The 57,057-nt window shown below is 63.1% G+C and carries 52 protein-coding genes, 3 pseudogenes and 1 riboswitch (1 of these 56 only partly in view); of the genes and pseudogenes, 22 read left to right on the forward strand and 33 right to left on the reverse strand.

Annotation, left to right across the window (positions count from 1 at the left end; genetic code table 11):
- The 8 genes and pseudogenes from BG60_RS16815 to BG60_RS16845 all read left to right on the forward strand — a co-directional run.
- A partial coding sequence (locus tag BG60_RS16815) for a four-carbon acid sugar kinase family protein (RefSeq protein WP_034472193.1) occupies positions 1–985 on the forward strand: 985 nt, incomplete at its 5' end.
- A 35-nt stretch (positions 986–1,020) separates the two neighbouring features.
- Positions 1,021–2,022, forward strand: coding sequence for a 4-hydroxythreonine-4-phosphate dehydrogenase PdxA (gene pdxA / locus BG60_RS16820; RefSeq protein ID WP_008347439.1), 1,002 nt, complete (start codon positions 1,021–1,023; stop codon positions 2,020–2,022).
- 48 nt (positions 2,023–2,070) lie between these two features.
- Positions 2,071–3,450 carry a CoA transferase gene (locus BG60_RS16825; protein ID WP_008347437.1) on the forward strand — a complete coding sequence of 460 codons (1,380 nt, stop codon included), beginning with the start codon at positions 2,071–2,073 and terminating at the stop codon, positions 3,448–3,450.
- A 190-nt stretch (positions 3,451–3,640) separates the two neighbouring features.
- Positions 3,641–4,843: a type VI secretion system Vgr family protein gene (locus tag BG60_RS39545; protein ID WP_051996536.1), complete on the forward strand. Its 1,203-nt coding sequence runs from the start codon at positions 3,641–3,643 to the stop codon at positions 4,841–4,843.
- Between the two features lie 15 nt (positions 4,844–4,858).
- Positions 4,859–5,062: pseudogene (locus BG60_RS40065) on the forward strand (toprim domain-containing protein); the annotation flags it as partial.
- Positions 5,063–5,536: 474 nt separating this feature from the next.
- Positions 5,537–7,024, forward strand: a complete 1,488-nt coding sequence (gene xerC / locus BG60_RS38245; RefSeq protein ID WP_338152082.1) for a site-specific tyrosine recombinase XerC — start codon at positions 5,537–5,539, stop codon at positions 7,022–7,024.
- A gap of 816 nt (positions 7,025–7,840) precedes the next feature.
- A pseudogene (locus BG60_RS40140) lies at positions 7,841–7,972 on the forward strand (RHS repeat-associated core domain-containing protein); the annotation flags it as partial.
- A gap of 348 nt (positions 7,973–8,320) precedes the next feature.
- The gene (locus BG60_RS16845; protein WP_008347430.1) at positions 8,321–8,749 is read left to right on the forward strand and encodes a hypothetical protein; all 429 of its coding nucleotides are present in this window, start codon (positions 8,321–8,323) and stop codon (positions 8,747–8,749) included.
- 41 nt (positions 8,750–8,790) lie between these two features.
- Here BG60_RS16845 and BG60_RS36925 read toward each other — a convergent pair whose 3' ends face one another.
- The 3 genes from BG60_RS36925 to istA form a co-directional block, all read right to left on the reverse strand.
- Positions 8,791–8,973 (reverse strand): SymE family type I addiction module toxin, encoded by a 183-nt coding sequence (locus tag BG60_RS36925; RefSeq protein ID WP_235366161.1) that lies wholly within the window; start codon positions 8,971–8,973, stop codon positions 8,791–8,793.
- Positions 8,974–9,334: 361 nt separating this feature from the next.
- A complete protein-coding gene (istB, locus tag BG60_RS16850) occupies positions 9,335–10,123 on the reverse strand; it encodes an IS21-like element helper ATPase IstB (protein WP_034472196.1) in 789 nt (262 codons plus the stop codon).
- 2 nt (positions 10,124–10,125) lie between these two features.
- On the reverse strand, positions 10,126–11,652 hold the full coding sequence (istA, locus tag BG60_RS16855) for an IS21 family transposase (protein ID WP_034472199.1): 1,527 nt from the start codon (positions 11,650–11,652) through the stop codon (positions 10,126–10,128).
- Between the two features lie 285 nt (positions 11,653–11,937).
- On the opposite strand from istA, the gene BG60_RS16860 reads away from it, so the two are divergent.
- The 3 genes from BG60_RS16860 to BG60_RS16870 all read left to right on the forward strand — a co-directional run bounded on the left by BG60_RS16860 (position 11,938) and on the right by BG60_RS16870 (position 12,939).
- A complete protein-coding gene (locus tag BG60_RS16860; protein ID WP_008347424.1) occupies positions 11,938–12,195 on the forward strand; it encodes an RHS repeat-associated core domain-containing protein in 258 nt (85 codons plus the stop codon).
- 152 nt (positions 12,196–12,347) lie between these two features.
- Positions 12,348–12,662, forward strand: a complete 315-nt coding sequence (locus BG60_RS16865; protein WP_008347423.1) for a hypothetical protein — start codon at positions 12,348–12,350, stop codon at positions 12,660–12,662.
- Between the two features lie 16 nt (positions 12,663–12,678).
- On the forward strand, positions 12,679–12,939 hold the full coding sequence (locus tag BG60_RS16870; RefSeq protein ID WP_008347421.1) for a PAAR domain-containing protein: 261 nt from the start codon (positions 12,679–12,681) through the stop codon (positions 12,937–12,939).
- 56 nt (positions 12,940–12,995) lie between these two features.
- Here BG60_RS16870 and BG60_RS16875 read toward each other — a convergent pair.
- Together BG60_RS16875 and BG60_RS16880 are read right to left on the reverse strand one after the other, a co-directional pair.
- Positions 12,996–13,618 (reverse strand): annotated as a pseudogene (locus BG60_RS16875) (LysE family translocator).
- A gap of 3 nt (positions 13,619–13,621) precedes the next feature.
- Positions 13,622–14,248, reverse strand: a complete 627-nt coding sequence (locus BG60_RS16880) for an FMN-binding negative transcriptional regulator (protein ID WP_008347418.1) — start codon at positions 14,246–14,248, stop codon at positions 13,622–13,624.
- Between the two features lie 86 nt (positions 14,249–14,334).
- Between BG60_RS16880 and pdxR the strand changes: the two genes are divergently transcribed.
- Positions 14,335–15,792 (forward strand): MocR-like pyridoxine biosynthesis transcription factor PdxR, encoded by a 1,458-nt coding sequence (gene pdxR, locus BG60_RS16885; protein ID WP_008347417.1) that lies wholly within the window; start codon positions 14,335–14,337, stop codon positions 15,790–15,792.
- A gap of 31 nt (positions 15,793–15,823) precedes the next feature.
- Here pdxR and alr read toward each other — a convergent pair whose 3' ends face one another.
- Positions 15,824–16,927 (reverse strand): alanine racemase, encoded by a 1,104-nt coding sequence (gene alr / locus BG60_RS16890; protein ID WP_008347416.1) that lies wholly within the window; start codon positions 16,925–16,927, stop codon positions 15,824–15,826.
- A 174-nt stretch (positions 16,928–17,101) separates the two neighbouring features.
- Between alr and BG60_RS16895 the strand changes: the two genes are divergently transcribed.
- Positions 17,102–17,533 carry a DUF6632 domain-containing protein gene (locus tag BG60_RS16895; RefSeq protein ID WP_008347415.1) on the forward strand — a complete coding sequence of 144 codons (432 nt, stop codon included), beginning with the start codon at positions 17,102–17,104 and terminating at the stop codon, positions 17,531–17,533.
- Here BG60_RS16895 and mntP read toward each other — a convergent pair.
- Entirely contained in the window at positions 17,499–18,068 is a 570-nt protein-coding gene (mntP, locus tag BG60_RS16900; protein WP_008347414.1) for a manganese efflux pump MntP, read from the reverse strand. The genes BG60_RS16895 and mntP overlap by 35 nt on opposite strands.
- Before the next feature lie 8 nt (positions 18,069–18,076).
- A riboswitch (yybP-ykoY riboswitch) is annotated at positions 18,077–18,243 on the reverse strand.
- 100 nt (positions 18,244–18,343) lie between these two features.
- Positions 18,344–20,044 (reverse strand): outer membrane protein assembly factor BamB family protein, encoded by a 1,701-nt coding sequence (locus BG60_RS16905; RefSeq protein ID WP_008347413.1) that lies wholly within the window; start codon positions 20,042–20,044, stop codon positions 18,344–18,346.
- A gap of 128 nt (positions 20,045–20,172) precedes the next feature.
- Between BG60_RS16905 and BG60_RS39965 the strand changes: the two genes are divergently transcribed.
- Positions 20,173–20,295: a hypothetical protein gene (locus BG60_RS39965; RefSeq protein ID WP_268811544.1), complete on the forward strand. Its 123-nt coding sequence runs from the start codon at positions 20,173–20,175 to the stop codon at positions 20,293–20,295.
- 41 nt (positions 20,296–20,336) lie between these two features.
- Here the strand turns inward: BG60_RS39965 and BG60_RS16910 are convergent, their stop codons facing one another.
- The 3 genes from BG60_RS16910 to BG60_RS16920 form a co-directional block, all read right to left on the reverse strand.
- On the reverse strand, positions 20,337–22,838 hold the full coding sequence (locus tag BG60_RS16910; protein WP_008347411.1) for a membrane-bound PQQ-dependent dehydrogenase, glucose/quinate/shikimate family: 2,502 nt from the start codon (positions 22,836–22,838) through the stop codon (positions 20,337–20,339).
- A 158-nt stretch (positions 22,839–22,996) separates the two neighbouring features.
- Positions 22,997–23,320 carry a hypothetical protein gene (locus BG60_RS16915; RefSeq protein ID WP_008347409.1) on the reverse strand — a complete coding sequence of 108 codons (324 nt, stop codon included), beginning with the start codon at positions 23,318–23,320 and terminating at the stop codon, positions 22,997–22,999.
- Between the two features lie 52 nt (positions 23,321–23,372).
- Positions 23,373–23,621, reverse strand: a complete 249-nt coding sequence (locus BG60_RS16920) for a hypothetical protein (RefSeq protein ID WP_034472230.1) — start codon at positions 23,619–23,621, stop codon at positions 23,373–23,375.
- Positions 23,622–23,742: 121 nt separating this feature from the next.
- Here BG60_RS16920 and BG60_RS16925 point away from each other — a divergent pair, with 121 nt between their 5' ends.
- A complete protein-coding gene (locus BG60_RS16925) occupies positions 23,743–24,114 on the forward strand; it encodes a hypothetical protein (protein WP_008347405.1) in 372 nt (123 codons plus the stop codon).
- Between the two features lie 4 nt (positions 24,115–24,118).
- On the opposite strand, the gene BG60_RS16930 is transcribed toward BG60_RS16925, so the two are convergent.
- Positions 24,119–25,318, reverse strand: coding sequence for an amino acid aminotransferase (locus BG60_RS16930; RefSeq protein ID WP_008347404.1), 1,200 nt, complete (start codon positions 25,316–25,318; stop codon positions 24,119–24,121).
- A gap of 49 nt (positions 25,319–25,367) precedes the next feature.
- On the reverse strand, positions 25,368–26,744 hold the full coding sequence (locus tag BG60_RS16935) for an amino acid permease (RefSeq protein WP_008347403.1): 1,377 nt from the start codon (positions 26,742–26,744) through the stop codon (positions 25,368–25,370).
- Between the two features lie 342 nt (positions 26,745–27,086).
- On the opposite strand from BG60_RS16935, the gene BG60_RS16940 reads away from it, so the two are divergent.
- Both BG60_RS16940 and BG60_RS39040 read left to right on the forward strand, forming a co-directional pair.
- Positions 27,087–27,347, forward strand: a complete 261-nt coding sequence (locus tag BG60_RS16940; protein ID WP_008347402.1) for a hypothetical protein — start codon at positions 27,087–27,089, stop codon at positions 27,345–27,347.
- Positions 27,348–27,433: 86 nt separating this feature from the next.
- On the forward strand, positions 27,434–27,586 hold the full coding sequence (locus BG60_RS39040) for a hypothetical protein (RefSeq protein WP_162483411.1): 153 nt from the start codon (positions 27,434–27,436) through the stop codon (positions 27,584–27,586).
- A gap of 50 nt (positions 27,587–27,636) precedes the next feature.
- Here the strand turns inward: BG60_RS39040 and aroQ are convergent, their stop codons facing one another.
- From aroQ to BG60_RS16955, 3 genes are all read right to left on the reverse strand, one after another.
- The gene (gene aroQ / locus BG60_RS16945) at positions 27,637–28,074 is read right to left on the reverse strand and encodes a type II 3-dehydroquinate dehydratase (protein ID WP_008347401.1); all 438 of its coding nucleotides are present in this window, start codon (positions 28,072–28,074) and stop codon (positions 27,637–27,639) included.
- Positions 28,075–28,110: 36 nt separating this feature from the next.
- Positions 28,111–29,169, reverse strand: a complete 1,059-nt coding sequence (locus tag BG60_RS16950; protein ID WP_144403592.1) for a Gfo/Idh/MocA family protein — start codon at positions 29,167–29,169, stop codon at positions 28,111–28,113.
- Between the two features lie 85 nt (positions 29,170–29,254).
- Entirely contained in the window at positions 29,255–30,673 is a 1,419-nt protein-coding gene (locus tag BG60_RS16955) for an MFS transporter (protein WP_008347399.1), read from the reverse strand.
- Between the two features lie 390 nt (positions 30,674–31,063).
- Between BG60_RS16955 and BG60_RS16960 the strand changes: the two genes are divergently transcribed.
- Positions 31,064–32,632 carry a sensor domain-containing diguanylate cyclase gene (locus BG60_RS16960; RefSeq protein WP_063828776.1) on the forward strand — a complete coding sequence of 523 codons (1,569 nt, stop codon included), beginning with the start codon at positions 31,064–31,066 and terminating at the stop codon, positions 32,630–32,632.
- Between the two features lie 6 nt (positions 32,633–32,638).
- On the opposite strand, the gene BG60_RS16965 is transcribed toward BG60_RS16960, so the two are convergent.
- The 11 genes from BG60_RS16965 to BG60_RS17010 all read right to left on the reverse strand — a co-directional run bounded on the left by BG60_RS16965 (position 32,639) and on the right by BG60_RS17010 (position 46,858).
- Positions 32,639–34,981 (reverse strand): bifunctional diguanylate cyclase/phosphodiesterase, encoded by a 2,343-nt coding sequence (locus tag BG60_RS16965; RefSeq protein ID WP_008347395.1) that lies wholly within the window; start codon positions 34,979–34,981, stop codon positions 32,639–32,641.
- Between the two features lie 13 nt (positions 34,982–34,994).
- The gene (locus tag BG60_RS16970) at positions 34,995–35,591 is read right to left on the reverse strand and encodes a methylamine utilization protein (protein ID WP_008347393.1); all 597 of its coding nucleotides are present in this window, start codon (positions 35,589–35,591) and stop codon (positions 34,995–34,997) included.
- Positions 35,588–36,007, reverse strand: coding sequence for a group I truncated hemoglobin (locus tag BG60_RS16975; protein WP_008347391.1), 420 nt, complete (start codon positions 36,005–36,007; stop codon positions 35,588–35,590). Before BG60_RS16975 ends, BG60_RS16970 begins: the two co-directional genes overlap by 4 nt.
- Before the next feature lie 2 nt (positions 36,008–36,009).
- Positions 36,010–36,912 (reverse strand): DUF3034 family protein, encoded by a 903-nt coding sequence (locus BG60_RS16980; RefSeq protein ID WP_008347389.1) that lies wholly within the window; start codon positions 36,910–36,912, stop codon positions 36,010–36,012.
- Positions 36,913–37,127: 215 nt separating this feature from the next.
- Entirely contained in the window at positions 37,128–40,343 is a 3,216-nt protein-coding gene (locus BG60_RS16985; RefSeq protein WP_160172897.1) for a hybrid sensor histidine kinase/response regulator, read from the reverse strand.
- A 50-nt stretch (positions 40,344–40,393) separates the two neighbouring features.
- Positions 40,394–41,059, reverse strand: a complete 666-nt coding sequence (locus tag BG60_RS16990; protein WP_033535857.1) for a response regulator — start codon at positions 41,057–41,059, stop codon at positions 40,394–40,396.
- 141 nt (positions 41,060–41,200) lie between these two features.
- On the reverse strand, positions 41,201–41,635 hold the full coding sequence (locus tag BG60_RS38250) for a hypothetical protein (protein WP_144403594.1): 435 nt from the start codon (positions 41,633–41,635) through the stop codon (positions 41,201–41,203).
- 391 nt (positions 41,636–42,026) lie between these two features.
- Positions 42,027–42,599 (reverse strand): glycosyltransferase family 9 protein, encoded by a 573-nt coding sequence (locus BG60_RS16995; RefSeq protein WP_241484863.1) that lies wholly within the window; start codon positions 42,597–42,599, stop codon positions 42,027–42,029.
- Entirely contained in the window at positions 42,596–45,019 is a 2,424-nt protein-coding gene (locus BG60_RS17000) for a two-partner secretion domain-containing protein (protein WP_081851860.1), read from the reverse strand. Before BG60_RS17000 ends, BG60_RS16995 begins: the two co-directional genes overlap by 4 nt.
- Before the next feature lie 457 nt (positions 45,020–45,476).
- Complete coding sequence (locus BG60_RS17005) at positions 45,477–46,166, reverse strand: response regulator (RefSeq protein ID WP_008347377.1); 690 nt, start codon at positions 46,164–46,166, stop codon at positions 45,477–45,479.
- Positions 46,167–46,171: 5 nt separating this feature from the next.
- Positions 46,172–46,858 carry a response regulator transcription factor gene (locus BG60_RS17010; protein ID WP_008347376.1) on the reverse strand — a complete coding sequence of 229 codons (687 nt, stop codon included), beginning with the start codon at positions 46,856–46,858 and terminating at the stop codon, positions 46,172–46,174.
- Positions 46,859–47,293: 435 nt separating this feature from the next.
- On the opposite strand from BG60_RS17010, the gene BG60_RS17015 reads away from it, so the two are divergent.
- Positions 47,294–47,482 carry a hypothetical protein gene (locus tag BG60_RS17015; protein WP_008347374.1) on the forward strand — a complete coding sequence of 63 codons (189 nt, stop codon included), beginning with the start codon at positions 47,294–47,296 and terminating at the stop codon, positions 47,480–47,482.
- Here BG60_RS17015 and BG60_RS17020 read toward each other — a convergent pair.
- The 3 genes from BG60_RS17020 to BG60_RS17030 are packed head-to-tail and all read right to left on the reverse strand — an operon-like array spanning position 47,479 to position 50,071.
- Entirely contained in the window at positions 47,479–48,132 is a 654-nt protein-coding gene (locus tag BG60_RS17020; protein WP_008347372.1) for a response regulator transcription factor, read from the reverse strand. The two genes, BG60_RS17015 and BG60_RS17020, sit on opposite strands and share 4 nt — an antisense overlap.
- Positions 48,122–49,630: a sensor histidine kinase gene (locus BG60_RS17025; RefSeq protein ID WP_008347370.1), complete on the reverse strand. Its 1,509-nt coding sequence runs from the start codon at positions 49,628–49,630 to the stop codon at positions 48,122–48,124. Before BG60_RS17025 ends, BG60_RS17020 begins: the two co-directional genes overlap by 11 nt.
- A 60-nt stretch (positions 49,631–49,690) precedes the next feature.
- The gene (locus BG60_RS17030; protein ID WP_033535859.1) at positions 49,691–50,071 is read right to left on the reverse strand and encodes a response regulator transcription factor; all 381 of its coding nucleotides are present in this window, start codon (positions 50,069–50,071) and stop codon (positions 49,691–49,693) included.
- A gap of 202 nt (positions 50,072–50,273) precedes the next feature.
- On the opposite strand from BG60_RS17030, the gene BG60_RS17035 reads away from it, so the two are divergent.
- The gene (locus BG60_RS17035; RefSeq protein ID WP_034472203.1) at positions 50,274–51,491 is read left to right on the forward strand and encodes an MFS transporter; all 1,218 of its coding nucleotides are present in this window, start codon (positions 50,274–50,276) and stop codon (positions 51,489–51,491) included.
- Positions 51,492–51,494: 3 nt separating this feature from the next.
- Here the strand turns inward: BG60_RS17035 and pssA are convergent, their stop codons facing one another.
- Positions 51,495–52,109 (reverse strand): CDP-diacylglycerol--serine O-phosphatidyltransferase, encoded by a 615-nt coding sequence (pssA, locus tag BG60_RS17040; protein WP_033535860.1) that lies wholly within the window; start codon positions 52,107–52,109, stop codon positions 51,495–51,497.
- A gap of 161 nt (positions 52,110–52,270) precedes the next feature.
- Between pssA and BG60_RS17045 the strand changes: the two genes are divergently transcribed.
- Positions 52,271–53,086: a cytochrome c gene (locus tag BG60_RS17045; RefSeq protein WP_008347363.1), complete on the forward strand. Its 816-nt coding sequence runs from the start codon at positions 52,271–52,273 to the stop codon at positions 53,084–53,086.
- A gap of 9 nt (positions 53,087–53,095) precedes the next feature.
- On the opposite strand, the gene BG60_RS17050 is transcribed toward BG60_RS17045, so the two are convergent.
- Positions 53,096–53,920 carry an isocitrate lyase/PEP mutase family protein gene (locus BG60_RS17050; RefSeq protein WP_008347361.1) on the reverse strand — a complete coding sequence of 275 codons (825 nt, stop codon included), beginning with the start codon at positions 53,918–53,920 and terminating at the stop codon, positions 53,096–53,098.
- A gap of 128 nt (positions 53,921–54,048) precedes the next feature.
- On the opposite strand from BG60_RS17050, the gene BG60_RS17055 reads away from it, so the two are divergent.
- Complete coding sequence (locus tag BG60_RS17055; RefSeq protein ID WP_008347359.1) at positions 54,049–54,804, forward strand: COG4705 family protein; 756 nt, start codon at positions 54,049–54,051, stop codon at positions 54,802–54,804.
- 72 nt (positions 54,805–54,876) lie between these two features.
- Here the strand turns inward: BG60_RS17055 and katG are convergent, their stop codons facing one another.
- On the reverse strand, positions 54,877–57,057 hold the 3' portion of the coding sequence (gene katG, locus BG60_RS17060) for a catalase/peroxidase HPI (protein ID WP_008347357.1). Its footprint extends 84 nt past the window's final position; 2,181 of the gene's 2,265 nt are visible here — the last part of the coding sequence; its start codon lies off the right edge, out of view — the gene reads right to left on this strand; it ends in the stop codon at positions 54,877–54,879.

The raw sequence follows: 57,057 nt of genomic DNA on the forward strand, positions 1-57,057 counted from the left end.
CGAAGTCGCGGCGCTGACGCGCGTCGCCGGTCCGGCGATCGTCACGCCCGCGTTTCCCGCGACGGGCCGCACGGTGCGCGATGCGCGCGTGTTCGTGCGCGGCGTGCCGCTCGAAGACACGGAAACGTGGCAGCTCGAACACGCCGGGCAGCATGCCGGCTTGCGCGAGTTGCTGGACGCGGTCGGCCTGCGCGCCGCGCATGTTCCGCTCGATGCGTTCCGCGCCGCGCCGCAGGAAGTCGCGCTGATGATCGCGTCGGCGGCGGCGTCGGGCAATGGCATCGACGCGATCATCGTCGATGCCGAAACCAGCGACGATCTCGCATCGCTCGCACGCGTGAGCGCTTCCGTCGATGAGCCGTTCTTCTGGGTCGGCTCCGGCGGACTCGCCCGCGAACTCGCCGCGCTGCCCGATCTCTTCGATACCGACGCTTCCACGCAGTCGGCGAGCATTATCGAACCGGCGCAAGGCCCGATTCTCGCGCTCGTCGGCAGCCTGTCGGCCATCTCCGAACGTCAATGCGCGCTGCTGTGCGCCGAAGCCGGCGTGTGCGAAATGATCGTGCCGCCCGCCGTGTTGCGCGACGGCGCGCGTCATCCGCAATGGCAAACGTGGAGCGCGCGCATCGGCGACGCGGTGCGCGGCAAGGAAGACGCGATCGTGCGAATCGGCCGCGACGACGCGTTCGATCCCGCCGAGGGCGCCCGCTTGTCGAACGCGCTCGCCGCGCTCGTCGCGCCGCATTTCGATGCGCTCGGCGGGCTGATCGCGACCGGCGGCGAAACGGCGCGCGCGATGCTCGCCGCCGCGAACGTCGGCAGCCTCGAACTCGTGCGCGAAATCGAAGCGGGCGTCGCGCTCGGACGGCCATCGAACGGCAAAGGGCCGTCGGTCGTCACCAAGGCCGGCGCGTTCGGCAGCGAGCACGCGCTGCTCGGCGCGTACCTGCATTTGCGCGGCGCGGATATTCCCCTCGCGCGTTGAAGCGCGTTGAAAACAGACATCACCAGACGAAAATCATGAGCAACTATCTCCCCGTAATCGGCATCACGATGGGCGACGCAAGCGGCGTCGGACCGGAAGTCGTCGTCAAGAGCCTCGCGCACGACGCGGTCTACAAGCAGTGCCGTCCGCTCGTGATCGGCGATGCGCGGCGTCTCGAACGCGCCAACGAAATCGTCGGCGGCAAGGCGACGGTGCGGCGCATCAAGGACGCGACCGAAGCGCGCTACGAGCCGGGCGTGATCGACTGCATCGACCTCGGTCTCATTCCCGACGACCTGCCCTTCGGCGAACTGTCGGCCGTTGCGGGCGATGCGGCTTACCAGTACATCGCGCGCGCCGTGGAACTGGCGCAGGCGAATCAGATCGACGCGATCTGCACCGCGCCGCTCAACAAGGAAGCGCTGCACGCGGGCGGCCACAAGTTTCCGGGCCATACGGAAATGCTCGCGCATCTGACGGGCGTGGAAGAAGTGTCGATGATGCTCGTCGCGCCGCAATTGCGCGTGATTCACGTGACGACGCATATCGGCATCATCGATGCGATCCGCAAGATCGAGCCGGGTCTCGTGCAACGCACGATCGAGCGCGGCAACGCGACGCTCGTGAAGGCGGGCATCGCGAAGCCGCGCATCGGCGTGTGCGGGATCAATCCGCACGCGGGCGAGAACGGTCTGTTCGGTTACGGCGAGGAAGAGGAAAAGATCATTCCCGCGGTGAAGCTCTTGCAGGAACGCGGCCTCGATGTGACCGGCCCGCTGCCCGCCGATACGCTGTTCTATCGCGCGGGGCGTGGCGACTTCGATCTCGTCGTCGCGATGTATCACGATCAGGGTCACGGTCCGGTGAAGGTGCTCGGTCTCGAAGCGGGCGTGAACGTGACCGTCGGTCTGGATGTGATCCGCACGTCGGTCGATCACGGCACGGCGTTCGATATCGCGGGCAAGGGCATCGCCGATGAAGGCAGCATGCTCGAAGCGCTGCGTCAGGGCGCGGAGCTGGCGACGCGGCGTCAATGACGCATATGGCGTGATAATGGGCGCTCCATCGACTCAGGAGCGCCCGACATGACTTCCTCTCTCGATACGCTGCGCAGCCTATGGCGCATCGCCGGCTTGCCCGACGATGCGCTTTCTTTCATCGACCTTCCGGGTCGCGATCCGGTTTTCCCTTCCAGTTTCGCTGTCGGCACGGCGGCGCAGGCGACCATCGGCGCGGCGGCGCTCGCGGCGTGCGAGCTTGGTTTCGCGCGCGGCGTGGAGCGGCAGCGCGTGTCCGTCGACATGACGCACGCGGCGGTCGAATGCACCGGCGCGTTCACGGTGGACGGCAAGGAGCCGGAGACATGGGGACGCTTCTCCGGTCTCTATCGATGCGCCGATGGCTACGTGCGGATTCATGCGAACTTCGAACATCATCAGGATGGCGCGCTGCTTCTGCTCGGGCTCGATCCGCGCACCGCGACGCGTGAGGACGCCGAACGCGCGCTGCTTTCGTGGCGCGCGGGCGACTACGAGAACGCGGCGGCGGAGCGCGGTCTCGTCGTGACGATGCTGCGGACGTTCGACGAATGGGATGCGACGCCGCAGGGCCAGGCTATCGCCGCGCAGCCGTTGATGACGATCACGCGCATCGGCGATGCGCCCGCGCTTGCGTTGCCTTCTTTATCGGCGGATGCGCGTCCGCTCGATGGCCTGCGCGTGCTCGATTTCACGCGCATTCTCGCGGGGCCGGTCGGCGGGCGCGCGCTCGCCGCGTTCGGCGCGGACGTGATGCTCGTGAACGGGCCGCATCTGCCGAACATTCCGGCTATCGCGGATACGAGCCGCGGAAAACGATCGGCGCTGCTCGATCTTCGGTCGCCTTCGGATCGCGAGACGCTCTGGCATCTCATCGATGACGCGCATGTGTTCGCGCAGGGGTATCGGCCGGGCGGGATCGCGTCGCTGGGATTCGGGCCGGATGAAGTGGCGCGGCATCGGCCGGGCATCGTTTATACGTCGTTGAGCGCGTATGGCGCCGAGGGACCGTGGGCCGCGCGACGCGGTTTCGATTCGCTCGTGCAGACCGCGATGGGCTTCAACGCGGCGGAGGGAGAAGCAGCCGGCGAGAGCAAGCCGCGCGTCTTGCCGATGCAGATGCTCGACATGGCGAGCGGATTTTTGATGGCGTTCGGCGCGGCGGCGGCGCTGTGGAAGCAGCAGCGTGAGGGCGGAAGCTGGCATGTGGAGGTTTCGCTCGCGCAGACGGGACATTGGTTGCGCGGGCTCGGGCGTGTGGACGGCGGGTTCGCTATCGCAAAGCCGGATCTCGCGCCGTATATGGAGCGGTATGAATCGGGATTCGGTGCGTTGATGGCGGTGCGGCCGAGCGCGCAACTTGCGCGGACGCCGGCGGGGTATGCGAGGGAATCGGCGCCGCCGGGGACGGCGCAGGCGCGGTGGTGAGGGGTGGGCTTGCGCAGTCGAGCGAGTAACGACGGTCGATGGACCGCTTGGTCGACGGAGTCCTTACTTTTATTCAGATAAGTCTCCTTGCGCTCACTGTGATGTCCATCTAAAAGTCGTGGTCAGTGTCAACTCTCGGCCGATCGTCAGGCATTCCGCCTGACATCCCCGATTTCGCACGGATCACGCAATGGAAGCACAATCAAAGCGATCCACCGCCCTCGCGCGCTGGATCACGGGCAGGCAGAACTACTATCTCAAGGTGCGAGGCGCACCGCCGAGCGATGGCCTCTCGATCATCTCCGTCAAGGCGATCGAACGGCTAGGCAGTCCGTATCACATCACGATTGAACTGACCGCCAAGGTGGAACTGGCGCGCGCCGACTATCTCGGGCACAACGCGACGTTCAGCATCGAGCCGTTACCCGGCGACGGCACGCCGCGCGAGTGGAACGGCAACATCACGCGCTTCACACGAACTCGCAAGACGCGCGACTTCTGCGCGTATCGCGTCGTCGTCGAATCGCCGCTTGCGCGTTTGCGCATCACCAAGCGCTCGCGCATCTATCAGAACAAGACCGTGCCCGAGATCATCGAGACGATCTTGCGCGATCACGATTTCCTCACGCATCAGTTCGCGTTCAAGCTGCGGCGCAAGTTTCCGAAGCTCGTCTTTCACATGCAGCATCAGCTATCGGACTGGGCGTTCATTCATCTGTTGATGCGTCAGGCGGGGCTGTTCTGTTACACGCGCCCCGGCGATTTCGGCGATCAGGTCATCTTCGCCGATGACATCGATGGATACGACTATTCGCTGCGCGCCAACGTGCTCTATCGCGAGACTTCAGGGCTGGAAACGGGCCACGAAGCGGTCTTGTCGTTGCAGCAGCAGAGTGTGACCGTCGCGCAGTCGATCCGCGTTCGCGACTACAACCCCCTGCGTTCATGGGAGCCGATCGAAGCGCAAGTCAATCTCGCGCGCGACGATAAAACCACCTACGGACAGTCCTATACGTGGGGCAGCCGCCATCTCGACGCCGACGCCGCCAAGTTCGAAGCGCAACTGCGGCACGAAGAAGCGCTGTCCGGACAGATCCGTTTTGACGGCAAGAGCACGGTGTCGGCGTTCTGTCCGGGGCTGGTGGTGCGGCTCGACGAGACGCTGCCCGATGCGCCGCATGGCATGGTGCTGTCGGAAGTGATCCACGAAGCCGGACGCGACAAGTCGTATCACAACACGTTCCGGGCCATTCCTGCCGACCGCCCCTACCGGATTCCGATGCAGGAGCACTCCTGGCCGAAGATCGTCGGCACGTTGAGCGCGCGTGTTACCACGCGTGACGACAGCGATTACGCCGAGCTGGACGAGATCATCGATGCGTTGACGTTCTGAAGCGCGGGCTATACGAACGTGACGGCGGCGTTCGGCGTGGAGGGATTCACGGACGATCACCTGGCGCTCATCAAGGCGTTGGGGGTGGAGCGCGTGATCATTGCGTTCGATCGGGATGCGGCGGGCGATGCGGGCGCGGCGAAGCTCGCGGAGCGGCTGATGGCGGAGGGTTTCGGCTGCTATCGGCTGAAGCTGCCGCACGGTCTGGACGCGAATGAATATGCGCTGAAGGTCACGCCTGCATCGAAGAGTCTGGGTGCGCTGATTCGCGCTGCGGAATGGCTCGGGAACGGGAAGGCGCCAGAGCGCGCGGCGTCGCCCGATCTGGCCGCAGTGGTGAAGCCCGCGCCTTCTTTAGCCGCTAAAGAAGCGGTTGAAGCGGCGTCGGAAAAATTACACCCTGTCAGTTCTCTGCCTGCTGCTGTGGAGCCAGCCGCGCCGGCGTTGGAGATCGCGTGTGAGGTGAGCGAAGCGGAGATCGTGTTTGCGTTGGGCGCGGTGCGTTATCGGGTGCGCGGATTCGATGCGAAAGCGGCGGGCGTGCTGAAGGTGAACGTGCTGGCCAGTTCCGGCGAATGGTTCCATGTAGACACGCTGGACCTGTACCACGCGAAGGCGCGGACGAACTACATCGCGCGCGTGGCGGCGGAGTTGCGCGTCAAAGAGGAAACGGTGAAGGCCGACCTGGGGCGCGTGCTGCTGAAGCTGGAGCTGTTGCAGGCGCAGGCGGACGCGCCCGCGTCATCGCAAGACATGAGCGAGGCGGATCGGCGCGCGGCGCTGGAGCTGCTGAACGCGCCGGACTTGCTCGGGCGGATCGTGGCGGACTTCGCGGCGTGCGGCGTGGTGGGTGAAGAGACCAATAAGCTCGTTGGCTACTTGGCGGCGGTGTCGAGGAAGCTGGATACGCCGCTGGCGGTGGTGATTCAATCGAGCAGCGCGGCGGGCAAGAGTTCGCTCATGGATGCGGTGCTGGCGTTCGTGCCGGAGGAAGAGCGCATCAAGTACAGCGAGATGACGGGACAAAGCCTGTTCTACATGGGCGAGACGAATCTGAAACACAAGGTGCTGGCGATCTGCGAAGAGGAAGGCGCGAGCCGTGCGGCGTATGCGCTCAAGCTGTTGCAGTCGGACGGCGAGCTGACGATTGCTTCGACGGGCAAGGACGCGGAGACGGGCAATCTGGTGACGCAGGAATATCGCGTGGAAGGACCGGTGTCGGTCATGCTGATCTATGTGCGCTTGTATGTGGAATGGCTGGAGGCGACGGGTCGCACGGAACAAACGGTAAAAGGCCGCGCGGTGCGGCTTGAGCGGTTCGTTGGATGGTGCGAGGTGCGCGGTCTGAGTCAGCCCGAAGAGATCACGCGGGCGGTGCTGGAGGCGTATCAACGGTATCTGTACCTGTATCGGAAGAAGGATGGCAAGCCGCTGTCGATCCGCACGCAGGAGACGATGCTCACGCCGCTGCGCGGGTGGTGCAAGTGGCTGGCACGCGAGCGGTACGTGCAGTACAACGCGGCCTCGGAGCTGGTGTTGCCGCGTGCGCCGAAGCTGCTGCCGCGCGTGGTGCTGTCGGTGGTGCAGGTGGAGCGGCTGATGGCGCAGCCGGACGTGAGCGGGAACACGGGTGCGCGCGACCGGGCGATGCTGGAGGTGTTGTACAGCACGGGGATGCGTCGCATGGAGCTGATGAACCTGACGGTATCGGAGATCGATCTGGAAGGACGCACGGTGATGATTCGCCAGGGCAAGGGACGGCGCGACCGGTATATCCCGATGGGCGAGCGGGCGTGTTACTGGGTTCAGCGTTATCTGGATGAAGTCAGGCCGCACCTGGTGGTGCGCGAGGCGTGGACGCTGTTTCTGACGGATTACGGCGAGGCGTACAGCGGCAATCGGTTGACGGATCTGGTGAAGCGGTACATGGAGTTGGCGGGCATCGGCAACGGCGCGTGTCACGCGTTACGTCATGCGTGCGCGACGCACATGCTGGAGAACGGCGCGGACGTGCGGTTCATCCAGGCGCTGCTCGGTCACGCGGATCTGTCGAGCACGCAGATTTACACGCAGGTGGCGATCGGCAAGCTCAAGGAGATTCACGCGGCCACGCATCCGGCGAAGCTGACCGCTTCTCTCTTAGCTGCCATTGATGCCGAGGCGGACGAGGACGCGCAGTAAAAAGTGAAGGACGAAGAACCGGCGTCATCGACGGGACTGCGTGAGTGATGCGCCGAATAAAAGTGAAGAACGAGAAAGGCGCATCCAGAGAAGGAAGAACCGGCGTCGTCGACGCGGTGTCGTGAGTGAAGCCAAAGAAGGAAGTGCGGCCCTGCGGGCCGAAGCGCACGAAGGGCCGGGGGTAAATGCGCTGCGCACATTTAACATAACGCAAAGGCGCATTAGCGCATTCTGGCGGGCTGGTCTAGCAGCAAGGAACGCTTGCCACTGCCCAGCCCGCCAGAATGCGCTAATACGCGCTATGTCTTGCGCCCCCGGCCCTGCCGGGTGCGCGCTGCGCACAAGAATATTCCAGTGGCCGCGTCGCGGCCAAATCTGTTGAGCACGAACAAAGCATAGTCAGCGCGCACGCGCGAGTGTGTACAGCCCCGCCGGCGTAGCCTTCGGCCACGCGGGCACCCCCAAGGGGACCAGCGCCGCTCACGCGGCGAAATCAAAAGCAAATCCAAGTCAAAAGCGAGCGGCTAAAGAGGTAGCGGGCGATGCGCCTGCGCAAAAGTGGAGCGTCGGTCTGCGAGCGCCCTGTTCCGCCGAGTCTGCCGTCTGTCGTCGGCCTGCGGCCGCCGTTAGCCGTCAGCCACGGCGGCCTACGAGCAAGCTTTACTCGGAGAAGTCGCATAGTTCGGTCTACCGATGAGCGGCTAGAATCACGTCTAGGAAAAAAATTCTGTTGGCGAGCGCGCTTCTGGCTGTAGAGGCAAGCCAGATAAGGGATAGCGCCCCGCGTGCGCGGGGCGCGTGTCCTGGCGGTTTGTTTACAATCGGCATCGGTACTATGATCCGGGTAGCGGGCGGTTCATCAGCAAGGATCCGATTGGGCTGGCGGGTGGGATCAATGTTTATCAATATGCGCCCAACCCGATTGGGTGGATCGATCCGCTTGGGTTGACTGCGGCTGGTAGTCGCCATACGTCAGGTACTGCGAGACCACCACTTACAGGTGCGGCACCAAATTCGATTTACACGAAGAGCAACGCGACAGGAACTGTCGCAGTGCAGAATTCGGTCTACGATCACAATGGTGACCTAATTGGGCAAGTGGATTTTAAAGACCACGGTGGATGTGCATGCTCTGGCCATGCCCATTTATTTCATCCGCCAGGCAGTGCGGCGAGTGTGGCTGCGGCGCATGGTCCCGGTGCTCCTCATATTCCACCAGCCGATGTCCCTGCTGAATGGAAGGCAATTCCGCTGGGTATGACACCGGCGACACCTATTGGACAGTAGGAGGCCAAGATGTCTGAAGAAGAATTGAAAAAATTGCTGCATGACTATCACAACTTCGACGATGGTCTTGTAGTGTCGTTTGGTTTCTTTTATCCGGTAGGCGAGCCACCAGCAGCTCAAGCTATTTTTTACGCGAAGAACCATTCGGCTCCCGGCGATAGATGGGACACCGTTAAAATCGTCGTCAAAGATGTTGCGGAATTCAACGCGCAGTGGAAAGGGAATCAGCCGAACTCGATTTGCACGGGTGTGCACCTGGTGAAGTTCGATGACTTATGGTGCTTGGATGTTGACGGTGTATACGGAGATGTCGAGGATCCGAAATCAATTGAAGAGGTTCGGCGGATTGGTGACTGCTATGTGATTGGTCGTGATATTCACGTGTATATCAAAGATGATAGACAAGTTGACTTATACGCGAACTTGATAACACTCTAATTACGTAAGGAAAAGGGCCACATACGCGGCCTTTTGTGCGTCTACTCGGCGGTAATGGTGAGTCGCCCGTGTTCAACATTGATTCTCACGCGCTGCCCTGCTGCGAACCCGGCCTGCTCGATCCATCGCCCGGCGAGTTTGAGCCACGGAAAACACGGCGGCTCGGTTCGCTGCCAGTAGGGTTTGGTAGAGCGGCTCTCGCGCTGCGACTGCTGAACGGTCACGAAGCGTTCCGTATCGTGTGGACGTGCTTTAAGATTCGCTAGCTTCGCGGAACTGCGCCATCCGCGCGCCAAGAGCGACGAAAAACGAGCGTGGTGAACCGATGACCGTCAAGACCAAGCCCTTCGGGCGCTGCGCGGCCTTGACGGATTCGGGCGCGATGGGCGAAGACTTGCGCGAACGTGGCGCATCGGTGTGCTTCGGCCAAGTTCCGCCGCGTCTGCGGTCGGCCTGCGGCCGCCGTCAGCCACTGCGGGTAACGAGCAAGCGTTACTCGGATGTTGCCTTTCGCCGTAAAGGAGCCGGGTGTTTTCGGCGTAATGGCGCCAGCGAAGGGCGCCTGATTCGGGGCTCGAACGGGGATCAAGAATCCTTGTTTTTACCTCCTTTCGCAAGTGCTGATTTGTTGCTTTCGGGCATCGGGCGTGGAACACGGTAGCTCTCGCCGTCGAGCACGACGCGGTACGCGGCATGTCGCAGACGATCAAGCGTTGCGGCACCGAGCATTTTGTTGGTCGCGAACGCGTCGCCCCATTCGGTAAAATCCAAATTACTCGTTAAGACGGTCGACGTACGCTCGTACCTCTCGGCAATCAGATCGTGGAAGTCTTCGTCTTCAGGCGTGCGCATGGGTTTCAGTCCAAAGTCGTCAATGATGAGCAGCGGCACCTTGGCAAGCGCCTGGAAGCGTCGGTCGTAGGAGCCGACGGCTTGCGCGTTGCGTAGCGCGCCGAGAAGCCGGGTCTGGGTCATGAACAGGACATCGTGACCTTGCCGGGCGGCGGAGTGGCCCAGTGCCTGCGCCAGATGGCTTTTGCCCGTTCCGCAAGGACCGGCGATTAGCACGCTGACCTTCTCATCGATGAAGCGACAGGTCGCAAGATCATGGACGACGGCGCGATTAAGATTGGGTAGCCGGTCGAAGTCGAAACCTTCCAGTGTCTTCTGTCCACGGAAGTTCGCGCGGCGCATGCGGGCGTCGAGCTTTCGATGATCGCGCCGTGCGATCTCGTCCTGGATAAGCAACGTCAGGAAATCGGTATAGGCGAGCTTACGGTCGATGGCTTCACGGTTGCGTGCTTCGAGCGTGTCGAGGATGCCGGACAGTCGCAGTTGCTTAAGAGAAGACGTGAGTTCGGGAATTGGATTCATGTTCAATGGATCAGGAGAGTCTGGGTATCGCGGCAGAAGCGGCCGCCGTGGGTGTAGGTGGTCGCGCCTGATTCAACGGGTTCGATCGACAGCCAAGTCTGATCGAGGCCTTTCTGCAAGATCAGCTTGACGGCTTTGTAGCTCGGCGTGCCGAAGTGATTCGCGCGACGGCAGGCCGCCTCCAAGCGGGACGCGCCGAACTGCTGAGCGAAGCGCAGCACGCCCTGGACGGCGCGCAGCTTGATGAGAACCTGATCGCCGAAGAGCGCTTGAACAAGCGCGTAGCACGACGGCCCGATACGCTGCGCTTCTCTCAGGCACCATTGGGGGTCGTGCAGTTGCCAGGCCTGTGCTGCTGGCGGCATGTGATCGGCCACCGTGCTACGCGTTCCTGGCGCCGTCTGGCGGACATGCGATGCCGACAGTTCGTGCTCGTAGTAGAGCTGCACCATGGTGGCGGTCGCCTTGAGCCACAGATCTTTACCGGCAAGCCGGAACGGCACGGAATAGTAGGCGCGCTCGAATTGCACATGGGCGTCGCGATGAACCTTCACGCGCGCCCAGGTTGCCAGCTCGGGCGGCACATCGGGAAGCGGCTGCAACAGCGCCTGTTCAACGTCTTCGAAACGCTTGAGCGGCACCTCGCGCGTCGTGCCATGCGTCCGGGTGCTGGCCTCTTGCATCACCCAGGCTTGCGCTTGCCGGTTGGCGTCGTCCAGATCACGAAATTCGCGAAGAGGAAGGAAGCTCGACTTCACGTATTTGACGCCCGATTCGACAATTCCCTTTTTAGCCGGGTCCCTCGGCGGACACGGATCGATCTTGAACGAATACCCTTCGGCGCATTGTGCATAGGCCCGCTGGACTTCGGGTTCGTAGATACAGGCCTTGACGATGGCACACTTGGGGTTATCGATGGTGACGCGTCCCACTACGCCATTGAACCATTCGAAGGCGTGACGATGACATAGCAACCATGTGTCGACGCTCTGGTCGCGGACAAACTCGACGTATTGATGCCGCGACCAGCACAAGGTCATTACGAAGAACCACGTCTTGTGGACCTCGCCCGTGTGCGCGTCCGTGATGGTCGGACCTGCGCCGAAATCAACCTGCGCGGCTTCCGCAGGTTTGAACTCCAGCCGCATCGGTACATCCGGCGTGAGCTCTGCCTTCAATTGCTGAAGTAGCCTGTAGACGGATGAGTAGCTTCCCTCGTAGCCGTGGTTGCGCACCAGCGCGCTGTGAATCGTCGTGCCGGGCACGCCCGCGTCGTGCCACTGCGCAATCTGCTCGCGCCACGGCTCGGCCGACGAGATACAGCTCGCAGGCAGGAACTCCCTTCGGCTGAACGCTGACGCAAGCTGCGCGTCATCCGGCAGAGCGTTGTCCGGAGAAAGCCACCCCCGCTCGGTTGCGATCTCCCGTACGGCTGCCAGCTTCTTACGGCCCATGATCTTCGAGCGGTCGATATCCCGGTCGGAGTCACCCTGGCGCATTCGCACCAGAACCTGTCGATATTGGTACATCTCGAACTTCCTCTTCAAGCCACCCTCCGGAGCAAATGCGTGCCACGAGGGTAGCGGTTGGCGAAGTTCGAGCGCCCGACTCAGATGCCAGTGGCGCCTTTATGGCGAAAATCTACTGGCGCCTATACGCCGAAAGACTTGTGGCGCCTAAACGCCGAAAAGTCCCCGGCGCCTTTATGCCGAAAACGGTTTGGCTCCTTAACGGCGAAAGTTCACATCGGACGAGTCGCATAGTTCGGGCTACCGATGAGCGTCTAGAATCGCGTCTACAAAAATAATTCTCTCGTGCATGAGCTCGTCGAGCTGGACGGCTTGCTGGATAAGGGACTGCGGCCTGCGCGCGAGGAGTTTGTGTCCAGGCGAAGTCAGACGGGGCTTCATTACAACCGGCATCCGTACGATGATCCGGCGACGGGCAGATTCATATCGAAGGACCTGATTGGCCTTACGGGCGGACTCAACGCCGTTGCCGCCGATCGGGATATTCAAGTCAAGGTAGACGAATCGAATCGTCGCAATCGAAGAATCATCGAAGGCCGCTAGAGAGACTCGACAATGGAAACATGCCAGAAGGACGGAGCGTCCGTAAGATACACGTCTGCCCGGTGGTCTTGCCGTGGGTGAACATGTCGTTAGCGTCGAGCAAGAAAAGCTACGGGCCTTCCTGAGACGACGATGAACAAAGGAGTTGATCGATGGATATTCATCTCAAGAAGGCGTACGAGATTCATGTTGGTCAAGGCATCGACCAGCAAAGGCTACTCGACGCCATCGCCGCTGAACTTGGCGCTCGCGGTATCAGGCGTGATTCCTACCGCTTAGGTGACGACCCGCATATCGGGTTTGGAGAGTTGCGCCTGTCCGAGGAAGATGGTTACTGGGTCGTATGCGTCGACGAGCGAGGCGCCTCGTTCAATCCTTGCATATTCACCGACTATTTCGACGCGGTGAAATTCTTCATCTTCGAATTGTCCGGCGCAAGCGCTGAACCGATCTGGAAAAACCTCTAACCGCACGATAACGAAAATGACTTCAATAGCATGCGTAGGCGACGCGACCACCCACGGCGGCCGCATCATCACGGGCTCCGACACGATGGACATCAAGGGCCGCGGGGCCGCGAGAATGGGCGACTTGGTGACATGCCCCGAACACGGCACGAACCCGATCATTCAGTGTTCCGATATGTTGATCGACACGAACGGCAATGGCGTCGCGCTGGATGGGCATCTGACCGCCTGCGGCAGCCGTGTGCTTGCCGTCGAAAGTCACGGCAGTATTGATTAGAAGCCCTCTTCAGGGAAGGTCATGCGAGGAACAGATAATCGCGTGAGGCCGGTTCCCTAACTCGGGATCGCCCTCCGCGCAAACGCGAGATATCCACCCAATGCCAGCATGACGACGCCCGAGGTCCGCGTGAGCATCCTCGCGCGCGCGACGCGTGCGGCGCTCGACTTCAGCAGACGCGAAGCGGCGAGCACCGCGCCCACGTCGACAAGCGTATTAAGCACGACGCAAATGCTCCCGAGCATCGCCAGTTGCGGAATCAGCGCATGCCCCGGCGAAACGAACTGCGGAAGAAAGGCGAGAAAAACAGCGCCGTCTTGACGTTGAGCGCTTCGACCAGGACGCCTTCGCGAAACGCACGCCGCGCACCGTGCGATGCAACCGGCGCGACGCCGCCCGCTTCGCCTTCGCGAAACAGAAGCCGAACGCCCAGATAAATCAGATACGCCGCGCCGACGTACTTCACGACGCTAAAGAGCGTCGCCGAGCGCGCGATCAACAGGGATAGCCCGAGCGCCGCCGCGGCCACATGGACGAGACCGCCCACCGCCGTGCCGAGACACGACGCCATGCCTTCGGAACGACCACCAGCGACAGTGCGAGCCACGACATACGCGAGGCCCGGACCGGGCGTAATGGCGAGAGCGATCGCCGCGATCAGAAAAGCAATAAAAGCCATGAACTAGTCTCCCGCCCGCCCCATCACCCGTGCCAGCTCCCCTTTCCCCCGCGCGTCGAGCGCATCCGCCGCACCGATCCGATCGCGCGTTTCCTTGTTCTGACTCAGCTTCGACTTGCCGACAAGCGACGTCACCGCGATTTCGATGCCCACGATATTCCGCAGCATCCCATCGATGAATTCGCGCTCGGAATCGCCCATCTTCCACGGCTTCGGCTCGTTCGCCTCGTGCCGCCGCGTCAGACGCGCGACGAGACCGCGCACGAACTGCTCGTCGTCGCGCACGGTGAGCACGCCGTGCGCGTGCACGACTTCGTAGTTCCACGTCGGCACTTGCCGATGCGTCTCATGCTTGCTCGGATACCAGTTCGGCGAGACATAACCCTCCGCGCCGCGAAAAATCACCATGACGGGCGTGCCGCCCGGGCAACGCTGCCACACGTCGTTGGCGCGCGCGACGTGCGCCGTCAGCAAGCCATGCTCGCCCTGCGCCGGATCGAACTCGAACGGAATGTGATTGGCGTCGAGACCGGCGGCGTCGTGCGTCACCAGCATTCCGAGCGGATGCCCACGAATGATCCGATGCAGCTCTTCAGGGCGAGTCTCGGCGAAATGCGGCGGAATATACATCCTGGATGCCCGATGGAAAGTGGCGGAACCCCGTCACTATCGCCCGAAACAGGCACAATAAGAAGATCCAGTTTCGAGCAATTTTCATGGTCCAGTTGAAAGACGCCATCGGCACCGGACGGCGCATTTACGATCTGCTGCGCGCCCAGATCGCCGATGGCACGTTGCCCGCCGGCGCTCCCGCACCTTCTACGCGCGCGCTGGCGGCCGATCTCGGCGTCTCGCGCACGACCGTCACGGCAGCGTACGAACAGCTCGCGGCGGAGGGCTTTCTCGTCACGTCGGCGGGACGCGTGGCGCGAGTCGCCACGCCGCCGATGCCGCTCGCGCCGCCGATTCCCGCGCGCGCCGAACGCACCGCGCCCGCCCTTTCCGCCTATGGCCGGCGCGTTTCTACACTGCCGATGCCCGTTCTCGCGCAAGTGACGAAAGGCAGCATCAACTTCCTGTACGGCGCAGTGTCCGCGCGCGACTTTCCTTCGTTGATCTGGAAACGCGCGTATCAGGCCGAACTGCTGCATCAACCGGACAGCCTCTATTACGTCGCGCCCGAAGGCGACGCGTCGCTCAGGCGCGCGTTGCAGGCGTATCTCGGCCGCGCGCGCGGGCTCGTCTGCGATAGCGATCAGATCGTCGTCGTGAACGGCACGCAGCAGGCGCTCGATCTTTGCGCGCGGCTGCTGCTCGATCCCGGCGACGCCTTCGCATTCGAAGATCCCGGCTATCTGATCGCGCGGCATTGCTTCGAGGCATCGGGCGGCGTGGCGCTGCCGGTGCCCGTCGACGAAAACGGTCTCGATACGCGCCGCCTTCCCGCCGATGGACGCGCGCGGCTCGCCTACGTGACGCCATCGCACCAGTTTCCGCTGGGCGGCGTGCTGCCGATCGGCCGCCGTCTCGAATTGCTCGAATGGGCGCAACGGCACGACGCGTGGATCATCGAAGACGATTACGACGGCGAGTTCCGATACGGCCAGCGCCCGATCGACGCCTTGCAATCGATCGATACGAATGGCCGCGTGATCTACATCGGCACGTTTTCGAAGGCGCTTTCGCCGCATCTGCGGCTCGGCTACATGATCCTGCCGCACGATCTCGTGCCGGCGTTCCGTCAGGCGAAGCGGCTCGCGGATCGTCATTCGGCCGTCATCGATCAGCGCGTGCTCGCGGCGCTAATCGAAAGCGGCGCGTATGAGCGTCACGTGCGGCGCGTGCGGCGCGAATACGAACGGCGGCGCGCGGCCTTGCTCGACGCCATCGCCGATCTTCTTCCGAAGCGCGCGCACGCGACGGGCACGGCTGCCGGATTGCACGTCACGCTGTGGCTGCCCTTCATCGACGCGGCGCACGAAGCCGCGCTCGTCGCCGCCGCGCATGCGAAGGGCGTGGGCGTCTATCCGGTGTCGCCGCTTCATGTCGCGCCGTGCGGCGGCACGTCGAACCGGACGGCCGGGCTCATCCTCGGCTATGCGAGCGTGCCGGTCGAGCAGATCCGCAAAGGCATCGAAATCCTCGCCGATGTGATCGCGCATTTTCGAACGTAAGCACTGCCTTCGAGACGCGTCATCGTGAGCGTCATGCCGAATGCGCTTCTGCCCGATTCGAAACGCCCGCGTCGATCGCGACGGGCACGCGCCGCGCGAGCGCGCACATCAACTCGTAGCCGATCGTGCCGGACGGTTCGGCCACTTCATCGACCCGGACGCGTTCGCCCCACAGTTCCACCGGCGATCCGATGCCCGCAGCCGGACACGGCGTGAGATCGACGGTGAGCATGTCCATCGACACGCGTCCGACGATGCGCGTACGCACGCCATCGACGATGACGGGCGTGCCCGTCGGCGCGTGACGCGGATAGCCGTCCGCGTAGCCGCATGCGACCACGCCGATCTTCATCGCGCGATCCGCGGTGAAAGTGCGGCCATAGCCGATCGTCTCGCCCGCCGCGAGCGTCTGCACGCCGATGATGCGGCTCTCGAGCGTCATCGCCGCGCGCAACGGGAAATGCTCGATGTGGCGCGCGCAGCCCGTCGGCGAGGCGCCGTAGAGGATCGTGCCCGGCCGCACCCAGTCGCGATGCGCGCGCGGATGCCACAGCACCGCCGCCGAATTCGACAGCGAGCGCGTGCCGGGAAGATCGCGCGTGGCCGCTTCGAATTCGTCTATCTGCCAGTCGATCGCGCCTTCGTCGGCGTTCGCGAAGTGACTCATCAGGCCGATCGAGCCGATCGCCGCGATATCCGACGCCCTTTTCCAAGCCTCGACGAATTCGCCCGGCCGATAGCCGAGCCGGTTCATGCCCGAGTTCATCTTCAACTGTATGTCGATGCGCTCGTTCGGCCGCGCCGCCTTCAGCAACGCAAGCTGCTCGTCGCAATGCACCGTGACCGTGAGCCGGTGACGATCCGCCGTTTCGACATCCGCGGGCTCGAAAACGCCTTCGAGCAAAAGAATCGGCTTTTTCCAGCCGAGCTCGCGCACGCGGACGGCTTCATCGAGATCGAGCAGCGCGATGCCGTCGGCTTCAGCGAGCGCCGGATAAATGCGCTCGATGCCGTGACCATAAGCATTCGCCTTGATGACGGACCACACGCGCGACGACGGCGCCGTGCGTTTGACAAGTTGAAGATTCTGTCGGATGGCGTCGAGATGGATGCGCGCGGAAATCGGACGTGGCATGACGTGCTGGATTTGTGGTTGAAGGCAGTGGAATGATGAATCGTATCGGCCTAATGGCAGTCGTTGTTATTTTATTTGCGCCGATTTTTGGTGGAAACGCCTGCCGCCATCGATGGCTTTCGCGGTGCGCTTCGCGGTATCTTGTCGCTCATGTCGCGCCGCCAAGGAGCCGCCATGAACGACGCCCGTCGCCTCGCCTGCCTGCGCATCGTGCTCGCCGTCGTCGGGCTGATCGCGCTCTTCGCCTTCTATCCGCTCATGCTGCTCTGGCCTTCTGGATGGGCGTGGGATGCCGGCCACGAAGGCCATTCGGAATACGCGATGATGATCGTCGGCATCTACGCGACGCTCGGCGTTTTCCTGCTGATCGCATCGCGCGAGCCGATGAGGCATCTGAGCCTCATCTGGTTCACGGTGTGGTCGAGCGTCGTGCACGGCGCGATCATGGCCGTGCAGTCGTTCGGCGGCGCGGGGCGCCACCTCGGTCATCTGGCGGGTGACGTGCCCGCGCTTTTCATCGTCGCCGCCGTGCTCGCGATTCTCACGCCGCGCGGCGGCAAGGCGCGCATCCTCAGCCGAGATGGCCGAGATGTTCGGCCAGAATGACGCTGCCGACGCCGATCAGAATCAGCCCGCCGACGATTTCCGCCCGCTTGCCGATCGTCGCGCCGACGAGCCGGCCGACCATCACGCCGACCGTCACCATCAGCATCGTCGCGAAACCGATGGTCGCGGCCGTCGAGAAGATATCGACATCGATGAACGCGAGGCCCGCGCCGACCGCCATCGCGTCGATGCTGGTCGCGAAACCGGTGAGCGCCAACACCCAGAACGAATGCGAATTGGGCTTTTCCGCTTCGTGGCTCACGCTGCTGAAACCTTCGCGGATCATGCGCGCGCCGAGCAGGAAGAGCAGGCCGAACGCGATCCAGTGATCCCACGCGGTGACATACTGCGCGGCCGCCCTGCCGAGCGCCCAGCCGACGAGCGGCGTCAGGGCTTCGATCACGCCAAAGATCACGCCGGTCTTCAACGCTTCCGCGATGCGCGGCTTGTGCAGGGTCGCGCCCTTGCCGACGGCTGCGGCGAACGCGTCGGTGGACATGGCGAAGGCTAGAAAAATTGTGGAGGCGAGATTCATCGAGTAGCGCTCTGGTCGGGCAAGATGGAACGACAGAACGCGCGCCCGACCGGTCGCGAATTCTGTCGATGGTCTTGCCAACCTTTGATGGCTGCTCATGCCACGGCCTGAACGACCGAGCGTGTTGACATGAGCGCTTTCCCTGTGCAGGAAAGCCGGCTACTCCCCAGCGAAGAACCGAGAGCTTAACATGACTTCGCGACCGTTCCACGGCGTTTCGGCTGGTTGCGGCGCGCTCGCGGCGTCACGCCCGGCGCCGCGTTCGCGCGCCGATCCTATTTCGACAACAGCCCGAACACGGCGACGCCGTTCTTCGTGCCGACATACACCTTGCCGTTCGCGATCATCGGCGTGATGAACTTGTTGCCCGCACCGAACTGGTCGCGCGTGCCGGCGTCGTTGCTGCTGTAGAGCTGGCGCGCGAGATTGGCCGCGTCGTAGGCGCGCAGCGCGCCTGTCGCGCCGTTCTCCGCCGCCCACAGAATGCCGTTCGCCGTGCCGTTCGCGGAAATGCTCGGCGTCGCGCCGGGGAAGCCGAACGCATTCGACGTCTGACTCGTCGACGTCGCCGAAAGCAACGCGTTGCTGACCGCGAACGCCCGAATGCTGTCGCCGACCGCGCCGAAATAGACCGTGTTGTTGAAATACGCGGGCGCGCCGAACATCGCCCCGCGAATCTGGCCGACGAGTTCCTGATAGATGTGGTCCGCATTCGAATCGAACTTGCCCATCGAGAAGCGGTTCACGACGTAGATCGTCGAGTTCTTGCCCGCGCCGATCGCCAGATGCCGGACCGTGCCGCCCGCATCGGTGAAGTCCGGCAGCACCATCGCGCCGCCGGAACCGAGATCTTCGTCCTCGTTCGACTCCTGCACCGTGTTCGACGGCTCGAAATAGTCCTGCACCCTGAGCGGCGACGTTTCCAGCCGCAAAAAACCGTTGCCGAAGTTGCCGTTGATCGGCATCTCCTGCGCGTTTTGGGTCGGATCGAAGGTGCCGTTGGCGTCGAGGAAAAAGATCGCCTGGCCGTCCGATGCAAGGCCCGCGCCGCTCATCCAGATCGAGCCCATCTGGCCGTTCGGCGTGAGGTTCAGCACGCTCGCCTGTTGCAGGGTCGCGGCGTCGTAGCCCATGACCCAGCCGGTGTACGGCATGAAGTCGCAATGCGAAGTCCACGCCGTGTAGACGACGCCGTTCAGCAGCAGCAACGCCGCGCGCTCGGCGTACTGGCCGGGATCGAACGTCAGCGTGCCGTTCTGGCTGCCCGCGCCGTTGCCCGGATACGTCGCCCGGATTTCGGTGGGGCCGTTGAAGAGCTCGGCGCCCGTCGCGACATCGAGCGCGTGAATGCGCTGGTGATACGCGCCCGACGCATCCTTCGACATGCCGACGACATACATCGCGCCATTCGGGCCGCGCGTCCGGTCGATGACCGGCGTCGCCGTGACACCGATTGTCGGCGTGATCTGATGACAGTTGTGGTCGTCGCTCGGCGACTCGCCGCTGCCGAGCGTCGAGACTTTCCACAGCACCGCGCCGCTGTCGGCGTCGAAAGCGTAGACGCTGGCGTTTTCCGTCGCGACGTAGAGCACGTTGCGCGTGCCGCCCGCGATCGGTACGCCCGCCAGAAAGAGCGGCTGCGCGTCGACGGCGCCATCGACGGAAAAGAGCGCGAGCTTGCCGAAAGTACGCTGATTGACGTTCGCCGGCGTGAGGACGGTTTCCGCGAGTTGCTGTCCGGTGCGCGCGATGTCGTTGTGCCAGGTGACGACATCTTTCGACACCGCAGCCAGAGGCGCCGATGCCCCCGCCGGGCTCGATGCCCCCGACGGGCTCGATGCCGCCGCCGGCGCGCCGCCGCTCGCCGCAGACGAAGTGGCGCTATCGCCGGAACCGCCACTGCACGCGACGACGATCGCCGCGATGAGCACAACGGCGCCGATCGCCGCGATACGAGCCGGAAAGTGCGTCTTCATCTGGATGCTCCTTCAGAGCGTTTCGCCTTTGCGTACGGTCAATTCCCCGAAAGATATTTGTTGCAATGCGTCATAATGTGCTAACCTAGGGTTATTACCTAGTTAGTTACCCCAGTACGGAGTTCATCATGGGAATCATCGCTGCCACGCCGATCGCCCTCGTTTCCTTCATCGTCGCCGCCGTCCGCAATGCGCTGAGCGCGCGCGCGAAGGTCAGCGCGCTCATGGCCGAGGCTTATCGCCGGACGTAACGTGCAGGCGCGGGAGAAAATTCCCGCGCTTTTTTTCGCATTCACTGCAACGTATAGGCAATTACATAATCGCCCGCCTTCGTGCCGAGCGAGCCATGACCGCCCGCCGTCACGAGCACATATTGCTTGCCGCTTGCATCGGCGTAGCTCATCGGCGTGGCCTGACCGCCCGCCGGCAGACGCGCCTCCCACAGCTTCTTGCCGTCGCGCACGTCGTAGGCGCGCACGTATTGATCGAGCGTGCCCGTCAGGAACGCGACGCCGCCCGCCGTCACGATCGTCCCGCCGAGGCTCGGCACGCCGAGCGGCATCGGAATCGGCAGCGGCGCGCTGTCGACGATGGTGCCGTTCTTGTGCATCCACGCAATCTTCTGCGTGCGCAGATCGACGCCCGCGATGTAGCCCCACGGCGGCGCCTGGCACGGAATCCCGAGCGGTGAAAGAAACGCGCTGATCTCAAAGCCGAACGGCGTACCGCGCGCGAGCTTGATGCCGCTCGTTTCGCTGCCTTTCTTCTCGCCGTTGTCCTCGGGAATCTTGTCACGCGGAATCAGCTTCGACGTGAACGCCATGTAGTCCGGATTCGCGATCAGAATCTGCCGCACCGGATCGACGGAAATCCCGCCCCAGTCGAATACGCCGAAGTTACCCGGAAACACGAGCGATCCCTGCTCCGACGGCGGCGTGTACGGCCCGTCGTAGCGCAGGCTCCTGAACTTGATGCGGCACCAAAGCTGATCGAACGGCGTCGTGCCCCACATGTCCGCCTCCGTCACGCGCGGCGGGTTGAAGTTGAGCGCGGAAACGGCCTGCGTCGGCGCGGTGTGATCGCCTTTCGCCGCGCCGCCCGGCACGGCGAGTTCGCTGATCGGCACGATCGGCTGGCCGGTTTCGCGATTCAGCACGTAGATGCTGCCCTGCTTCGTCGATGCGATCAGCGCCGGCTGCGTGCCCTGCGCCGTCTGCAGATCGACGAGCGTCGGCTGCCCGCCCACATCCATATCCCACAGATCGTGATGCGTGAACTGATAGTTCCAGCGCAGCTTGCCCGTCGCGGCATCGAGCGCGACGACGCCCGCGCCGAACTTCTCGGCCTGTGGCGTGCGCTCGCCGCCCCACTGATCGGGCGTCTGGTTGCCCATCGGCAGAAAAATCATGCCGCGCTTTTCGTCGACGCTGAACATCGACCACATGTTCGGCGAATTGCGCACATAAGTGCCGCCCGCCGCGATCGGTTCGGTGGCGTCCGGATTGCCTGGATCCCAGTTCCAGACGAGATGGCCGTCATTGACGTCGAACGCGCGGATCACGCCCGACGGCTCGTTGTTCGATTCGTTGTCGGTCACATGACCGCCGACGATCACGAGATTGCGGAACACCGCCGGCGGCGAGGTCGAGTAATAGCCGCCCGGCGTGAACGGCCCGATATTCGCGCGCAAATCGATTGCACCGTTCTTTCCGAAGCTCGCGCACGGCTTGCCGGTGTCCGCGTCGAGCGCGATCAGGCGGGCGTCGGCGGTCGGAAGGAACAGGCGATGCGGACATTCGGCCTGCGCCGTGGTTTGCGCGGGCGTCTGCACGGGCGCGGACGCTTCCGTGGGCGCGGATGCGTCGGCAGGCGCGGAGGCCGCATCGGCTTCGGCGGGCGCGCTGGCTTCGGGCGCGGCGGCAGCGGGCATCGGATGCATCGACGCATCGTAATAAGCGACGCCCCGGCAAGTCATGTGCTCCCAATGCTTGAACCCGATCGGACTCTGAATCCGCGGATCGAAACGCCACTTTTCCTTGCCGCTCGCGGCATCGAGCGCGATCGCCTTGCTATGCGGCGTGCACAGGAAAATCGTGTCGCCGACCTTGAGCGGCGTGTTCTCGTCGGTGGTTTCGGTCGGATCGTCGGGGCCGGGCATGTCGCCGGTGCGATACGTCCACGCCACCTTTAGCCGATGCGCGTTATCCGGCGTGATCTGGGCGAGCGGCGCGTAACGCTGCGCGAGCGGCGAGCCGCCATAGTCGACCCAGTCGCCCGCCGCGCGGCCGGTCGCGGCGTTGGCATCGGGCTGATTGGCGTCGGCGGCGACGTTCACGTCGATGCGCCCCGGCCGGTCGTGAGGATGATTGAACCAGGTGCCGACGCCGAGCAGCAGCGTGAGGATGATCGCGGCGGCGAGCGGCGTGCGCGCGGCGCGCGATGTCGAAGGCGGCCCGAACAACGCGCCGCGATGCACGAAGGGAATCAGCAGCCAGATCGCGAGCAGCAGCCAGATCCACAGGCGCGGCATCAGTTGCCAGAAATCGAAACGCACTTCGACGACGGCCCAGATCGTCGAGGCGAACAGGAACAGCGCGAAAAGCAGCAATGCGGAGCGCCGCCGGATCAACAACAAGAGCCCGGTCAGCAGGATGGCCGCACCCGCGATCACGTAGTACCACGATCCTTTGAGCGCAACGAGATACGCTCCGCCCGCCGCCAGCAACACGCCGATGACGATAAACACAATGGCCGCAAAGAACGTGAGCGGACTGAGTCTGCCGTTGCCAGCCATGCTGAATCCTCCGTGACGATGAAAGGCGGAACACGGCCGTCGCGCGGTCGTGGTTCGGACGCTGTCGCGTGGAGGAACGGAGCAATCGCTGTGCCGTTCGGCGGGGAACGGGCGCGTGCGAGGAGTGCTGACGGATGACTTGCCGAATGAAGCCTAAATCACAGCGCCCGCGGCCAGAGCCCGCCGTGTGCGCTCGGAGGCATGACGCCTGCGACGAACGCGGCCTTCAGATCGGCGCGTTCGGAGAAACGCGGCGCATCGAACCACGCGAGGAAATCGTCGCGCCAGACGCCCCAGGCGTTTTCGTCGAAATCGAAGTCTTCGTCGAGGCGGCCGTTGTCGCGCAAATAGGCGCCGACCACTTGCGTGCCGTTCCAGTACGCGACGGCGACATCACTGAGATCGGCCGTCACGCCGCGCGGCAGATCGCGCAGCATCATCGCGACGTGCGCCTTGAACGATTTGAATTCGGTCGGTCTCATCGCCTGCTCCGCTTCAAAAAAGTGCGTGAAAAAACTGCGTGCGCGTGCCCGTTCATTTGAACACGCCCTTGTTCAAGTCTTTTTCGAACGCGGCGGTCCATTGCGTGCCGTGTCCGATGCGATATTCGCGTTCCTTCAACGTGGAACGTCGCGTGATGGTGACCACGCCCTGCAACGGATAAACATCGTCCACGACATCGGACGCGCCGCCTTCGTGCACCAGAAAATCGCTCTCGTCGAGCCGATGGCGCGCGAGAATCGCGAGGAAATCCGCTCTTTCGTCCGGCGCGATCACAGTCATGTCGCCCTCCATGATCGAATGCTGCTTCCATTCAAAGTAGCACACGCGCGGAGGAACGTCGGCGCGTATCTTGCGAGGAGCGCGGGACGGCGCACGCGCTTTTTCCGGGAGTCGATAGCCGATGAATCGCAAAACGATGTTTCTATGCGCAGCGGCGCTGGCCGTCTGCACGCACGCACGCGCCGACGACGCCGTCTGCGGCACGCTCGAAAGCGCCACGAACGGGCAGGACGGCATGATCGCGCTGCGCGAAGGGGAAAGCGTGAATTTTTGGCGGGGCGGCGCCGTGCGGCACGGCGCGCTGCATGTGTACAAGGACGGCGAGGTGTATCGCGTGTACTGGCAGCCCGAAGGAAGCGGCGATATCTACGTGCTCGCGAACGAAGGCACGAGTGCCGTGCGGCTCATTCTGACGCCGCCGCGCGGCACGAAAGTCGATACGGGACCGGGCAGCCTTCCGCCGCAGAAAGTGCTGTCCTGTCCCGCGATGTAGCGATTTACTTCGCCGCCAGCACCTTGCCGATGGCATCGGCGACGATCTGCACGTTGCTGTCGTTCAGGCCCGCGACGCACATGCGGCCCGAGCGCAGGATGTACACGCCGAATTCCTCCTTGAGCCGGTCGGCCTGATCCGCGACCAGACCCGTGTACGTGAACATGCCGCGCTGCTTGATATACCGCGTGAGCATCTCGCCGCCAACGTGATCCTTCAGTCCGTCGTGGATCGCCTGACGCATGCGCGCGATGCGCTGGCACATCGACGCGAGTTCCTTTTCCCACGACTGTTTAAGTTCGGGCGTGTTCAGCACATGCGTGACGATCTTCGCGCCGTGCGTCGGCGGATTGCTGTAGTTCGCGCGTACCGCGCTCGTCAGCTGGCCGAGCACGCGATCGGCTTCGGCGGCATCGTCGCAAATGACGTGCAGGCCGCCGCAGCGCTCGCCGTACAGCGAGAAATTCTTCGAGAACGAATTGGCGATGAACGCCGGCACGCCACGGCGCGCGAGTTCGCGCACGGCGAACGCGTCGTCGTCGAGACCGGAACCGAAGCCCTGATACGCCATATCGACGAACGGCAGCAGATCGCGCTTTTGCAGCACGTCGATGATCTTCACCCATTGCGCCTGATCGAGATCGACGCCCGTCGGGTTATGACAGCACGCGTGCAGCAGCACGACGCTCTTCGCGGGCAGCTTGTCGATGGCGTCGAGCATCGCATCGAAGCGCAGTCCGCCGGTGGCTTCGTCGTAATACGGATACGTGTTCACTTCGAAACCCGCGCGCTCGAAGATGAAACGATGGTTCTCCCACGTCGGATCGCTCACCCACACTTGCGACTTCGGAAAGTAGCGCTTGATGAAATCCGCGCCGACCTTCAGCGCGCCCGATCCGCCGAGCGTCTGCACGCTCGCGATGCGGCCATCGGCGCGCGCCGGGCTGTCGTTGCCGAACACGAGCGCCTGCACGGCGTCGCGATAATGCGCGAAACCGGCCATCGGCAAATACGGTTTCGGGCCGAGGTCTTTCAGGATCGACAGTTCCGCCTCGCGCACGGCCTGCATCACGGGCAAACGGCCTTCGTCGTCAAAGTAAATGCCGATGCTCAGGTTGACCTTATTGGTGCGCGGATCTTTCTGGAAGTTTTCGTTCAGCGACAGGATCGGGTCGCCGGGGTAAGCATCGATATGTTCGAACATGGTGACTTATAGGACGAGACAGGACGAGAGATCAGCAAGCGCGGCCGCGTCAGTCTCCGCGCGCGGCCCGAGTTTTGAGATAGTAGCCGATTCCGAGAACGGCCAGCCAGACCGGAATCAGGTACACGGACAGGCGCAGATCCGGAATCTCGTACATCACCCAGACGATGCCCGCGAGAAACGCGAGCACGACGTAGTTCGTGAACGGATGCAGAAAGCTCGGAAACGAGGTCGCTTCGGCGTTCGCGCGCTTCTGCCGGCGGAACATGAGATGGATGATGCTGATCATCGCCCAGTTGATGACGAGCGCCGACACCGCGAGTCCCATCAAGAGGCCGAACGCGCGCCCCGGAATCACATAGTTGATGACGACGCACGCCGCCGTCACCAGCGCCGACACCGCCAGCGCCGCGAGCGGAATGCCGCGTCCGCTCACGTTGAGCAGCGCGCGCGGCGCGTTGCCTTGCTGCGCGAGGCCGTACAGCATGCGGCTGTTCGCATAGACGCCGCTGTTGTACACGGAGAGCGCGGCCGTCAGCACGATCACGTTGAGCACGTTCGCGACGACCGTGCTGTTCATCTCGCGGAAAATCAGCACGAACGGACTGCCGCCGGTCGCGACCTTGTCCCACGGATAAAGCGACAGCAGCACGCCGAGCGCGCCGACATAAAAAATCAGGATGCGATAGATGACCTGATTGGTCGCGCGCGGAATGCTGCGCGACGGGTCTTCCGCTTCCGCCGCCGTAATGCCGACGAGCTCCAGCCCGCCGAACGAGAACATGATGACGGCCATCGACATGACGAGCCCGTGCACGCCGTTCGGAAAGAAGCCGCCGAGCCGCCAAAGATTCGCGACGCTCGCTTCCGGCCCCGCCTTGCCCGACGCGAGCAGCCAGCCGCCGAACAGGATCATGCCGACGATCGCCGCCACTTTGACGATCGCGAACCAGAACTCCGTCTCGCCGTAGGACTTCACGCTCGTCAGATTGATCGCGTTGACGATCACGAAGCACGCGAGCGCCGATATCCACATCGGCAATCCCGGCCACCAGTACTGCATGTAGATGCCCACGGCCGACAGCTCCGCCATGCTCACCAGAATGTAAATGGCCCAGTAGTTCCAGCCGGAGATGAAACCGGCGGCGTGGCCCCAGTATTTATCGGCGAAATGGCTGAAGGAACCGGCGACCGGCTCGTCGACGATCATCTCGCCGAGCTGACGCATGATGAAGAACGCCATCAGCCCGGCGATCGCGTAGCCGAGCAGCACGGATGGCCCGGCGAGCTTGATCGTCTGCGCGACGCCGAGAAAGAGCCCGGTGCCGATCGCGCCGCCGAGCGCGATCAACTGGATGTGGCGACTCTTGAGTCCGCGCTTGAGTGTGTGCGGCGAGGGTGTTTCGTTCGTCGTGGGTGAAGCCATGTCGATGTCTGTTGCACTGCAAAAATTACTGCGTTCATGGATCGAACGATCGCGCGTATCGTTTGATCCGACCTTTTAGTCTGCTTTTTGGTAAGAAACTGTTGTTTTTTCGTGCGGATAACCCCACAAGCCGCTGCAAAAAAGGCCGATTATCAGCGGACGGATCTGCGATTTTACCGCCCGGCGGCCGCAAAGCCTTGATGGGCGGGCGCATAGCAGCCGTGCTCCGAATCGCGGAAACGGACATCAAACGAATTGAGGCCGGAATCAGGGCTTGTTCGGAGGATTACTCGAGGCGTCGCGGCGTGAGAATCGCATCATCCACTCACGACGGGGGTCGCCATGTATCAGACGATGGAAGGAAACGCCAGGCCGCATCGAACGGCGCAGCGTTTTGGCGAAGGATCGCAGGACAGCGCGGCGACACAAGCGGAATTGCTGAGCGCGCTGCAGTCGGTGTCGGACAACATCATGCGTCTCGCCGGGAAGCTGCACGGCGATCCGAACGCCACCGACGACGATGCAGAGACCATTACCGAGCAGCATGCGTTCGCGCAAGAGCTGATCGGGCGTTTGCTGGCGCTGCCCGCGTCGCAAACGTAACGGACCAACAGGGCCAACAGAAGGCGGGCAGCGGTGACGGCAAAGCCGCCCGCGCTCGGAGCATCGGGGAGAAGGATATGAGCTACTTGACGATCATCGCGGTGGTCTGGGCTGTTTGCGCGGTGGGTGCGGTGTTGTTCATCCGCGGTGCGGCGCAACGCAATCACGAACCGCTGCGCAAGCAGAGCGAACGCGAGCCGGTCGCGCCCGCGTCGAAGGATTTCAGTCGCCCGGCCTGACCCGATGACACGGCGAAGCGCCCACACGCTTCGCCGTGAAGGCATCGGCCTTATTTGATCGCGGCGACTGCTGCGCGCAAGCCCAGCAAGTAGCTATCGACGCCGAAACCGGAAATTTGCCCTCGCGCAATTTCCGCGAACACCGATTTGTGGCGGAACTCCTCCCGCGCGTGCACGTGCGACATGTGCACTTCGATGATCGGCGCCTTCAGGATCGCGAGCGCATCGCGGATCGCGTAGCTGTAGTGCGTCCACGCACCCGCGTTGATGACGATCGCATCGACGTTTTCTTCGAACGCGCGATGAATGCGCGAGCACATCTCACCTTCGATATTCGTCTGGTAGCACTCCACCTCGACGCCGAGTTCCTTGCCGAGCGCGGCCATCTGCTCGTCGATTTGCGCGAGCGTCGCCGTGCCGTACTGCTTCGGGTCGCGCTTGCCGAACATGTTGAGGTTGACGCCGTGCAGCGTCAGGATCTTTGCCATGTGATTTCCTTGAACTGGAAGGGGAATTGAAAAGATTCAGGCGGTCTCGACGATCCTGCCGCTCGTGGCGGCAAGAACGATGGCCTCGGTGATCCGCAGATTCTGCAGTCCGTCGCGCGCGCTGACAATAGGTTCGGCTTCCCCGCGCGCCACGCGCCCGAAATGTTCCATCTGATGCGCGAGCGGATCGTCGCGCTGCATCGCCACGACGTCTTCGTCGAACGGCTTCCACCATGATCGATCTTCGGCCTTCGCGTAGGACTTGAGACGCATCGTCGGCACGGAAAGCGAGCCGAACGTGCCCGCGATCACGTAGCAGTCTTCGTCGGGATACGTGGAATACGCCTTGTTCTCCTGCGACGTCTGCTCCCAGCTTCGCGGGCACGCGGCGGTGTCGGACAGCATGAACGTGCCGAGCGCGCCGCTCGCGAAACGCAGATTGATCGCGACCGTATCTTCGACGGGAAAGCCGCGCGTCGCGTGCGATGCGAACGCCTGCACCGCGACGATATCGCCGCACAGCATCCGCAAGTTGTGCACCTCGTGGATCATGTTGAGCAGGATCGGCCCGCCCCCCGGCTCGCGCCGCCACGGCGCGCTGGCGTAATACTCGTCGGGCTTGAAGAACACCGCGCTGCCCATCACCGCGACGAGCTTGCCGAGCCGCCCTTCGTCGATGACCTGCTTCGCGCGCGCCATGATCGGGCTGTGCGCGCGATGATGGCCGATCAGCACTTTCGCGCCGGAACGCTCCACTTCATCGACGAGCATCTGCGCTTCCTCGACCGTCGGCGCGATCGGCTTCTCCAGCAGGATCGGCACGCCCGCCGCGATGCACACGCGCGCATGTCCGACGTGCAATTGATTCGGCGTCGCGAGCACGATGCCGTCCGGGCGATCCTTCGCGAGCAGTTCGTCGAGCGTTTTGTAGAGCGGCACGCCCGCCTTCTGCGCGATGTCGACGGCGGCGGGCGCCGGATCGACGATGGCCGAGAGCGTGCACGTCGTGCTCGCCTGCGCGACGCCCATGTGCGCCTGACCGATATAGCCCGCGCCCGCCACCGCGATACGCGTCTTGCCTGAGTCTGTATTCACTTCGATTTCACCGTGTTGAAAAAGCGCGAGTTCACCCCGGCGGCGCTGTCGCGCGCCGCCTGAGCAAGGAAAGAGGACATGAGCTTCAGGAAGTGCGCGCGTTCGCGACCGATTCCGCGCGCAGGCGGTCGTACTCGGACTTCTCGACCGGCCGCGCGTCCGGCTCGCCGAGCTGGTTGAGCGGAATCCGGTACGTCTCCCGCGCGCTCCACGCGGCGATCGCCGAGATGATCGTGACGGCGAGCGTGATTGAACCGATCATGACCGGAATGTTCGTCGATCCGGGCGGCGCGACGCTCGCGAACAGCGCGGGCAACAGCGCCGTGATGGTCGTGCCGATGTTCTGCGAGATCGCCATCGCGGAGACGCGCGTGCGCGTCGGGAAGAGTTCGGGATAGAAGCTCGGGAAGATCGCGTTGTAGCCCTGATAGACGATGCCCCACATCAAGAGCGACGCGACGATCGCCATGCCGACGTTGTGAATGCTGATCGCGTAGAGATACAGATACGACAGCAGCCCCGAGGCGATCGCCCCGACGATGATCGGCGGCCTGCGCCCGATCTTGTCGGAGAGATTGCCGACGATCGGAATCACGATGACGGCGAGAATATTGCCGACGACCGGAATCCACAGATACACGCTCTTGTGAAAGCCGATGCCGTACGCCGCCTGCACCGCATACGCCGCGCCGAAGATCGTCGCGACCACGGGAATCACGTTCATCAGCGCCATGCAGACGACGCGGATCATGTCGGGCAGGTTGTACTTGAAGGCGTCGACGATTGGCGAGCGCGGCACCGCGCCCTTCTCGCCTTCCTTCTCGAACGCGGGCGTCTCGTGCACTTCGCGCCGGATGATGTAGCCGGCAACCAGCACGAACGCCGAAAGCAGGAACGGAATGCGCCAGCCCCATGAATTGAACGCGTCCTCGGGCATGTAGTACGCGAGCGGCAGGAACACGGCGGCGGCGAGAATCTGTCCGGCCTGCACGCCTTGCAGCGTGAAGCTCGCGAAGAAACCGCGGCGTCCGAATGGCGCGTGTTCGAGAATCATCGAGCTCGCGCCGGAGATTTCGCCCGCGACCGCGAAGCCCTGGACGAGCCGCAGGATCACGAGCAGCGTCGGCGCGAGCATGCCGACGCTGTGATACGTCGGCAAAAGTCCGACGGCCATCGTCGAGAAGCCCATCAGGAACATGCACAGCACGAGCACGGTCTTGCGGCCGTGCGTATCGCCCCAATGACCGAGCACGAATGCGCCGATCGGACGCGCCACGTAACCGACGCCGTAGGTCGCGAGCGACGCGACGATCGCCACTTTCGGATTGCCCGAAGGAAAGAAGAGTTGCGGAAAGATCAGCGCGGCGGCTTGCGCGTAGATGAAGAAGTCGTAGTACTCGAGCGCGGAGCCGATCCAGCCGCTCGCGGTCGCCTTCTTCGTCTGCTTGTGGTGCTCGGCGTGCGACCCGCCTTTGGCACCGGGTGAGAGAGAGTTCGTGTCCATGACGTCTCCTTTTATGAATCGCCCGACGGTTTCTGTGGCCATCTTTCCGCGAAACTGCTTCTTTCATCCTCACCGACGACGCCTTCGCGGCATGGCGCGCAGGACATCAAACATGATCGTCTCTGAAACGAAAGCTTTCGATGAGGCAAAACCCGGCGTCAGGCCAGGTTGAAAGACTTGAGCCCTAAATTACTATGTCCGCGCGAAAACATAATCCGGCTCGAAGGAAAGTCAGAATGCGCTCTCAGCGAATAATCGACGCTCACCACGCCTGAGCCGCCGCTAAGTCTTGCCTAAAGAACACGCAGACGCCGCCGTATACACGATTACCGGCGGTGATCGCATCACCGCCGCCTTCGTATTCATCCTCTCGCCGGCCCGGTCTTGCGTATGTCAGGCAATCCGTCCTTGATCGATTCGATTCTGGCCACGCCGGCGACCGCGGACGGACGGATCACGCCTGCCGTTCGCGCATCGCTGCTGTCGACGCTTGTCGAAGACATCCGCCCGCTGCTGCTGTCCGGCATCTCCGGCGCGTTCGTCGCGATGATCGCGCTCGGACGCCAGCCGTCCCTCTGGACGATGCTCTGGCTCGCCGCCGACGCGCTTCTGCTCGCCACCCGCCTTTCGATCGTCGGCCGATATCGCGCGTTGAGGCGCACGGACGCGCCGCAGCCCGGCCGGTGGGCCGCGCGCTATGCGCCGTTCGGGCTGCTGGCCTGTCTCGTGACGGGCCTCGGCGCGATGGGCTGCGTGATCTCGGGCGACGCCGTGCTCGCGTCGCTCGCGATCATGGTGACGGCCGGCCTGCTCGGCGGCGTCGCGTCGCGCAACGCGGGCACGCCGCATCTGGCGATCGCGCAGGTGTGCCTCGGCGCGCTGCCGATCGGCGTCGGCGGGCTGTTCGGGCCGTCCGGCTACTGGATTCTCGTGCCGCCGCTCGTCCTCTATATCGCCGCGATGTGCGCGGTCGTGCAGCGGCACTATCGCGGCCTCGTCGCGCTGATGACCGCCAAGGAAAGCCACGCCGAAATCGCCACGCGCTTCGACGCGGCGCTCGCGCACATGCCGCACGGCCTCTGCACCGTGGATGCGTCGGGCAGGGTGGTGATCGCGAATCGCAAGGCGGCGGAGCTGTTCGGCGCGACCATCGACATGCTGCGGCTGAACGTGTCGCTGCCGGAGTTCATCGGCTATGCCGCGCTCGCGAAATTCGGCGAGACACCGCGCGCGCAGCTTGCCGAGCGATGCGCGCAATGGCTCGAAAGCGGCCATCCGACGCTCGACCTGCCCTTGCGCGACGGACGGCATCTCGAACTGAGCCGCAATCCGGTGCCCGACGGCAGCGCGGTCATCATCATCGAGGACGTGACGGAGCGCCGCAAAGCCGAAGCGAAAATCCTGCAATGGGCGCATCACGATTCGCTGACGGGCCTGCCGAACCGGCGCTATCTCGGCGACCAGGCCGGACGTCTGATGGCGGGCGGCGCGGGCCGCGAGAAAGTGACGGTGATGTACGTCGATCTCGACGGCTTCAAGCACGTCAACGACACGCACGGCCACAATGCCGGCGACGAACTGCTGAAGCTCGTCGCCGACCGCCTGCGCAACGCGATGCGCCGCGGCGAGCTGGTCGCGCGTCTGGGCGGCGACGAGTTCGCGATCGTCGCCACGTATATCGCGCACGCGGCCAACGTGGTTTTCGCGCGCAAGATCATCGGCGAGCTGTCGGCGCCGTACACGCTCGAATCCGGGCAGACGGTGCGCGTGGGCGTGAGCGTCGGCATCGCGCTGGCGCGTCCGGCGGAGTCGTTCGAAAGCGCATTGAAGCGCGCCGATGCCGCGCTGTACGAAGCGAAATCGGAGGAACGCGGCACCTATCGCTTCGCCGATCGCGACGGCGACTCCATCGCGAGCGACGAACAAGCCGTCGCGAACGACCGCGGCCGCGCCTGGTAAGCGAGCCTACGCCTCTTCCGGCCCGGCGATCAGCGCTTGCTCGTTCGACGCGCGCCACGCGTCGAGCCACGCTTCGAGCTTCGCGGGGGGCAGCGGCCGGCTCAGGTGATAGCCCTGCGCCAGATCGCAGCGCAGCGCCTTCAGCCGCTCCAGCATCTCTTCGGTTTCGACGCCTTCCGCGACGACCTTCAGTCCCATGTTGTGCCCGAGATCGATTGTCGAGCGCACGATGGTTTCATCGTCCTTGTGCTGGAACATGCCCATCACGAACGATTTGTCGATCTTCAGCTCATCGACGGGCATGCGCTTCAGATACGACAGCGACGAATACCCAGTGCCGAAATCGTCGATGGACAGGCGAATGCCGAGCGCGTGCAGCCGGTCGAGCGTCTCGATCGCGTGATTCGGGTCGTCCATGATCGCGCTCTCGGTGATCTCGATCCAGATCGATTCCGGCGCGACGCCGTGCTTGTCGAGCAGTCCCTGGAAGATTTCGGGCAGCGTCGACTGGATCAGCTCGCGCGCCGACACGTTCACCGACACGGCCAGCTCGATGCCCTGCCGGCGCCACGCGGCGCATTGCGCGATGGCCTTGTCGGCGACCCAGCGCGAAATCGTCTTGATGTAGCCGGTCTGCTCCGCGAACGGGATGAACTGGTCGGGCGAGACGAAGCCGCGCGTCGGATGATCCCAGCGCACGAGCGCCTCGACATATTTCACGCGATGCGTCGCGAGATCGACCTTCGGCTGATAGTAGAGCGTCAATTGATCGTGCTCGACGGCCTGCCGCAGCTCGCTCATCAGCGAAAGACGCTCGGCGTTGTTCTGGTCGTGACGTTCGTCGTAGAGCGCGTAGCCGAGATTCGAGCGCTTCGCCACGTACATCGCGATATCGGCGCGGCGCAGCAGCACGTTCATGTCCGTGCCGTTCTGCGGAAACGTGACGATGCCGATGCTCGCGCCCACATCGACGAGTTGCCCTTCGATCGTGATCGGCTCTTCGAGCGCGTTCAGCATGCGCGTGGCGAGAAGACGCGCGGACGCCAGATCGTCGGTCGGCAGAAGGACGGCGAATTCGTCGCCGCCCAGACGCGCGACCGTATCGGTCTTGCGATGCAGCGCCGCGCGCAGGCGCTTCGCCACTTCGCACAGCAGCATGTCGCCGATCGGATGCCCGAGCGTGTCGTTCACGTACTTGAAGCGGTCGAGGTCCATCATCATCACCGCGAGCGGGCGCTTGCTCCGCGTCGCCGCGCCGATCGCCTGCTGCAGGCGGTCGTTGAAGAGCGCGCGATTCGGCAGGCCGGTGAGCCGATCCATGTACGCGAGCTCGGTGATGCGTTTCTCGCGCTCCGAGATGCCGTCGCGCATCTGATTGAACGCGCGCGCCAGCTCGCCGATCTCGTCGTTCTGGCGAATCTCGATGGGCGCGGCGTAATCGCCCTGCCCGATGCGCTTCGAAAACTGCGTGAGCGCCGCGATCGGCCGCGTGACCGAGCGCGCCATCAGCACGCTGCCGACGATCGACACGAGCACGCCGAGCAGCGTAATGAGCAGCAGCGTCGTCTGCAGGCGCTTGAACGGCGCGAGCGCCTCGTTGAGCGAGCGTTCGAGCAGCACGGCGACCGTGCGCCCTTCGGAGTGCAGCCGCATGACGCGCGTCGCGTAGCCGTTCGCGGCGAGTTGCGCCTGATCCGTCAGCGCGTCGCGTGCGTCGTGGGGGAGCGAGCTTGCGAGCACGCCCCATTTGCCGTCGTCGCCGACGGTGAGAAACGACACGTCGAGCGACGTGAGCGAGCTCAGATCGCGTGCGAGCGCATCGTCGACCGCGAAGCCCATCACGACCCACGCGATCGCGATGGGCGCTTTCACCGGCACCGCGACGAGCTGATACGCGCGCGGCCCGATCATGCCGAACGACGACGCATCGCCCTTCGTCGCGACGGTCCTGATGAGCTTCGGGAACGGAAACGCCATGCCTTCGCGCCCGACGCCGCCGCTATCGGCGATCAGCTTGCCGTCGAGATCGACGAGCATCACGACGTCCGCATGAACGCGGTCGCCGTGATTGCGCAGCGCGGACGCGACCGTCTTGCCGTCGTGCGTCGCGACCGCTTCGCGAAAGCCGAAGTCGAGCGCGACCACGCTCGCCGCCTGCGTCAACTGTTCGCTATTGCCGCGCAAAATCTGCGCGAATACGCGCTCGGCCACCGACAGTTGCTCTTCGGCGTTGCGATGCGCGTTCTTCAGAATCACCGAGTTGATGACGAGAAACGCCGCCGCCTGCGCGACGAGCATCAGCACGACGAAGACGAGCGCGATTCGCGCGCGCAGGCTGTGAAAGAGCATCGTGACGGGCGTCCTATTCGGCGGGGCGCAGTTGCAGCGCGAATTTCACCGCGCCGTCCGCGTTGACCTTCTGCGTCGGCTGCGCGTTCGGATCGCTCTGGCGGAAATGCCACGCGATCACCTTGTACGCATCGGCGGGCAGATTGTCGATGGTCGCGGCGCCGTGCGCGTCGGTCTTCGCGAACCACGGCGTATCGACGATCAGCAGATATGCGACCATCGAATCGTGGATGTTGCAGCCCATCACGACGAGGCCGGGCTTGTCGAACACGACCGGATTCGCGGGAATGCCGTGATACAGATTCAGCTCGAAGCGCTTGGGCGGCGAGAACGAATAGACGTCGTGCTCGATGTTGTCCTTGTTCGGGAACGCCACCGACGCGCCCGTCTGCACGACGGAGACCATCGGCACGAAGCGCCGCTTGATCTGATCGATGACCGCGCTGGCGGGCTTCGTCGCGGGCGGCTTGCCGTTGACGGGCAGCGCATAGACGATGGCGTCGGGCACGGGCGCGCCGGCCTGATCGACCACTTGCACGCGCACGCTCCCGGCGTGGGCAATCGTCGCGCCGAACGCCAGCAACGTGATGAGAAATTTGAGCATGTTCATTCGCGGTCTTGCACGTCGCGGTACATCGGCGCGAGCTTCGCCAGGAGTTTGTTTTGCGCGTGGAACGGCACGCCGTTCTTGTCCATCGCGGCCTGCAAGTCTTCGACGAGCGCGTTGAACGCGGCCCGGTCGATGTTCTGTCCTTCGTGCGTGCGGCGCATCGGGCGGCCGGTGTAGACGCACGGGCCGTCGAGCAGCACGCAGATCTGCTCGACGAGCTTCTGCTTGATGCGCTTGACGGGCGCGTTGTCGAAATACGGCGCGGTGCGCGGATCGGCGAGCACGTTGTCGTACATGTCGTCGACGATCTTCGTCAGCCCTGCTCGCTCGCCGAACTGTTCGTAGAGCGCGTCGTCGGCGTGCGCGTTCGCGCAGGCGAGCGTGAGAGCCAGCAATGCGGCGTGGCGGATGTTCATCGTCAGAACCCCGCCTGCATCGAAACGTAGAGGCCGCGCTGATTCTTCACCGTCGCGATGTCGCCGAGCGCGACATACGCCGCCGTCAGCGAGACGTGCTTGTTCGGGGCCCACGCGACGAACGCGTCGTACGCGTCCTGCTCGCGCGCGAACGAGAGATTGTTCGGCTTCATCCGATATTCCCCGCCGATCGCGACGTTCTTCGTCAGCAGATACGCCACCGACGACTCGAATTCCGGGTGATACGCGTTCGACTTGTCGCCGCCGAACCCGAGCAGGCCGAACTGGTTCGCCTTCGTGAAGCGCAGCGTGCCGTTCAAGAGGAGGCTTTGCGCGAGCAGCAGCTTCGTCGCGGATAGATAGAAATCGGTGCCGGAATTGCTCGCCGCGCCGACCGCTTTCACGATATCGCCCTGTTCGTTGTGCTTGAACTGCAGCCCCGCGGCGATTTGCGGTATCCACGTGTCCTGATCGAGCACGGCGTCGCCGAGCAGCCGCACCTTCACGCCGAAGATGTTCTGATTGAACTTGAAGTTCTCGCCGAGGCCGAGTTTCGCGCCGGCATCGCGCGTATCGAAGCTTTGACGCGCGAGCGACAGCTCGACGCGATTCGCGACGCCGACGGTCAGGCCCCACGTGCCGAGCGCGTAATCCTGCGTGCGGATGTAGGTGCCGTGCGCGTTCGCGCCGAGTTGGCGCGCGGTGCCGTATCCGCCGATGACGGCCCACGGCGTGAGGCCGCCGCCCGCCGCGCCTTCGACTTCCGAGACGCCGCCCGTCAGCAGCAGCTTGCCGCCGGTGAGCGGCACGGCGGGCGGATCGTCGGCGAAAGCGGACGACGAGAACGAAACGAGCGACGCCACGGCCAGACTGGCGAGGCGCATCTTTGAGTAAATCTGACGCATGCGGGAGACATCGAGCGGTTGTCGGGGTTGCCGTCGCCGCCTCGGGGTGCCGCGCGACGCGTCGCGGCGAGCCAGGCGCTCTGGGAAGGTCACTCGCCAGGTAGGCGGCGCCTTTTCATATGCGTGTAAACGGCCGCTGACGGTCGAACTTGACGGCCGTTCGTCAGTTTTTGCGGGCCGAACGTTTGCAATCCGGGATGGGTCAGCGCGTCGGCCTAACCGTGGATCGTGTCGCGATGCAGGTCGCGCAGTTCGAGAAGGTCCGAGCGAATCAGCGAGACGTATGTCTCGACGTCCTCGACCCAGTTGCCCGCCTCCCTCAGCGTCGCGCGCAATTCCTCGCACTCATCGAAGAGCATGGACGGGCCGAGCACCGACAGCCCGCCCGCAAGCTTGTGCGCCCAGCGGCGCAGCGCCGGCGCGTCGCGCTGCGAGCAGATCGCGTCGAGCGCGGCGATGTCTTCGCCGATCTGCTGGACGAAGGCGGCGACATACGGCGCCGGCACCGTCGGCAATCGTGGCGGCGACGCATCATCGGCCGATGCGTTTCCTTCATCGACGGCTAACGTGCGCAACACGTCAGCGAGCACGGAGAGCGCAACCGGCTTTGTCAGATAGTCGGTGAAACCGGCGTCGCGACCACGTTGAACATCGGTCGCGCTCGCACTCGCGCTCACCGCATAGACACGCATCGACGGATCGAGGGCACGCGCGGCCGCCAGGAGTTGCGCGCCGTTCATCTTCGGCATGTCCATGTCGGTCAGCACGAGGTCCACGCGGTTCTTGCGCAGCAGATCGAGCGCTTCCTCGCCGTCGGCTGCTTCGATCACGGATGCGCCGAGCGTCAGCAACTGGTCGCGCAACAAACCTCGGTTGAGGCGATTGTCCTCGGCGATCAGCACTGTCGCGCCGGGATTCGCCGAAGCGGGTTGCAGAGGCGCCGACCGAATGGGCGACGCGGAGATCGCGTGATGCCTCCCGTCTCTGACAATCTGCACCGCTTCCCGGAACTCCTTGGCCGCGAAGATGCTGACGGCTATTTCGCCGTTCTCTCTCGCCACCGGCACGAGCGGGCCGTCCTGCGTCACGCGGATGACGCGCGCGCGATCTGTCCATCGCGCATCGATCTCGTCATCCGAGATTTCGTCGGTCGCGATGAGACAGTCGCAACCCTCCACGTTCGCCGCCGCGCCCTCGTTCGTGATGTACGTAATCGAACTGCGCTCTGCATCGAAGAGTGCGTCGAACCACTCGCGATGCTCGTTCGCCCGATACAGGATGGCGGGCCGGCCGACGAGCAAGGCATCGGCTTCGTCCGGCGACGACTCAGCCACTTGCAACGGCAGCGTGACGGTGATGCGCGTGCCGACGCCCTCCGTGCTTTCAAGCGCGATGCGCCCTTTCATCAGCCGGCACAGATGCTCGCAGATCGAGAGCCCGAGCCCGGTGCCGCGCGCTTGAGTCAGCCGGTGCGCGTCGCCCTGGACAAACGGCTGAAAGAGCATCTGACGCTGCGCTTCCGGAATGCCAATGCCCGAATCGGCCACACTCAGTGCGAGCGCGCCGTCGACCCAGCGCGCACGCACGACGACCTTGCCCGAATACGTGAACTTGAGCGCGTTGCCAAGGAGGTTGTTGAGTATCTGCGCGACGCGAATCGGATCGAGCCATAAGCGTGACGGGCACTCGCGGTCGATCACGACGAACAAACGCAAGCCCTGGCGATTCGCGATGGGCGAATGACCGACCATCACGCGCATGACGATGTCGCGTATCGACGCCGGCTCTTCGCTGAGACGCATTTCCCCGACGTCCATCTTCGAGAAATCGAGAACATCGTTGACGACCTGCAGCAGCGCGCCCGCCGACGCCTGCATCGCACCGACGCGGGCTTCCTGTTCCGCCGCCAGCGGGCCCCTGGCGACGAGTTCGAGATTGCCGACGAGCCACGACAGCGGCGTTCTGATCTCGTGGCTCATCGAAGCGAAGAAATTCAGCTTGGCCTTGGCGGCGGCGTCGCTGGTTTCCTTCGCTTCGCGCAGCAGGCGTTCGGCTTCGTGATGCTCCGTGATGTCGGCAATGGCGCAGAACAGCACATCGGTCTTGTTGACGACCGCCGACGTGTAGGAAATCTTCAGGTGACGCGACGACTGGTCCGCTTTCTCCAGCGTGCATTCGAATTGCCAGATCACGGCGGCGTCGCCTTTTGCGGGCAAGCTCATGCCATGTTGATGGAAGGCCACACATAGCGCGGCGGGCAGATGCATCGCGCTGGCATCGAGGTCGAGCAGGTTACGCGCGACCTGATTCGCGGCAATGGCGCTGAAATCGCTACGCAGCGCAATGCACAAACCGACCGGCGTCACCTGCACCTGGAGATGATTTAGAATCTCGCCTTCCACCGCGCGGCAAGCCTGCTCATAGGTACGCGTCAGGAAGCGGTAGTTCCAGTATCGGTATAACGCCACGAGCATAGTTGAGAGCGCCGCTTCCACCAGAACGATAACCGACACTTCCGTACGCTTGACAGCGAGATTGGTCGCCGTCGGCAAGGAAACGACGATGTGGCCGACGCCGAGCGCAAGCGGTTCCATTCGCGCGCCCCATCCGTGTCCCATGATCCAGTGGGATACGCCAGGCGGCCCCTTCTCGAGATGTTTGTCGACGAATCGCGCGTCTCCCGATGCATCGCCCGCCAGCACCGTGCCATCGTCGCTAAAGATCGTTATTTCCGAATTGAGGGCGGCGGGCCGGACCAATTTCAGCACACGCTCGACATCGACCTTCGTGAAGACAAACGCAACGGGTCGATCGTTCTTCTCGACCACCATGAACATAACGATCGTCGAACTCTCGAAACCCAGCAGGGCCGGTGCACGGAACCATAGAACGCTATGTTCTCGTGCGACGCTTACGGGATCGAGGCCGCGAGAACTCATGGTGGCCTTGGCGGTATCGACGAGTGAGCGCAATCGTTCGGTGCCGGGTCCCTCATCGGCGTCGCGCTTGGTGAAAAATTCAAAACCATACGACGCGCTTCCGTCGAACCGTGCGAATTGCAGGGAGAACGGCAAGCTCCCGTCGGGAATAGCACGCAGTGCCGCGCTGCAAATCCGGCTCATCGATGCGTCTTCGCTGTCCGAAGGTAAGGGCGCGCACGGCAGCGCGGCCCGAGGACCGTTGGGCGATGGATGGTAGTCCTGCGGGGTGACTTCGAGGAGTAGCTCGCCCGTCTTCAGCATGTTGTAACGACTGAAGATACCGATATTCACGCCGCGCATGACGGACTGGACGTCGGCAAGCTCGGTCTTGAGCGTACTATTGACCAGAAAAACGATGGCCGCGAAAGCGGCACACATCGAAGAGAAAATCAGCAAGCCGATGGCGACCGCGAAAATGCGTCGCTCCCGTTTGAGATTGTCCTCGAGCATTCGCAGCATCTGCAGAGGAGAATCTCGCGATGCGGCGAAAACATGCTCCATCAGGCTAGTCCTGCTCTGGCCGCGTATTTGACGAGATCGACGTGGTTCTCCACATGCAGCTTGCGCATGGCCGATCGCTTCTGCGTGGCGACGGTCGGCACGGATCGGTTCAGCGTGCGCGCGATTTCAGTCACCGAAAGGCCCTGCGCGAAGAGGCGCACCACTTCCAGTTCGCGGGGCGAAAGCGGCTGCTCGCGCGCGAGGTCCTGCAGGGTCGATCCATCGCGCGCCAGACGGTGTTGAATCTTAGGCGAAATGATCGTCTCTTTCGTGCTCAATGCACGAAGCGTGACCTGGCTGAGCTCGCTGGCGGGCTCCTCCTTGCTCATGATCGCAGCGACGCCCAGCTTGCACAATTCGTGGTAGATGCCGCCGCTCGTCATCATGGTCAGCACAATGACGGGTATGTTCGGAAAGGACCGCTTGAGCTTGCTGATCAGCCGCAAGCCGTCTATGTCCGTCTCGTCTTCTCCCTGCATCACGAGATCGGTGATGATAAGGTCGACGGGCTCCTTTTCGAGTACGCGAAGCAACTCGGCGCCGGAATGAGCCATGGCGGCGATCGTAAAACCCGGAATTTTCGAGAATTGGTCGGCTACAGCCAACAGCACGATCGGATGATCGTCCGCCAAAACCATCCGAATCTTGTCCCCTCGTGCGTTCATATAACAACCGTTTTTTGAGTTGCCGCTCTTCGAGTCAAAACCCGAAACGTACGGCTCATTTATTGATGTAAAAGCAACTCACGAATGTCGGGCGGGCCTGAGCTATCCCGCAAAGGAAGCCTATCGGATTTTAGGACGTGCTCAATCCGGGAGAAACATCGGCGGTGTCAGAAGTGCGTTTCGCCCGGCGAAACGAATCTTCCCAGCGACACCGGCTTCACGTTCCGCACGCACTTTGTCTGCAGCGCGGACGTTTGTGCATCCTGACCCGCGCTGCTCATGCTCATTGCTTCCACGAAGCGAACTCGCGAGTTGGTCGAGCGGAATCGATGTCACCGGCGGCCTGGCCTCACGTTCGTACTTACGGCTTTCGGATAGCAGCATGCAAGCAAAGATGATCATCGAAAGGCTGAATACCAAAGCAATCGGCACGATCAAATTCCAACTCGATACCCCTAGCGCTGCTAGAAGCAGAAACGACAAGCCGAAATAAACCGACGTGAGAATCGACGACGCGCGCCCGGCCATTGCGCAGTAATGCCGAAATTTTCGGCTCAGAAATTCGAGAATTGACATGGCGATATTCAGTGCAAAGGGCACGACGGTCGACCCCGGCTCATACAGGATCCGAAGGAAGACAGTGCTTACTCAGGCCAGCACGCAGGCAGAGCGAGTGCCCATCGCTCGTGACTTGCGCCCTGCCACAACGATGGTCGAATTTAGCCGACGGGCTCTCCGCTCGATATAGAAAAATATCGAAAGCCCGATATGGTCAAAATATCCGCACGATTCATGCGGGAATGGTCTTGCTTCGATCTGCGAACTTATGTAGGGAGATCGTTCTTTTCGTCATCTCCGAAGACGAAAACACGAAGCGCGAGAGGGTCTATCGCGGAGTCTTCGGTGATTGGGCACAGGATGCAAGACATCCCGCAGACTCGCGTCTTGAGGATGTCTTATGAATTTCTCAGACGCACGTGGTATCGGCCCTTAGCATCTTCAGATGCCCGGCGATGCGTGCGACCACTTCCGACCAGTCGCAACCGTGACGCTTGCGGAAGAGACGCATCGTCGGATACCAGGGACTGTCCTCGCGGGTGTAGTGCCAGCGCCAGTCGCCGTAGAACGGCAGCATCATCCACACGCGCTTGCCCATCGCACCGGCGACGTGCGCCACCGACGTATCCACCGTGAGCACGACGTCGAGTGACTCGATGGCTTTCGCCGTCTCCGCCATCGTCGTGATTTGCGCGCCTACATCGTGGAAGTTCGCGTGCTTCTGCGCGTAGTCGGCGGCTTCGTCGGCTCCGGCGCCCTTCTGCAGGCTGAAGAACTCGATGTCCGGAATCCTGAGCAGATCGTCGAGCACGGCAAGCGAGGGCAAGGAGCGCGCGCGATCGTTCTCATGCGTGGGATTGCCCTTGAACACCAATCCCACTTTCAGCTTGTTCGGCGCGACGATCGGCAGCTTCGAAGGCACAGCGGACGGCGCACGAAGATACGGCACTGCTTTTGGCAACGCTTCGAGATCGAGCGTCAAATGAGCCGGAATCGCGTGCGGATACCCGTAAGATTAACCACGCCGTTACCCGACGCGTTGACACTGCCTTGATACCACAGCCCGGTGGTGCCGCTCCCATTCAGATTGATGTGCGCATTGTCCGTGGCAGTGGAGCTCCAATAGCCCTGTGCGCCCCAAGTCGTATTGGACGCCGCGTCCAGATTGATCGTTGAATTTCCCCTTGCGACGAAAGCGCCGTCCCAGTCGCTCATGCCGACTTGGGTGTTCGACCGGGCGTTGATGTTGATCGTGGCTTCATCGTCCGAAGTCAACGTCGACCCAAAAGAATAGCCGGTCGTGGGGGCTGCACTGTCGATGCCAAGCCCGACCCCACTATTGGAAGTTCCAGAAATATTGAGCGTAGCGCCTTGATTTGCGGCGACATCGGCAATCACAAAGACGCCGGGCCCGCTTTCACTGGTCCCGTTGATATTCAACGTTGCGTTGCCCGCAACGGAAATCGCTGACTTCGTAGACTTTCCCGGTGCGCCAACGCTGACTCCAATGCCGCTGTTCGAAACGCCGGTAATGTTCCAGGTACCCGCGCCTGATTGCGTGAGCCGCGCACCCGGAGCAATCGTTACTCCAACGCCGGTATTGGCCGTACCCTTGATGGAACCACCACCTACGTTTGTGATATTGCCCGCGAGATCCACCGCATTGGCGCCCGCCAGACCGTTGCCATTCACGGTATTGCCAGAGGCGCTGAGCGTGCCGCCATTCAGATTCGTATTCGCACCCTGAACCGTCACCGAACCATTGTGGTTCCCGCTCATATCAGCGGTCAGGTTCAGATTCAGCTTGTTCGCCGTGGACGTGATATTGCCGTTGAGCTGAATGCTGCCATTGGCCAGCATCGTCAGCGTCGCGTCCGTGCCGCTCGTCTTGACGATATCCGCGCCCGCCTGCTGCACGATGTTGCCCGTGGCCGTGCCCGAGCTCGCCGTCGTGATCGTCACGTTCGTGCCGCCGCTCAGCACGTTGCTGATCGACTGGTTGTTCACCGTCGCCGCGTTGCCGCTCGGCGTGAAGCCGCTCATGCCGCCCGTGTAGTTCGCATCCGCGCCCGTGCTGATGGTCACGTCCGTCGGATCGATCAGCCACTCGCCACCCTTGCCGTTCGGCGCCGCCGCGCTCAGGTTGCCCTGCACGCTCAGGCTATGACCCGACGTCTCGATGAAACCGCCATCGCCATGCGCCGCGTCCGCCTTGATCGTCGCGCCGCTATCGACTTGCGTGAAGTCCGCGAACTGCACGCCGTCCTGCAGCATGCCTTGTGCTTGCGTGCCCGAGAGCTTGCTCAGGCTGTCACCACCGATGATGACCTTGCCGCCCGACTTGTCGCCGCTCGCGTCGATGCTCGCGTTGCCGAACACGCCCACGCGGTTGCCCGAGAGCACCACCGTGCCGCCCTGACCGCCCGCGCTCATGTTCGATGCATCGATCTTGCCCGACACCGTAACGTCGCCCGTGTTGCCCGCATCGGCCACCACCGTGCCCGCCTTCACCACGCCAGACATGTTCACCACGCTGTTCAAGAGCGTGTTGCTGCCGCGCGCGGTCAGCAGGACCGAACCGTTGTCCGCCTTGATCGTGCCGCTGTTCTCGACGAGCGCGTTGGCCGTCGCGTTGTTCAGCGTCAACTGGATGCCCTGGCCGTTGGCGAGCGCAACCGTCGCGCTGTCGCCCGCGGCGAGCGCGACCTGACCGTTCTTGCCCGCATCGATGGAACCGGTGTTGCGCACCTGATCGCCCATCAGCGTGACATAGCCTTGCGCGTTGATCGTGCCGTCGTTGACCACGCTCGCGTTCTTGCCCGTGCCCGACAGCTTCAGCGGACCGCCCGACATGAACTGGTTCGCGTCGATCGACTTGGTCGTCGCCAGCAGCGAACCGACGTTCACCACCGCGCCCTTGCCGAACAGCACGCCGTTGGCGTTCTGGATCAACACCTGACCGTTGGCCAAGAGCGAACCTTGAATGTTGGAAGCGCCCGCGCCCGTCACGCGGTTCAGCGCCTGCGCTTGTGCGTTCGGCTGATTGAACTGGACCGTGTTGCCCTGGCCGACGTTGAACGAGTTCCAGTCGATCACGGCACGTTGCGTGCCCTGATTGATGGTCATCGTGTTGGAATTCTGCGAGATCGAAGCCTGACCTGCGGTGACTTGACCGCCGGTCGGCAGTGCCTGCGCGAAGCTCGTCGCAGGGGTCGATGCGAACATCGCGAGCGCAAAGGCCGTCATCGTTGCAATGACGCCCATTTTCGCGCTTTGAGGAGAAGAGGAGGAGGAAGCGTTGCCTTCGCCGGGCGCCTTGCCCTGGCTTGTTACGTCTTCCGCAACGGCGACCAGCATGCCATGACGCTTACTGAAAACACGACGAAACCGATTCTTGTTCATCCGAAAATAAACCTAGTAAATGAGATTTAGCCGTCCCGGATATCGAGTACGGCGCAACGTGTGACAGGAATTCGCTCAGCTCGACGCACGCGCGGTCGCGCACCTTTTACACACTCAGGAACCGGTGCCAGAAAGCAGACCAACTCCACGGATCGAATGCTATTGATCGACGCCGCGTCGCCATATAGAAGAAATTCGAATGCCCTCACGGCTGCCCGAGCGGGTACCGTGGATCAAAGGCCCGGCGGGCCAAGCGTCGATGGAATTCAGAATGTTCCCCAATCGACAAAGCGTGAACTTCGAGACAGCCGGCAGTTAGCGGCGCGCGCACCTCGATGCGCGCCATCCAGCCCGGTACACCGATAAGGGATCGTGGGAGAAACGCGCCGTTTCTGTACGCGACGCCGAAACGCGTGCGCCCGGTCTGGATAGACCGGGCATCGGCACGCCGCCCGAATCAGGCTGCGTGAGAAAGGTCGCCCGGACCGAACCGGTCCAGCTTCAATCCAAGGTTCGATGCGAAGCGATGCAGCTCAGAAAGCCGGTCGAAGCCCAGCAAGCTGCGTACTTTGATACTCTGCGAGCTGATCGCGCTCTTGCGACGTTGCATCAAACTCGCTATCTCGCGGCCTGAAATGCCGCACAGCATGAGCCCGGCGATCTCCATCTGGCGCGCCGTCAGCATCCCGAAGCGCTGTAGCTCCGGATTACTCCGGTACTGATACAAAGCCGCGCGCGCGGTCGCCGACAGATATGACGCGCCGCGCTCGAGCTCCCGCACCGCAGTCAACACCTCGGACATCTCGTCGGATTTGCTCACGATCCCTGCCACACCGCGTTGCTCGAGCGATCCAACGAGAAACGGCTCATGAAATTCGGTATAGACAAGAATCCGCAGATCGGGAAATTCGCGCGAAACAATGGAAAGGAATCGCCATCCGTCTGGCGATCCTCTGCCCGGCATCGAATAGTCGGCGATCAAAATATCGCATTCGCGGTGTGCCAGTAAATCCATCAGATCGGAGACGTCGTGCGTCGTGCCGACCACATCGCAGCCGGCCTCATCCAATGCCTTGTGGAGACCAAATGCGACGAGTGGATGATCATCCGCGATAACGACCTTCAGCTTCTCGCGTTTGCCAGTCATGACATTTACCCCCGGATCGCGTCGAATTCGACGCCGATTTGCGAACGCTCCAACGACAATCCGTGACTCGCCGCGAAGCGATACATCTCGGATTCCCGGGAAAACCCCAGTCGCTTGCAAGCCGCCGCACGCTGAGAGCTGATCGTATTCATTCGGCGATCGAGCAGGCGCGCCGTTTCGCATACAGAAAGACCACATAGCATCAAGCCCGCGATCTCCATCTGCCGACGCGTGAGCGCGGTGAAGCGGCTCAGCTCGGGCGACACATTGAAGCGCTCTACTGCCGATTGCGCGACGGGAGACAAATAGCGCCCGCCAGCGAAGAGCGTATGGATCGCGACAAGCATTTCAGACATGTTTTCGCGCTTGCTGACCACGCCAGCGACGCCGCGTTGCGCGAGACTTCCCACGAGAAATGGATCGTCGAATTCGCTGAAAACGACGACGGGCAACTTCGGGTATTTGCTCGACAAGGCGGTCAGAAATTGCCAGCCGTCCAACGAGGAAGCATCCGGCATCGAATAATCGGCCACGACCACATCGCACGCTTCATTTTCAAGGACGTTCATCAAACCGTCGGCGCTGCTTTCCACGCCACGTACGTTGAATCCCGCTTCAAGTAATGCTTTATTGAGGCCGCACAGGACGATCGGATGATCGTCGACTATTGCGACTCGAATGTCTTTCGCCATCGTTTCATCTCCCCGAAATCTGCTTAGCTCAACCGTACTGAATATGGATAACGATCCGGATGAACAATATCGACCGGGATTTCGGCTCGATATAGAACGACTTTGAAACGAACCGGGAAGGACGAAACGTTCGACTTGCGTCATGAAAGCCGATGGTTTGCCGAGCAAGGCGCATCGCCGTATTGCGGATAGCGGACGTACACACGAAAAAAAGCCGCCGGGCTAACGCAACGGCGGCTGAACGGGGGCAGACTTAAAACTACGACGGGAGATTACGCGCGATCCGGGCGCCGATATATCGATCGATTTCGAAATGGCGAAGACCTGCCTTGCTTGCATCAAACGTTCGTATAAGCACGCCGAGCCGTTCGTAGAATGGCGCGCGCGCATGCGCTTCTCTAAGCTGACGTCATGGTCACGCATCGGGAGCGCATCATGGGCGATACATCGACACGCAGGCTGTTATCCGCTTGCGCCGCCGTTCTGGCGTTCGGAACGTGGTATTCGCTGAGCGCGCCGCACGACTGGAGCGCGCTCGATCGCGCCGGTTACGACACGCAGTTGCCGCTCGAACGCATCGCGTTGAGCGAAGAAACCGCGCCCTCGATGATGCAAGACCGCTAGGCGCGCGGCGGCGTCGATGCGCCTTGCGGCATCTTCACGCCGAGCGCTTCGGCCTTCAGCACAAGATCGGCCAGCGAACGCGCGGCCATTTTCTTCATCGCCTGGCCGCGATGAATCTTCACCGTGATCTCGCTCAGATTCATCTCCGCTGCGATCTGCTTGTTCATCAGACCCGACACGACGAACGCCATCACCTCGCGCTCACGCGGCGTCAGCGACTCATACGCGCGCCGCAAGTCCGCGACCGAGCGGCTCGCGGCGCGCCGTTCTTCATCGGCTTCGAGCGCCTGCGCGACGGCATCGAGCATGTCCTGATCGCGGAACGGCTTCGCGAGAAAATCCTTCGCACCCGCTTTCATTGCTTTCACCGTCATCGCTATGTCGCCGTGCGCCGTCATGAAGACGATCGGCAAGCCGAGCTGGCTCGCGGCCATCTGCTCCTGCACGGCGAGACCGCTCTGCCCTTTCAGCCGCACGTCGAGGATCAAACAGCTCGGCACTTCGGGCATGTCGTGCGCAAGGAACTCGTGCGCGGACGCGAACGTCGTCACGTTCAGTCCGACCGAACGCAGCAGCATGCGCAGCGCATCGCGCATCGATTCGTCGTCGTCGACCACGTAGACCATCGCGGCGTGCTTGTCATTGCTCATCGTCTCTTCTCTCGTTTTCGGGCAGCACGAAAAGCAGACGCGCGCCGCCTTCATCGGGCGATTCCGCCCATATCCTGCCGCCGTGCGCCTCGATGATCGAACGGCAGATCGACAAGCCCATGCCCATGCCTTCGGCCTTCGTCGTGAAGAACGCATCGAATAGACGCCGCGCGTTCTCGTCGCTGATGCCCGTGCCCGAATCCTGCACGACGATCTGAGCGTAACCGGGATCGCTGTCGCTCTCGCGCGTCGCCACACGCAACACACGCGGCCCGTTCACGGCGGACATCGCCTGCGCCGCGTTCATCATCAGATTGATGAGCACCTGCTGCAACTGCACGCGGTCGCAACGCACCGTCGGCGACGGCGTCGCGAGATCGGCGCGCACATCCACGCGATGACGCGCGAGTTCGCGCCGCACGAGCTCGATCGTCTCGCCGACGATCTCGGTGACTTCGAGCGTCGCGGGCTGGCTGTCGCGCTTTCTCGCCATCGCGCGAATGCGTGCGATGACTTCGCTCGCGCGCTTGGCGTCGCGGACCATCTGCGCGATCGATTGCTGCGCCTCCGCGATATCCGGTTGCGCGCGATTGAGCCAGCGCAAGGCGGCGCCGCCGCTCGTGACGATCGCGGCCATCGGCTGCGTGACTTCGTGCGCGATCGACGCGGCCAGCTCGCCCAGCATCGTCACGCGCGTCACATGCGCGAGTTCGGCGGTCGAGCGCGCGAGCGCTTCCTGCGCGAGCTTGGTTTCGGTGACGTCCATCAGCGCGCCGACGTATTCGCCGCCGTCGTTTTCGCTCGATGCACGATGCGCCACGTAATGAACGTGCTTCACGGTTCCATCCGGCAGCAGCAGCCGATGCTCGACATCGATATCGCGCACGCTGGACAGCGCCGCTTCATGCGCGCCGCGCACGATCGCGATGTCGTCGGGATGCGAGCGCGCGAGAATTGCATCGATGGAAGGCGTCATGTCGCGCGGATAATCGAAGATGCGATACGCCTCGTCGGACCACCACATCGTGCCGGCGGGCAGACGCGTCGCGATGCTGCCGGTAAGCGAAAGCCGCTGCGCATCGAGCAGGAACGCTTCGCTGCGCTTCAATGCATCGCGCTGACGCTGCAACTCGGCTTCCATGCGCTTGCGCTGCATCGTCGTGGCCTGAATGCGCAGCGAGAGAACGGCGGTCGTGCCGATTGCGAGCAGGCTCACCGCGCAGCGTGCGAGCGCGCCGCCCGAGACGTTCTCGTCGTGCGAAAGAATGAAGCCGACGAGCGTGAGGATGACGCAGCCCCACGCGGTCGCGACCGTCGCGGTGCGATTGCCCGTCGATGCGATCAGCAGCACGACGACGACATACAGCACCGCGATGGCGATATCGAGCGGCGTGAGCGCGTCGATCAGAAACACGGCGAGCGCGATGGCCGCCGCGAGCATCGACACGATGCGCGTATCGTGACGCACCGCGCGCGGCGCGCTCTGGAATGTCTCCATCAATCAATCATCGGCGTTCGTTGGAAAGGTCCGGGCCCGCGCCAGATTACGCGAAGCATTCTAATCCTTCAAAAATCCTTGCCGAATGCGTTCGAGGCAATCGGCGACGGCGGTTCCATCGACGGGCTTGCTGAGAAAGCACACCGCGCCGCCGTCGAGCGCCTGACGGCGCGCGGCATCGGATGCGAACGCGGTGATGAACATGACCGGCACGTTCAGATTCAGCTCGTGCAGACGTTGCTGAAGTTGCAGGCCGGACATGCCGGGCATGTTGAGATCGGTGATGATGCACGCGAGGCCGTCGAGCGGATCTGCGTCGAGAAACGTCTCCGCCGACGCGTACAGGCTGACCTCCCAGCCGAGCGAGCGCAGCAGACTGGAAGAGGCGACGCGGACGGATTCGTCATCGTCGATCACGGAAACTCTGGAAGGCGATTGCAAGGGCGTTGTCCTGTTTCGGCGCGCAATGAACTGATCCACGCCTGATTGGAAGCCATCTTACGCACGCGCCTCGTGCCGCGAAATAACATGAAGGTATAGGTCCGAAGCGCCCGCTTTCATCTGATGAAACGGCGTGAGCCCTTTCTGCGGGAAATGCGCCGACAACGTATAGTCCCGTTCTGCTACCTCAGGGTCTGTTTACATGCCGGCTTCAGCTTCGACCACACGCGACGGCGGCAAGCACGTCGAACTCACGCGCGGCCTCATTGCGCTCTTCGCCTTCTGCTGCGGCGCGATCGTCGCGAATCTGTATTACGCGCAGCCGATCATCGAACTCATCGCGCCCGATCTGCACATGGCGGGCGGCACGGCGAGCCTGATCGTGTCGCTCACGCAGATCGGCTATGCGCTCGGGCTGTTCTTCATCGTGCCGCTCGGCGATCTGCTCGAAAACCGCAAGCTCATGATCGCGACCGCGCTCGTTTCGATCGCGAGTCTCACGGCCGCCACGTTCACGCACACGCCCGGCTGGTTTCTCCTGATCTCGCTCGTGATCGGCTTTTCGTCGGTGGCGGTGCAGATTCTGATTCCGCTCGCCGCGCATCTCGCGCCGGACGAATCGCGCGGCAAAGTGGTCGGCACGATCATGAGCGGGTTGTTGCTCGGCATTCTGCTGTCGCGGCCGATATCGAGTCTCGTCGCGGGCCACTTCGGCTGGCGCGCGATGTTCGGCGCGGCCGCCGTGCTGATGATCGGCATCACGAGCGTGCTCGCGTTCACGATTCCGAGCCGCAAGCCAGATCATCAGGCGACGTATTTTCAGCTCATCGGCTCGCTCGGGCATCTCGTGCGAACGATGCCGGTGCTGCGTCATCGCTCGCTTTATCAAGGGCTGATGTTCGCATCGTTCAGTCTCTTCTGGACCGGCATTCCGATCGAACTGACGCGTCATTACGGGCTTTCGCAGACGGCCATCGGCATCTTCGCGCTGATCGGCGCGACCGGGGCGACATCCGCGCCGATCGCCGGGCGTCTCGCCGATGCGGGCCACACCGTGCGCGCGACCTTCATCGCGCTGATTCTCGCGGCGATCGCGTATCTTCCCGTGGTGATTCATCCCGCGTGGGGCGTGGGCGCGCTCGTCGTGACGGGCATCGTGCTCGATTTCGCCGTGCAGATGAACATGGTGCTCGGCCAGCGTGAAATCTACGCGCTACACGCCGCGAGCCGCAACCGGCTGAACGCCGTTTACATGACGAGCATTTTCATAGGCGGCGCATTCGGCTCGGCGTTCGCGAGCCAGCTTTACGAGCACGGCGGCTGGACGCTCGTCGCGAGCGTCGCGACGTGCTTTCCGCTCATCGCGCTCGCGCACTTTCTGCTGATCGGGCGGCATCACGCGGCTTCGGCCAGCGCCTGATCCTCACGGCTTGGGAATGCGGATGCGGCTGATCATCAGCGAGCCGGAGATCGCGTAGATCAGCACGAGCGGATGCAGCGTGAAGCCGCCGAGACGCACCGTGCCGAGCCACATGCTTTCGCCGATCGCGCCGGACCACGCGCCGATGGTCAGCAGCAGCACGATGAGAAACGATGTGGGAATGGGCGTGCCTTCGAAGTGCGTGACCTTGCCGCTTGCGCCCGACATCTCTTCGGTCGTGACGTTGTAGCGCGCGAGCCGCGACACGCCGCACGCGACGAAATAGGCCAGGATCACGCGGTCGTAGAGGCCGCGCATGCCGAACCCATAGCCGATGATCGCCGGCGCGACGCCGAACGAGATCACATCGGCCAGCGAGTCCAGCTCCTTGCCCAAGAGCGACGCCTTCTGACGCCAGCGCGCGATGCGGCCGTCGAGCACGTCGAACACGAGCGCCGCGAACACGAGCGCGCAAGCGAGATAGATATGCAGCACATCGGAGTCGTCGAGATAGGACATCGACGAGAAAAGCGCGCCCGTGCCGCACACCGCGTTGCCCAGCGTGAACCAGTCGGCCAGATGGAAATCGCGGATCATCGAGAATCGTTTGGCTTTCATTCGTTTCTGTTTTCGTGACGTTCGGGCAGCGCCGATGGCCAGCGCCGCGAGACTTTCAAGTCTATCATCGCGCCCTCTTTCCCTTAGCACTCCGCATGCCACGCATCGTGGCAAACGGCGTGAGGCAGTATCATCACCGCACGCAAAGGAGGACCGCGACGATGATGTTCAAACGCGCCCTGGCGCTCGCGAGCCTGATGCTCGCCTGCGCGTCATCGATGGCCGCATCGCTCACGATCAACGTCGGCGGCGAGCGCTCGCTCACGGCCGATCAATTGCTCGCGCGCCCGGATGCCGCGATCATCCGCGTGCCGAACGACGTCACGTTTCATCGCAGCATGACGTATCGCGCCGTGCCCTTGCGCGCGCTGCTCGGCATCACGGAACTGCCCGCGGGCAAGGAGCTTCAGGTCACGGCCACCGACGGTTTCGTCACGCACTTTTCCGCGAAGCTGCTGTTCGGCGATGCGAAGAAGCGCGCCGAACCGTGGCTCGCGATCGAGCCGGCGGACGACCCTTGGCCACAGGTGCCGGGCAGCGGCGATGTCGGTCCGTTCTATGTCGTGTGGATCGATCCCGCCGCGTCGGGCGTCACGAGCGAGCAGTGGCCGTTCAAGGTCGACGCGATTCGCATTGCGCCGACGCTCGCCGCGCGCTTCCCGCAGATCGCCGTCGACAAGAGCGTGCCCGCGAATTCGCCGATACGTCGCGGCATGACCGTCTTCACGACGCAATGCATGGTCTGCCACAAGCTGAACGGCGCGGGCGATGCGTCGGTCGGCCCGGACCTGAATCGTCCGCATAATCCGACCGAATATTTTCAGCCGTGGGCGCTGAAGGGATACATCCGGGATCCGAAGTCGATTCGCGCGTGGGCCGACATGAAGATGCCCGGCTTCGACAAGAACGCGATCAGCGATAGCGATCTCGATGCGGTCATCGCGTATCTCGGCTACATGGCGAAGCGCAAGAAGTAGCCGGGTACGTTACGCGCGCGCGTCGAAAATCGCGTTGAGATCGTTGCCCGCCGCGGCGTCCTTGAACCCGTCGAAGCGGCCATCGACAAGTCCTTGCGCCGCGCGCATGAACCCGCCCCACGCAACGCGCGCAAGCCCTCCGCCGACGCTCACGCGCCGCACGCCGAGCGCGGCGACGTCGCTCAGCGTGAACTCGGACACGCCGCCGATCAGCATATTCACCGGCTTCGGCGCGACCGCCTTCACGACGGCTTCGATCTGCTCGCGCGTCTTGATGCCGGGCGCGTAGAGGCAATCGGCGCCGGCATCGGAATACGCCTTGAGACGCGCGATGGCATCGTCGATATCGGGCTTGCCCGCGAAGAAGTTTTCCGCGCGGCCGACGAGCAAGGTGTCGCCGCCGCTTGCGTCGATCGCGCGCCGCGCCGCCTTCATGCGCGCCACGGCGACATCGAGCGCAAAGAGCGGCGCGGATGCGTCGCCGGTCGAATCCTCGATCGACAAGCCCGCGACGCCCGCCTCCACCGCGAGCATCACGCTTTGAGCCACTTCGTCCGGCGTCGCGCCGAAGCCGCTTTCGAAGTCGGCGTTCACGGGCAAATCCGTCGCCTCGACGATTTCGCGCAGATGAGCGAGCACGGCGTCGCGCTGCATGTGATTGTCCGCGTGACCTTTGGACCATGCGAAGCCCGAGCTCGTCGTCGCGAGCGCCTTGAAGCCGAGCGTCGCGAGATAGCGGGCGGAACCGACGTCCCAGGGATTCGGCAACATGAAGCAGCCGGATTCGTGCAGCGCGCGAAAAGCGGCGCGTTTCTCGGCGACGGTGCGGGGCATGGCGTGGCTCCTTGTGGATGAACGGGTCGGAAGGTCGACGATACGCGAAGGGGCGAAATGGTGCTCGTACTAAGCCGCTCCTAAGCCCCTACCCCTACGCTCGAGTCTTTCCTCGCATGAGAGACGACATGGAGCGAACAGAAAAAGCACTCGCCAAGGTCCCAGAACTGACCCTGGCGTTCTGGATCATCAAGATAGCGGCGACGACGCTCGGCGAAACCGGCGGCGACGCACTCTCGATGTCGATGAACCTCGGCTATCTGGTGAGCACGTTCATCTTCGCGGCCGTGTTCGTCGTCGCGGTGATTGCGCAAGTCAAAGCGGAGCGATTCCAGCCCGCGCTCTACTGGATCACGATCATCGCGACGACGACCGTCGGCACCACGCTCGCCGACTTCGCGGACCGCTCGGTCGGCATCGGCTATGCAGGCGGAAGCGCGATCTTGCTTGCGTTGCTGATCGCATCGCTCGCGGTGTGGCATCGTGCGATGGGATCGGTCTCGGTATCGACGATCGCATCGCCGAAAGCGGAAGCCTTCTACTGGGTCACGATCATGTTCTCGCAGACCCTCGGCACCGCGCTCGGCGACTGGACCGCCGACACCGCGGGCTTCGGCTACACGGGCGCCGCGACGATCTTCGGCGGCGCGCTGTTGCTAATCGTGCTCGCGTATCGCTTCACGAACGTTTCGCGCACCCTGCTGTTCTGGAGCGCGTTCATCCTGACGCGGCCGCTCGGCGCCGTAGTCGGCGATTTTCTCGACAAGCCGGTCGCGAACGGCGGTCTCGCGATGAGCCGCTACGGCGCGTCGATCGCGCTCGCGATGTTCATCGTCGTGTGCGGATTTCTCTTCAAGCAGCGGCCCGCGCGCGTCGCGCATTGAAGCGCGTTGCAAGAAGAAACGGCGGCCCCGAAGGACCGCCGCGTTGCCTGCAGATTCTACCAGCCTGGCCGCTTACTTCTTCAGATCGAAGCGGTCGAGGTTCATCACCTTCGTCCATGCCGCGACGAAGTCGCTGACGAACTTCTCCTTCGCATCGCTGCTCGCATAGACTTCGGCGAGCGCGCGCAGCACCGAATGCGAGCCGAAGATCAGATCGACGCGGCTGGCGGTCCACTTGCGCTGCCCCGACTTGCGATCGCGCCCTTCGAACACATCGCGGCGCGACGACATCGGCAACCACTCCGTATTCATGTCGAGCAGGTTGACGAAGAAGTCGTTCGTCAACGTTTCGGGCTTGTCGGTGAAGACGCCGTGCGCGTTGTCTGCGGCGGTCACGTTGAGCGCGCGCAAACCGCCGATGAGCGCTGTCATCTCCGGCGCGGTCAGCGTCAGCAATTGCGCCTTGTCGATCAAGAGCGTCTCGACGGGCACGCGCACGTTCGACTTGACGAAGTTGCGAAAGCCATCGGCGACCGGTTCGAGAGCAGAGACCGAGAGCACGTCTGTCTTGTCCTGCGACGCGTCCATGCGGCCCGGCGTGAACGGCACCGTGACCGTGTGGCCCGCCTTCTCCGCCGCCTTCTCGATCGCCGCGTTGCCCGCCAGCACGATCAGATCGGCCATCGAGATCTTCTTGCCGCCCACTTGCGCGCCGTTGAATTCTTTCTGGATGCCTTCGAGCGTCGACAAGACCTTGCCGAGCTGTTCAGGCCTGTTCGCCTCCCAGTCCTTCTGCGGAGCGAGACGAATGCGCGCACCGTTCGCGCCGCCGCGCTTGTCGGAGCCCCGGAACGTCGATGCCGATGCCCACGCCGCCGACACCAGATCGGTAATCGACAACCCCGACGCCAGCACCTTCTGCTTGAGCCCCGCGACATCCTGATCACCGACGAGCGGATGATCCACCGCCGGAATCGGGTCTTGCCACAGCAGTTCTTCCTCCGGCACTTCCGGCCCGAGATAGCGAGCCTTCGGACCCATGTCGCGATGCGTCAGCTTGAACCACGCGCGGGCGAAGGCGTCGGCGAACTGGTCTGGATTCTCCCAGAAACGCTTCGCAATCTTCGCGTATTCCGGATCGAAGCGCAGCGACAGGTCCGTCGTCAGCATCGTCGGCCTGATCTTCTTCGACGGGTCGTGCGCGTGCGGGATGGTTTCCGTCGAATCCTTCGCGATCCACTGATTCGCGCCCGCGGGACTCTTCGTCAGTTCCCACTCGTAACCGAAAAGGTTCTCCCAGAATCCCTGGCCCCACTTCGTCGGCGTCGTGGTCCAGGTGACTTCGAGGCCGCTCGTGATCGTGTCCGCGCCCTTCCCGCTGCCGTAGCTGTTCTTCCAGCCGAGGCCCATGTTTTCCAGATCCGCCGATTCCGGCTCCGGACCGACGTTATCGGAAGGCCCCGCGCCGTGCGTCTTGCCGAACGTATGGCCGCCGGCGATCAGCGCGACGGTTTCTTCGTCGTTCATCGCCATGCGGGCGAAAGTCTCGCGGATGTCATGCGCCGCCGCGAGCGGATCCGGATTGCCGTCCGGGCCTTCCGGATTGACATAGATCAGGCCCATCTGCACCGCGCCCAGCGGATTCTCCAGATTGCGGCCGCCGTCGGTGCGGCTGACTTCCTCGCCGTGCTTCTGTTCGTCGGCGGTGATGACGCCCTGATCTTCATCGTTGCCGGCCGCGCCCTTGCCGTAGCGGACATCGCCGCCGAGCCAGGTCTTTTCATTGCCCCAGTAGACGTCCTGATCCGGCTCCCATGTGTCTTCGCGTCCGCCCGCGAAGCCGAACGTCTTGAAGCCCATCGTTTCCAGCGCGACGTTGCCGGCGAGGATGATCAGATCGGCCCATGAAAGATTCTGTCCGTATTTCTGCTTGACGGGCCAGAGCAGGCGGCGCGCCTTGTCGAGGCTGACGTTGTCCGGCCAGCTATTGAGCGGCGCGAAACGTTGCTGGCCGCGTCCGCCGCCTCCCCTGCCATCGCCGATGCGATACGTGCCCGCGCTATGCCACGCCATCCGGATGAACAGCGGACCGTAGTGGCCGAAGTCGGCAGGCCACCATTCCTGCGAATCGGTCATGACCTCCGCGAGATCTTTCTTGACCGCGGCGAGGTCGAGGCTCTTGAATGCTTCGGCATAGTCGAAACCCGAGCCGAGCGGATTCGACTTGTCGGAATGCTGACTCAGCAGATCTAC

Origin of the sequence: Caballeronia zhejiangensis, from assembly GCF_000698575.1 — a bacterium.
Taxonomy (GTDB): Bacteria; Pseudomonadota; Gammaproteobacteria; order Burkholderiales; family Burkholderiaceae; genus Caballeronia; species Caballeronia zhejiangensis.

Bases quoted from the DNA above. Each gene is read 5' to 3' on its own strand.
- pdxA (WP_008347439.1), top strand. From the start codon at position 1,021: ATGAGCAACTATCTCCCCGTAATCGGCATCACGATGGGCGACGCAAGC.
- BG60_RS16825 (WP_008347437.1), top strand. From the start codon at position 2,071: ATGACTTCCTCTCTCGATACGCTGCGCAGCCTATGGCGCATCGCCGGC.
- BG60_RS39545 (WP_051996536.1), top strand. From the start codon at position 3,641: ATGGAAGCACAATCAAAGCGATCCACCGCCCTCGCGCGCTGGATCACG.
- BG60_RS16845 (WP_008347430.1), top strand. From the start codon at position 8,321: ATGTCTGAAGAAGAATTGAAAAAATTGCTGCATGACTATCACAACTTC.
- istB (WP_034472196.1), bottom strand. From the start codon at position 10,123: ATGAATCCAATTCCCGAACTCACGTCTTCTCTTAAGCAACTGCGACTG.
- istA (WP_034472199.1), bottom strand. From the start codon at position 11,652: ATGTACCAATATCGACAGGTTCTGGTGCGAATGCGCCAGGGTGACTCC.
- BG60_RS16865 (WP_008347423.1), top strand. From the start codon at position 12,348: ATGGATATTCATCTCAAGAAGGCGTACGAGATTCATGTTGGTCAAGGC.
- BG60_RS16870 (WP_008347421.1), top strand. From the start codon at position 12,679: ATGACTTCAATAGCATGCGTAGGCGACGCGACCACCCACGGCGGCCGC.
- BG60_RS16880 (WP_008347418.1), bottom strand. From the start codon at position 14,248: ATGTATATTCCGCCGCATTTCGCCGAGACTCGCCCTGAAGAGCTGCAT.
- pdxR (WP_008347417.1), top strand. From the start codon at position 14,335: ATGGTCCAGTTGAAAGACGCCATCGGCACCGGACGGCGCATTTACGAT.
- alr (WP_008347416.1), bottom strand. From the start codon at position 16,927: ATGCCACGTCCGATTTCCGCGCGCATCCATCTCGACGCCATCCGACAG.
- BG60_RS16895 (WP_008347415.1), top strand. From the start codon at position 17,102: ATGAACGACGCCCGTCGCCTCGCCTGCCTGCGCATCGTGCTCGCCGTC.
- mntP (WP_008347414.1), bottom strand. From the start codon at position 18,068: ATGAATCTCGCCTCCACAATTTTTCTAGCCTTCGCCATGTCCACCGAC.
- BG60_RS16905 (WP_008347413.1), bottom strand. From the start codon at position 20,044: ATGAAGACGCACTTTCCGGCTCGTATCGCGGCGATCGGCGCCGTTGTG.
- BG60_RS39965 (WP_268811544.1), top strand. From the start codon at position 20,173: ATGGGAATCATCGCTGCCACGCCGATCGCCCTCGTTTCCTTCATCGTC.
- BG60_RS16910 (WP_008347411.1), bottom strand. From the start codon at position 22,838: ATGGCTGGCAACGGCAGACTCAGTCCGCTCACGTTCTTTGCGGCCATT.
- BG60_RS16915 (WP_008347409.1), bottom strand. From the start codon at position 23,320: ATGAGACCGACCGAATTCAAATCGTTCAAGGCGCACGTCGCGATGATG.
- BG60_RS16920 (WP_034472230.1), bottom strand. From the start codon at position 23,621: ATGACTGTGATCGCGCCGGACGAAAGAGCGGATTTCCTCGCGATTCTC.
- BG60_RS16925 (WP_008347405.1), top strand. From the start codon at position 23,743: ATGAATCGCAAAACGATGTTTCTATGCGCAGCGGCGCTGGCCGTCTGC.
- BG60_RS16930 (WP_008347404.1), bottom strand. From the start codon at position 25,318: ATGTTCGAACATATCGATGCTTACCCCGGCGACCCGATCCTGTCGCTG.
- BG60_RS16935 (WP_008347403.1), bottom strand. From the start codon at position 26,744: ATGGCTTCACCCACGACGAACGAAACACCCTCGCCGCACACACTCAAG.
- BG60_RS16940 (WP_008347402.1), top strand. From the start codon at position 27,087: ATGTATCAGACGATGGAAGGAAACGCCAGGCCGCATCGAACGGCGCAG.
- aroQ (WP_008347401.1), bottom strand. From the start codon at position 28,074: ATGGCAAAGATCCTGACGCTGCACGGCGTCAACCTCAACATGTTCGGC.
- BG60_RS16955 (WP_008347399.1), bottom strand. From the start codon at position 30,673: ATGGACACGAACTCTCTCTCACCCGGTGCCAAAGGCGGGTCGCACGCC.
- BG60_RS16960 (WP_063828776.1), top strand. From the start codon at position 31,064: ATGTCAGGCAATCCGTCCTTGATCGATTCGATTCTGGCCACGCCGGCG.
- BG60_RS16965 (WP_008347395.1), bottom strand. From the start codon at position 34,981: ATGCTCTTTCACAGCCTGCGCGCGCGAATCGCGCTCGTCTTCGTCGTG.
- BG60_RS16970 (WP_008347393.1), bottom strand. From the start codon at position 35,591: ATGAACATGCTCAAATTTCTCATCACGTTGCTGGCGTTCGGCGCGACG.
- BG60_RS16975 (WP_008347391.1), bottom strand. From the start codon at position 36,007: ATGAACATCCGCCACGCCGCATTGCTGGCTCTCACGCTCGCCTGCGCG.
- BG60_RS16980 (WP_008347389.1), bottom strand. From the start codon at position 36,912: ATGCGTCAGATTTACTCAAAGATGCGCCTCGCCAGTCTGGCCGTGGCG.
- BG60_RS16985 (WP_160172897.1), bottom strand. From the start codon at position 40,343: ATGCTCGAGGACAATCTCAAACGGGAGCGACGCATTTTCGCGGTCGCC.
- BG60_RS16990 (WP_033535857.1), bottom strand. From the start codon at position 41,059: ATGAACGCACGAGGGGACAAGATTCGGATGGTTTTGGCGGACGATCAT.
- BG60_RS38250 (WP_144403594.1), bottom strand. From the start codon at position 41,635: ATGTCAATTCTCGAATTTCTGAGCCGAAAATTTCGGCATTACTGCGCA.
- BG60_RS17000 (WP_081851860.1), bottom strand. From the start codon at position 45,019: ATGAACAAGAATCGGTTTCGTCGTGTTTTCAGTAAGCGTCATGGCATG.
- BG60_RS17005 (WP_008347377.1), bottom strand. From the start codon at position 46,166: ATGACTGGCAAACGCGAGAAGCTGAAGGTCGTTATCGCGGATGATCAT.
- BG60_RS17010 (WP_008347376.1), bottom strand. From the start codon at position 46,858: ATGGCGAAAGACATTCGAGTCGCAATAGTCGACGATCATCCGATCGTC.
- BG60_RS17015 (WP_008347374.1), top strand. From the start codon at position 47,294: ATGGGCGATACATCGACACGCAGGCTGTTATCCGCTTGCGCCGCCGTT.
- BG60_RS17020 (WP_008347372.1), bottom strand. From the start codon at position 48,132: ATGAGCAATGACAAGCACGCCGCGATGGTCTACGTGGTCGACGACGAC.
- BG60_RS17025 (WP_008347370.1), bottom strand. From the start codon at position 49,630: ATGGAGACATTCCAGAGCGCGCCGCGCGCGGTGCGTCACGATACGCGC.
- BG60_RS17035 (WP_034472203.1), top strand. From the start codon at position 50,274: ATGCCGGCTTCAGCTTCGACCACACGCGACGGCGGCAAGCACGTCGAA.
- pssA (WP_033535860.1), bottom strand. From the start codon at position 52,109: ATGAAAGCCAAACGATTCTCGATGATCCGCGATTTCCATCTGGCCGAC.
- BG60_RS17045 (WP_008347363.1), top strand. From the start codon at position 52,271: ATGATGTTCAAACGCGCCCTGGCGCTCGCGAGCCTGATGCTCGCCTGC.
- BG60_RS17050 (WP_008347361.1), bottom strand. From the start codon at position 53,920: ATGCCCCGCACCGTCGCCGAGAAACGCGCCGCTTTTCGCGCGCTGCAC.
- BG60_RS17055 (WP_008347359.1), top strand. From the start codon at position 54,049: ATGGAGCGAACAGAAAAAGCACTCGCCAAGGTCCCAGAACTGACCCTG.